Origin of the sequence: Pseudomonas sp. 18058 (assembly GCF_902706155.1) — a bacterium.
Classification (GTDB): Bacteria; Pseudomonadota; Gammaproteobacteria; order Pseudomonadales; family Pseudomonadaceae; genus Aquipseudomonas; species Aquipseudomonas rustica.
Genome location: NZ_CACSJY010000004.1, coordinates 1 through 56,753 on the forward strand (window position 1 = coordinate 1; position 56,753 = coordinate 56,753).

52 protein-coding genes and 8 pseudogenes (1 of these 60 running past the window's edge) are annotated in these 56,753 nt (G+C 53.5%); 36 read left to right on the top strand and 24 right to left on the bottom strand.

Going from position 1 to position 56,753, the window contains the following annotated elements:
* Nucleotides 1-241 precede the first annotated feature (241 nt).
* Both GVL50_RS03160 and GVL50_RS03165 read right to left on the bottom strand, forming a co-directional pair.
* Nucleotides 242-499 (bottom strand): DUF1652 domain-containing protein, encoded by a 258-nt coding sequence (locus GVL50_RS03160; protein WP_159811712.1) that lies wholly within the window; start codon nt 497-499, stop codon nt 242-244.
* A 226-nt stretch (nt 500-725) separates the two neighbouring features.
* Nucleotides 726-929 (bottom strand): hypothetical protein, encoded by a 204-nt coding sequence (locus GVL50_RS03165; RefSeq protein WP_159811713.1) that lies wholly within the window; start codon nt 927-929, stop codon nt 726-728.
* A gap of 653 nt (nt 930-1,582) precedes the next feature.
* Here GVL50_RS03165 and GVL50_RS03170 point away from each other — a divergent pair.
* Nucleotides 1,583-1,831: a DUF6555 family protein gene (locus tag GVL50_RS03170; RefSeq protein WP_159811714.1), complete on the top strand. Its 249-nt coding sequence runs from the start codon at nt 1,583-1,585 to the stop codon at nt 1,829-1,831.
* A gap of 2 nt (nt 1,832-1,833) precedes the next feature.
* Nucleotides 1,834-2,070, top strand: coding sequence for a hypothetical protein (locus GVL50_RS03175; RefSeq protein WP_159811715.1), 237 nt, complete (start codon nt 1,834-1,836; stop codon nt 2,068-2,070).
* Nucleotides 2,071-2,326: 256 nt separating this feature from the next.
* On the opposite strand, the pseudogene GVL50_RS28890 reads toward GVL50_RS03175, so the two are convergent.
* From GVL50_RS28890 to GVL50_RS03190, 4 genes and pseudogenes are all read right to left on the bottom strand, one after another.
* Nucleotides 2,327-2,638 (bottom strand): annotated as a pseudogene (locus GVL50_RS28890) (hypothetical protein); the annotation flags it as partial.
* 534 nt (nt 2,639-3,172) lie between these two features.
* Nucleotides 3,173-3,307: pseudogene (locus GVL50_RS29255) on the bottom strand (DUF3618 domain-containing protein); the annotation flags it as partial.
* The gene (locus GVL50_RS03185) at nt 3,304-3,732 is read right to left on the bottom strand and encodes a phage holin family protein (RefSeq protein ID WP_159811717.1); all 429 of its coding nucleotides are present in this window, start codon (nt 3,730-3,732) and stop codon (nt 3,304-3,306) included. The gene GVL50_RS03185 and the pseudogene GVL50_RS29255, both read right to left, overlap by 4 nt.
* A complete protein-coding gene (locus tag GVL50_RS03190) occupies nt 3,732-4,379 on the bottom strand; it encodes a hypothetical protein (protein ID WP_159811718.1) in 648 nt (215 codons plus the stop codon). The genes GVL50_RS03185 and GVL50_RS03190 overlap by 1 nt, the downstream gene beginning before the upstream one ends.
* A gap of 853 nt (nt 4,380-5,232) precedes the next feature.
* Between GVL50_RS03190 and GVL50_RS03195 the strand changes: the two genes are divergently transcribed.
* The 3 genes and pseudogenes from GVL50_RS03195 to GVL50_RS03205 all read left to right on the top strand — a co-directional run bounded on the left by GVL50_RS03195 (nt 5,233) and on the right by GVL50_RS03205 (nt 8,040).
* Nucleotides 5,233-5,520 carry a hypothetical protein gene (locus GVL50_RS03195; protein ID WP_159811719.1) on the top strand — a complete coding sequence of 96 codons (288 nt, stop codon included), beginning with the start codon at nt 5,233-5,235 and terminating at the stop codon, nt 5,518-5,520.
* 278 nt (nt 5,521-5,798) lie between these two features.
* Nucleotides 5,799-7,130, top strand: a pseudogene (locus tag GVL50_RS03200) (SDR family oxidoreductase).
* A gap of 125 nt (nt 7,131-7,255) precedes the next feature.
* A pseudogene (locus tag GVL50_RS03205) lies at nt 7,256-8,040 on the top strand (OBAP family protein).
* Nucleotides 8,041-8,199: 159 nt separating this feature from the next.
* Here GVL50_RS03205 and GVL50_RS28895 read toward each other — a convergent pair.
* The gene (locus GVL50_RS28895; protein ID WP_256671814.1) at nt 8,200-8,877 is read right to left on the bottom strand and encodes a VOC family protein; all 678 of its coding nucleotides are present in this window, start codon (nt 8,875-8,877) and stop codon (nt 8,200-8,202) included.
* A gap of 111 nt (nt 8,878-8,988) precedes the next feature.
* On the opposite strand from GVL50_RS28895, the gene GVL50_RS03215 reads away from it, so the two are divergent.
* Both GVL50_RS03215 and GVL50_RS03220 read left to right on the top strand, forming a co-directional pair.
* Nucleotides 8,989-10,377 (top strand): ATPase domain-containing protein, encoded by a 1,389-nt coding sequence (locus GVL50_RS03215; RefSeq protein WP_159811720.1) that lies wholly within the window; start codon nt 8,989-8,991, stop codon nt 10,375-10,377.
* Nucleotides 10,378-10,460: 83 nt separating this feature from the next.
* Nucleotides 10,461-10,820, top strand: coding sequence for a response regulator (locus GVL50_RS03220; RefSeq protein WP_159811721.1), 360 nt, complete (start codon nt 10,461-10,463; stop codon nt 10,818-10,820).
* Between the two features lie 399 nt (nt 10,821-11,219).
* Here GVL50_RS03220 and GVL50_RS03225 read toward each other — a convergent pair whose 3' ends face one another.
* Together GVL50_RS03225 and GVL50_RS03230 are read right to left on the bottom strand one after the other, a co-directional pair.
* Entirely contained in the window at nt 11,220-11,396 is a 177-nt protein-coding gene (locus GVL50_RS03225; protein ID WP_159811722.1) for a DUF3606 domain-containing protein, read from the bottom strand.
* Nucleotides 11,397-11,735: 339 nt separating this feature from the next.
* Nucleotides 11,736-12,461, bottom strand: coding sequence for a hypothetical protein (locus GVL50_RS03230; protein ID WP_159811723.1), 726 nt, complete (start codon nt 12,459-12,461; stop codon nt 11,736-11,738).
* Nucleotides 12,462-12,718: 257 nt separating this feature from the next.
* On the opposite strand from GVL50_RS03230, the gene GVL50_RS03235 reads away from it, so the two are divergent.
* The 4 genes and pseudogenes from GVL50_RS03235 to GVL50_RS03250 all read left to right on the top strand — a co-directional run.
* A complete protein-coding gene (locus tag GVL50_RS03235) occupies nt 12,719-13,570 on the top strand; it encodes an STAS domain-containing protein (protein WP_159811724.1) in 852 nt (283 codons plus the stop codon).
* 2 nt (nt 13,571-13,572) lie between these two features.
* A complete protein-coding gene (locus tag GVL50_RS03240; protein ID WP_159811725.1) occupies nt 13,573-13,935 on the top strand; it encodes an STAS domain-containing protein in 363 nt (120 codons plus the stop codon).
* Nucleotides 13,932-14,336, top strand: a complete 405-nt coding sequence (locus tag GVL50_RS03245; protein ID WP_159811726.1) for an anti-sigma regulatory factor — start codon at nt 13,932-13,934, stop codon at nt 14,334-14,336. The genes GVL50_RS03240 and GVL50_RS03245 overlap by 4 nt, the downstream gene beginning before the upstream one ends.
* A gap of 3 nt (nt 14,337-14,339) precedes the next feature.
* Nucleotides 14,340-14,961 (top strand): annotated as a pseudogene (locus tag GVL50_RS03250) (response regulator); the annotation flags it as partial.
* 1,159 nt (nt 14,962-16,120) lie between these two features.
* Here GVL50_RS03250 and GVL50_RS28900 read toward each other — a convergent pair.
* The 3 genes and pseudogenes from GVL50_RS28900 to GVL50_RS03265 form a co-directional block, all read right to left on the bottom strand.
* Nucleotides 16,121-16,379 (bottom strand): annotated as a pseudogene (locus GVL50_RS28900) (response regulator); the annotation flags it as partial.
* 127 nt (nt 16,380-16,506) lie between these two features.
* A complete protein-coding gene (locus GVL50_RS03260; RefSeq protein WP_159811834.1) occupies nt 16,507-16,737 on the bottom strand; it encodes a hypothetical protein in 231 nt (76 codons plus the stop codon).
* 455 nt (nt 16,738-17,192) lie between these two features.
* Complete coding sequence (locus GVL50_RS03265) at nt 17,193-17,891, bottom strand: glycosyltransferase family 2 protein (protein ID WP_159811727.1); 699 nt, start codon at nt 17,889-17,891, stop codon at nt 17,193-17,195.
* Nucleotides 17,892-18,608: 717 nt separating this feature from the next.
* Between GVL50_RS03265 and GVL50_RS03275 the strand changes: the two genes are divergently transcribed.
* From GVL50_RS03275 to GVL50_RS03285, 3 genes are all read left to right on the top strand, one after another.
* The gene (locus GVL50_RS03275) at nt 18,609-18,827 is read left to right on the top strand and encodes a hypothetical protein (protein WP_159811728.1); all 219 of its coding nucleotides are present in this window, start codon (nt 18,609-18,611) and stop codon (nt 18,825-18,827) included.
* A gap of 838 nt (nt 18,828-19,665) precedes the next feature.
* The gene (locus GVL50_RS03280; RefSeq protein ID WP_159811729.1) at nt 19,666-19,848 is read left to right on the top strand and encodes a hypothetical protein; all 183 of its coding nucleotides are present in this window, start codon (nt 19,666-19,668) and stop codon (nt 19,846-19,848) included.
* 245 nt (nt 19,849-20,093) lie between these two features.
* Complete coding sequence (locus GVL50_RS03285) at nt 20,094-20,528, top strand: NUDIX domain-containing protein (protein WP_306109857.1); 435 nt, start codon at nt 20,094-20,096, stop codon at nt 20,526-20,528.
* Between the two features lie 20 nt (nt 20,529-20,548).
* On the opposite strand, the gene GVL50_RS03290 is transcribed toward GVL50_RS03285, so the two are convergent.
* The 3 genes from GVL50_RS03290 to GVL50_RS03300 all read right to left on the bottom strand — a co-directional run bounded on the left by GVL50_RS03290 (nt 20,549) and on the right by GVL50_RS03300 (nt 24,358).
* Nucleotides 20,549-21,187: a cyclodeaminase/cyclohydrolase family protein gene (locus tag GVL50_RS03290; protein ID WP_159811730.1), complete on the bottom strand. Its 639-nt coding sequence runs from the start codon at nt 21,185-21,187 to the stop codon at nt 20,549-20,551.
* A 303-nt stretch (nt 21,188-21,490) separates the two neighbouring features.
* Complete coding sequence (locus GVL50_RS03295; RefSeq protein ID WP_159811731.1) at nt 21,491-23,893, bottom strand: membrane-bound PQQ-dependent dehydrogenase, glucose/quinate/shikimate family; 2,403 nt, start codon at nt 23,891-23,893, stop codon at nt 21,491-21,493.
* Between the two features lie 87 nt (nt 23,894-23,980).
* Nucleotides 23,981-24,358, bottom strand: coding sequence for a termination factor Rho (locus GVL50_RS03300; protein ID WP_159811732.1), 378 nt, complete (start codon nt 24,356-24,358; stop codon nt 23,981-23,983).
* A gap of 148 nt (nt 24,359-24,506) precedes the next feature.
* Between GVL50_RS03300 and GVL50_RS03305 the strand changes: the two genes are divergently transcribed.
* Nucleotides 24,507-24,785, top strand: a complete 279-nt coding sequence (locus GVL50_RS03305) for a hypothetical protein (RefSeq protein ID WP_159811733.1) — start codon at nt 24,507-24,509, stop codon at nt 24,783-24,785.
* A gap of 78 nt (nt 24,786-24,863) precedes the next feature.
* Here GVL50_RS03305 and GVL50_RS28905 read toward each other — a convergent pair.
* The 4 genes and pseudogenes from GVL50_RS28905 to GVL50_RS03325 all read right to left on the bottom strand — a co-directional run.
* Nucleotides 24,864-24,992 (bottom strand): annotated as a pseudogene (locus GVL50_RS28905) (amino acid permease); the annotation flags it as partial.
* A 227-nt stretch (nt 24,993-25,219) separates the two neighbouring features.
* On the bottom strand, nt 25,220-25,585 hold the full coding sequence (locus GVL50_RS03315) for a histone-like nucleoid-structuring protein, MvaT/MvaU family (RefSeq protein ID WP_159811735.1): 366 nt from the start codon (nt 25,583-25,585) through the stop codon (nt 25,220-25,222).
* Between the two features lie 249 nt (nt 25,586-25,834).
* Nucleotides 25,835-26,134 (bottom strand): hypothetical protein, encoded by a 300-nt coding sequence (locus GVL50_RS03320; protein ID WP_159811736.1) that lies wholly within the window; start codon nt 26,132-26,134, stop codon nt 25,835-25,837.
* 351 nt (nt 26,135-26,485) lie between these two features.
* Nucleotides 26,486-26,890 (bottom strand): DUF3597 domain-containing protein, encoded by a 405-nt coding sequence (locus GVL50_RS03325; protein ID WP_159811737.1) that lies wholly within the window; start codon nt 26,888-26,890, stop codon nt 26,486-26,488.
* A 1,751-nt stretch (nt 26,891-28,641) separates the two neighbouring features.
* Here GVL50_RS03325 and GVL50_RS03330 point away from each other — a divergent pair.
* On the top strand, nt 28,642-28,860 hold the full coding sequence (locus GVL50_RS03330; RefSeq protein WP_159811738.1) for a hypothetical protein: 219 nt from the start codon (nt 28,642-28,644) through the stop codon (nt 28,858-28,860).
* Between the two features lie 355 nt (nt 28,861-29,215).
* On the opposite strand, the gene GVL50_RS03335 is transcribed toward GVL50_RS03330, so the two are convergent.
* Entirely contained in the window at nt 29,216-29,581 is a 366-nt protein-coding gene (locus GVL50_RS03335; protein WP_159811739.1) for a hypothetical protein, read from the bottom strand.
* Between the two features lie 500 nt (nt 29,582-30,081).
* On the opposite strand from GVL50_RS03335, the gene GVL50_RS03340 reads away from it, so the two are divergent.
* On the top strand, nt 30,082-30,708 hold the full coding sequence (locus GVL50_RS03340; RefSeq protein WP_256671815.1) for a hypothetical protein: 627 nt from the start codon (nt 30,082-30,084) through the stop codon (nt 30,706-30,708).
* A 125-nt stretch (nt 30,709-30,833) separates the two neighbouring features.
* Here GVL50_RS03340 and GVL50_RS03345 read toward each other — a convergent pair whose 3' ends face one another.
* On the bottom strand, nt 30,834-31,676 hold the full coding sequence (locus GVL50_RS03345) for an autotransporter domain-containing protein (protein ID WP_256671816.1): 843 nt from the start codon (nt 31,674-31,676) through the stop codon (nt 30,834-30,836).
* Between the two features lie 27 nt (nt 31,677-31,703).
* Here GVL50_RS03345 and GVL50_RS03350 point away from each other — a divergent pair, with 27 nt between their 5' ends.
* The 5 genes from GVL50_RS03350 to GVL50_RS03370 all read left to right on the top strand — a co-directional run bounded on the left by GVL50_RS03350 (nt 31,704) and on the right by GVL50_RS03370 (nt 37,795).
* Nucleotides 31,704-32,936 carry an acyl-CoA dehydrogenase family protein gene (locus GVL50_RS03350; RefSeq protein WP_159811740.1) on the top strand — a complete coding sequence of 411 codons (1,233 nt, stop codon included), beginning with the start codon at nt 31,704-31,706 and terminating at the stop codon, nt 32,934-32,936.
* A gap of 51 nt (nt 32,937-32,987) precedes the next feature.
* Nucleotides 32,988-33,977, top strand: coding sequence for an amidohydrolase family protein (locus GVL50_RS03355; protein ID WP_159811741.1), 990 nt, complete (start codon nt 32,988-32,990; stop codon nt 33,975-33,977).
* A 103-nt stretch (nt 33,978-34,080) separates the two neighbouring features.
* Nucleotides 34,081-35,544, top strand: coding sequence for an aldehyde dehydrogenase family protein (locus tag GVL50_RS03360; RefSeq protein WP_159811742.1), 1,464 nt, complete (start codon nt 34,081-34,083; stop codon nt 35,542-35,544).
* Between the two features lie 41 nt (nt 35,545-35,585).
* Nucleotides 35,586-36,326 carry an SDR family NAD(P)-dependent oxidoreductase gene (locus tag GVL50_RS03365; RefSeq protein ID WP_159811743.1) on the top strand — a complete coding sequence of 247 codons (741 nt, stop codon included), beginning with the start codon at nt 35,586-35,588 and terminating at the stop codon, nt 36,324-36,326.
* A gap of 137 nt (nt 36,327-36,463) precedes the next feature.
* On the top strand, nt 36,464-37,795 hold the full coding sequence (locus GVL50_RS03370; RefSeq protein ID WP_159811744.1) for an MFS transporter: 1,332 nt from the start codon (nt 36,464-36,466) through the stop codon (nt 37,793-37,795).
* A gap of 53 nt (nt 37,796-37,848) precedes the next feature.
* On the opposite strand, the gene GVL50_RS03375 is transcribed toward GVL50_RS03370, so the two are convergent.
* Nucleotides 37,849-38,910 (bottom strand): LacI family DNA-binding transcriptional regulator, encoded by a 1,062-nt coding sequence (locus GVL50_RS03375; RefSeq protein ID WP_159811745.1) that lies wholly within the window; start codon nt 38,908-38,910, stop codon nt 37,849-37,851.
* A 126-nt stretch (nt 38,911-39,036) separates the two neighbouring features.
* On the opposite strand from GVL50_RS03375, the gene hisD reads away from it, so the two are divergent.
* The 6 genes and pseudogenes from hisD to GVL50_RS28910 all read left to right on the top strand — a co-directional run.
* The gene (gene hisD / locus GVL50_RS03380) at nt 39,037-40,344 is read left to right on the top strand and encodes a histidinol dehydrogenase (RefSeq protein WP_159811746.1); all 1,308 of its coding nucleotides are present in this window, start codon (nt 39,037-39,039) and stop codon (nt 40,342-40,344) included.
* A gap of 56 nt (nt 40,345-40,400) precedes the next feature.
* On the top strand, nt 40,401-41,183 hold the full coding sequence (locus GVL50_RS03385) for an SDR family NAD(P)-dependent oxidoreductase (protein WP_218586030.1): 783 nt from the start codon (nt 40,401-40,403) through the stop codon (nt 41,181-41,183).
* Between the two features lie 56 nt (nt 41,184-41,239).
* Entirely contained in the window at nt 41,240-42,868 is a 1,629-nt protein-coding gene (locus tag GVL50_RS03390) for a carboxylesterase/lipase family protein (protein WP_159811747.1), read from the top strand.
* A 158-nt stretch (nt 42,869-43,026) separates the two neighbouring features.
* On the top strand, nt 43,027-43,986 hold the full coding sequence (locus tag GVL50_RS03395) for an MBL fold metallo-hydrolase (protein WP_159811748.1): 960 nt from the start codon (nt 43,027-43,029) through the stop codon (nt 43,984-43,986).
* A gap of 71 nt (nt 43,987-44,057) precedes the next feature.
* Nucleotides 44,058-44,216: a hypothetical protein gene (locus tag GVL50_RS03400; protein ID WP_159811749.1), complete on the top strand. Its 159-nt coding sequence runs from the start codon at nt 44,058-44,060 to the stop codon at nt 44,214-44,216.
* Between the two features lie 117 nt (nt 44,217-44,333).
* Nucleotides 44,334-44,498 (top strand): annotated as a pseudogene (locus GVL50_RS28910) (transporter); the annotation flags it as partial.
* Nucleotides 44,499-44,948: 450 nt separating this feature from the next.
* On the opposite strand, the gene GVL50_RS03405 reads toward GVL50_RS28910, so the two are convergent.
* Nucleotides 44,949-45,698, bottom strand: a complete 750-nt coding sequence (locus GVL50_RS03405) for a transposase family protein (protein ID WP_256671817.1) — start codon at nt 45,696-45,698, stop codon at nt 44,949-44,951.
* Between the two features lie 711 nt (nt 45,699-46,409).
* Between GVL50_RS03405 and GVL50_RS03410 the strand changes: the two genes are divergently transcribed.
* The 5 genes from GVL50_RS03410 to umuC all read left to right on the top strand — a co-directional run bounded on the left by GVL50_RS03410 (nt 46,410) and on the right by umuC (nt 49,799).
* Complete coding sequence (locus GVL50_RS03410) at nt 46,410-46,628, top strand: hypothetical protein (RefSeq protein ID WP_053120216.1); 219 nt, start codon at nt 46,410-46,412, stop codon at nt 46,626-46,628.
* Between the two features lie 139 nt (nt 46,629-46,767).
* Nucleotides 46,768-47,580 carry a DUF1206 domain-containing protein gene (locus GVL50_RS03415; protein WP_159811750.1) on the top strand — a complete coding sequence of 271 codons (813 nt, stop codon included), beginning with the start codon at nt 46,768-46,770 and terminating at the stop codon, nt 47,578-47,580.
* Nucleotides 47,581-47,670: 90 nt separating this feature from the next.
* Nucleotides 47,671-47,994, top strand: coding sequence for a hypothetical protein (locus GVL50_RS03420; RefSeq protein ID WP_159811751.1), 324 nt, complete (start codon nt 47,671-47,673; stop codon nt 47,992-47,994).
* Between the two features lie 106 nt (nt 47,995-48,100).
* The gene (locus GVL50_RS03425) at nt 48,101-48,532 is read left to right on the top strand and encodes a LexA family transcriptional regulator (protein ID WP_159811752.1); all 432 of its coding nucleotides are present in this window, start codon (nt 48,101-48,103) and stop codon (nt 48,530-48,532) included.
* A complete protein-coding gene (gene umuC, locus GVL50_RS03430; RefSeq protein ID WP_159811753.1) occupies nt 48,519-49,799 on the top strand; it encodes a translesion error-prone DNA polymerase V subunit UmuC in 1,281 nt (426 codons plus the stop codon). Before GVL50_RS03425 ends, umuC begins: the two co-directional genes overlap by 14 nt.
* Before the next feature lie 48 nt (nt 49,800-49,847).
* Here umuC and treS read toward each other — a convergent pair whose 3' ends face one another.
* Entirely contained in the window at nt 49,848-51,914 is a 2,067-nt protein-coding gene (gene treS / locus GVL50_RS03435) for a maltose alpha-D-glucosyltransferase (RefSeq protein WP_159811838.1), read from the bottom strand.
* A gap of 323 nt (nt 51,915-52,237) precedes the next feature.
* Between treS and GVL50_RS03440 the strand changes: the two genes are divergently transcribed.
* The 3 genes in view from GVL50_RS03440 to GVL50_RS03450 are tightly spaced (at most 3 nt apart) and all read left to right on the top strand, a layout consistent with a single transcriptional unit that may run on beyond the window.
* A complete protein-coding gene (locus GVL50_RS03440) occupies nt 52,238-53,431 on the top strand; it encodes an ABC transporter substrate-binding protein (protein WP_159811754.1) in 1,194 nt (397 codons plus the stop codon).
* Between the two features lie 3 nt (nt 53,432-53,434).
* The gene (locus GVL50_RS03445) at nt 53,435-54,304 is read left to right on the top strand and encodes a branched-chain amino acid ABC transporter permease (protein WP_159811755.1); all 870 of its coding nucleotides are present in this window, start codon (nt 53,435-53,437) and stop codon (nt 54,302-54,304) included.
* Nucleotides 54,301-56,753 carry the 5' portion of a branched-chain amino acid ABC transporter ATP-binding protein/permease gene (locus tag GVL50_RS03450; protein ID WP_159811756.1) on the top strand. It continues 28 nt past the right edge of the window, so 2,453 of the gene's 2,481 nt are visible here — the first part of the coding sequence; its start codon is at nt 54,301-54,303; the stop codon falls past the right edge of the window. The genes GVL50_RS03445 and GVL50_RS03450 overlap by 4 nt, the downstream gene beginning before the upstream one ends.

A 56,753-nucleotide genomic window follows, 5' to 3' on the forward strand; every position in this document is an offset into this window, starting at 1 on the left:
CAACATTTCCATGCTGATCACCCTGTATTCTCCTGCTCGAAAAGTGAGCAGAAGCAGTTGAACACCTGGGTCAGTTTTCAGTCGGCAGAACAGCCTTTACTGGGTCAGTTTTCGGTCAGCGGCAACAGCCTTGGTCATTGGATAGTCTTATCATAGCGATTACAACACTCCTACAACCTGCCCACCCCATATGGAGATCGTGAATCAGGTAGGCAGCTAGTGATCGGGGCGTGGCCCCGTTTCATTTGGCGTCAACCGCCTCTTGGTGGAGGCGATGGATTCCCTCCATCTCACTTTTCAGTTCGGCGATCAGATTTGCTATCGCGCGGCTCGTGGTCAATTTCGCCGAAGCGATGCCCGTGACAAGCAGTTCTATTCTGCCCATAACTGGTTCGAATATTCGAATCTGGAGAGATCGGTCAGGGTTTAGGGTGCAAATGCATGCTGAAGGTAGGAACCCACCTTCGATTATGTGGCGCAGTTCAAGCGCGGAAATCATTTATCACCGAAAGCCGTTTTAATTGGTTTTTGACAAATGATGATAATAGTCAAGCATGCTAACGAGACAATTTACTTCCCACTCTGCTTTTTGTGCACTTAAAAGGAAGGAAGAACATGCTTACTTATAATCATTAATCGATTCACCGACAAACGCGCTAGAAAATCACATTTAATAAACATGACATTAAAATCTATAGCGGCAATCCAAAAACTAATTAATGACTTTAATTTTCAGGCTTCATCGCTTCCGCCCGTTCGGCGAGCTTGGCCAGTTCGTCACATGCTTTAAAATAAGTCAAGTCGGCAAGCTGCAGCAAAGACTTTGCCTCTTCCTCATTAATGATCTGTCGCGACAAGTTATTGCGAGCCACCCTAGCGGCCTTCACTGCACTTAAATATGGTTGCAGATCAGAAAGTTGAATTGACATTCATTTCCTCGTCTACCTGAATAACCTAAGCGTTCTGTATGAGCAAATAATCAACTTAAGAATTTTTATCAGGGCCCGATTATCGAACAATCGAACGGGCAGTTTATATCAAAGATTCACGCACTTGACTTCAACCCTTAGCAAGGTACGTGCAAAATTGAGAAGAGGCTCACATATTAACGTGGCTATGATGAAGATGCCCGGGACTGAACTGACATGCATCCGTTACGAAACGCGAAAGGAGAACGAGTTGATCTTCACGGCTCTCGTTCAGCACACGAGGGTGACGTGTTTGAGTGGAGGACTATGGTCTACCAATACCCATACAGTTCGTCGCGAGTCGGAACGAGTCTGAACTAGTATCGTATACAGCCCCCCGCGAGCATGACGAACCGCGTCAACAGTTCAGTAGCGTGTAGCAATTGGCTGATCGTCGAATTTTACGCATTGCCGGAATGCTTCTTACTCGTTCCGCTCGTTCAGTAGCCGATTGTGTGCACACATGCACGACACCTCCCCTTCTGAAATCGGGGTTCGAGTGGTCTGATCCGTTGCTGGAAAACAGTTCATCCACGAACATATAACTGTTAGAAAACAGTTTAAATTTTTTTTGCAGCGCGACTCATTACGTTAATGAGCCAAAGGAGGAACTCATGGGTAATGTTGATATTTTCGTCATTGAGTACAAGCTTCACGGGATACCGAAGTCATTCATCATTCGTGCTAAATCAATGCGCAATGCGGAGGCTTGGCATTGGGCCAGCTGTGACGCCGGCATCGCTCCGATTCCTAAACCAGGTAGACCTCCGTTAAAGGTAGTGTCGAAACCGCAAGCGGAACGGTTCGGCGTAACAGAAGTGAAATGGCGCGAAACAGCAGCCGTGGTCTGGACGGAGGGGTAGTCATGGTTATCCAGGAGCCAGGTTTCCATTGCGCTGACGAGGATGACGAGGCAGCGCGGATAAAAAGCCTATTTTTCGAGGCTGATCGACTCGATGATATTGCCCATCGGCTCTTCGATGAAAGTCAAAAAGACAATGGCACCTGGATTCAATTCATCGAAGCCAAAGCACAGGCTGATGCTAAACGTACGCAGGCATATCAATCATGGATCAAAATGTGTCGGCGACGGGGACGGTAATACTGGAATCAACAAAAAGGTATAAACTTTTGAAGAAAACTAGTGGAAATATTACTTCGAGAAAACCATAGCGCATCCTCAGACCGTGACAGCACCTGACGAGCAACATTTCCTAGCACCTTACATTGTCCATATTACTACGGAGAAGTACGAACAACGAATCAGTTTCCTAATCTGGCTCTGCCGACTTCCGAGTCGCATGCTAATTGAGAAGCTTTTTGGTAGGAGTTGCGAAACCGGGTGTTGCTGAAAGAAATTACATGGCGGTAGGAATGTCTTTAACCAAGTTTTTCTGGTAATCGAAAGTGTTAGTGAACTGGATAGCCACCGACCAAATACCGACTATTAGCCAGAACACAGCGAAGATGTATGGCGTTCGCACAGAAAATAGCAGCGCTTTGCGATATCCCTTGTGCGATGCCTCGCGCTTGCAGAACAGTGACGTTTCATCATATGCCCTGCCCATGATGGGCTCACTGCGCAAAAGCTCGCTCTGCTTGAAGTACCAATGATCAATTATGTCATAAGCCGATCGAATGCCAGGCCAAGCATTCATCGAACTCATTACTTTATCCACCAAACCTGCGCTGGTGTGGCCTATGTAGCGCTGTTCTGAAGTGGTTGCCGGTAACGCGGCACCGATTAAAGCTCCCAATGCGATGCCCGCCGCTGCTACAACCAATGGCTGCTCCTGTAGTAGCTGTTTAAACTGCTGACCCACAACCTGGGTGCGGCGGTTCAAACGATCTCCAGCATCATGCAGTGTATGGCTAAAATTCTCACTAGCAGCGCTTACGTTATCACCAAGTTGTCCCGCTTTTTCTTTAAGCGACTGGTAGCCCTCCTTTAACGAGTCAGTCGTCTGATGAAGGCTGTCGCGCGCGCTATCCAAGCCGTCTGCGATACCTTCTCCCCATTCACCCTTTTTGTCATCGACGTCAGTGCGATAAACAGGTTGAGGTACTGGTGGGCGGTTCTGACTCATCATCATCCAGAGCAATCCTATCGATGTCAGCACAACGGGTACCGGATTGTTCCGGACGCTGGTACCGAGATTGCCGATAAAAGCCGAACCGTTGTTTTGCATCAATCCCCACGCCTGATCAATAATTTGGCCGGGAGTAAATTTACTTTCGAGCTTATCGACAATGTTGCCAATACTCGCGCGTTGTGCGTCGATTTCCCGCTCAATCTGCTCAGGACTTTTTTCAGACTCCATCTCTAGCTCGCTTTTCATGACACTTTCCTCCGCAGTGCTTCCTGATCTTTGTTCAAAGCGTCCAGCGTCCGGTCGGGTTTAAAGTGAGAGGGCTCGAATTGTTTTTTACCAGACTGCAGCATCGCGAAGCCGATGATCATTACAACGACACCGACGATAAGCGCCGCAAGCCACGGAGCCATAAAAAGGCTCAGTCCATAGACTGCTGATAACAGCAGGATTATAAAGCCCGCCAAGAATACAATGGCCCCTCCCGCCACCGCCGCGATACCGGCCTTCAAAGTAGTGAGGCTGGATTGAAGTTCTGCCTTTGCCAATGCCAGTTCCTTGGTGAATAAAGCAGGCACTTCCCTAGACAGCTGCTTCAGTAGGCCAACAACAGATGCATCTTCCTGATGAGGAAGTGGTCGGGCTTCGGGCAGGTCTGAATTGTCTCTGTCCATTACATTTCTCCTTTTTGGCTTGAGGAATCGGACGACGGAGCTAGCACGTCGCTCGCTGGATTAGAAGATTGAACTGAGGATGAAGGGGTGCTGCCCGTCGCGAGGCCCGGACTTGCGCTGGCGGTGGGAGAAATTGAGGTTTCGTTGGGGCGATTCGCACCGAAGGCCAGTTCAGATCGCGCTGCTGGATTATCTGTTCCACTAATGGAAGTAGGCGTAATGGCCGTTGACACCCCTGCTTTAAGAAATCGGGATAATCCGAAACCAAGCGCAATGCTGCCCGCAATGAAAAGAGCGGGATTACTTCGCATTAATTCCGCACCGTCATGCAGAAGCTGCTCAGCACTCTTGCCTCGCAAATTTTCCGCTAATCCAGCCATCGACTCTGCGACATCCGTCAAGTAATGCGAAACCCCAACGACATCCTTATCCTCCAGCTCGGAAACAAAGGATTTTGCTCCTTCAGCAAACGCTCCGATCTGATCGGCGGCAGTGTCACGGTACTGCCCAAACTGAGCATCAGCTTGCTCCCTGGCACCTCCCAACACGTCCGACACGTTCTCCTTGAGGTGCTCATAATCTTGTTCTGATGCGGGCGGATCCTGTTTACTACCGTGATTTCCTGTTGTGTTGTCTGCTGTGTTCATGACGTACCCTCGCCTTCCTAATGAAAGTTAGTTGCGGGGCGTGCCGAATTAAACAGCCTACCCTCCCTCAGAGGACGGAGCATCGGTGGGGTAGTTCCAAGAAAATGATGAGTGCACTTCAAGACGTGATGACCTAACGACTATTAAACACAATGAAATCAAATGCACATCACGCGGGAAGGAACCACTAGTGGTTAATTTTCAGAATTTCCCCTACACCAGCTATACCGCTGAAGCGATTTGCGCACCGAGAGATAGAATTAAAACACGCTTTTTCAATAGCCAAACGTTCTATCGAGTTTATAAATCGACTGCTATACATCTATGCTTGTCTGCTTGCGTGGCATTTCGTCATTTATTAACTAATTGCAAATATCCAGGCCTGCGGCTCGAATGGAATTAACAAGACAGAAAGGATTATGTGATGAAGTATTTATGAGCTGCCCAATTTGCGATCACCAGGGGGCGCAAATCGCGACAATCGGCTGTTTTCAAGATCTTCATTGCCCAGAGTGCGGACGCTGTCGGCTATCGTCTATTCTCTTAAGCTGCATGACTTTGCAAGGCTTAAGATTCGACATTGATCAAACTCGCGCATGGATTACAGAAAGACGAAAGTTTGATCCCCTACCAAGCATAAAAATGGACATGACATTCAAAATCGGAGCGGCGCTTAAACCATTTCATAACTACCCATAAAACCAACACACTTATAGGTTATTGTTCAGGGCGCTCGCGCCAGCTATACTTCGGTTAAACTTTATTCGTAATTGTAGCTATAAATAAACGCAGGAAGCGGATAATGGTAAGGGCGTACGGGATGATTATTTTGTATTTTCGAGAAGGAGAAGATATGACCTTTGATCAGGTACTTTTCCAATACAACAAAGGTATCAAGCAGGGATACAGTGGCATCAACAATACATTTGATCTTTTTAACGCTCCCGGCTCTCTAGGGATTTACGCCCCCGACATAGCTGATTTGTCATACCCTTCTATGATCGAGCTTACTTTTCCAAACGGTAGTGAAAGCAATTTTATTTTTAGCGTTGATAGTCAACCGGTTGGAATGTTGCGTGATAAAGACTGGGTTTGGTTCTCTGTTAAGCCGTTAAGATTTTATCATCAACCTATACAGTGAAGAGAGTAAAGTCGGAGAGAGTCTGCCAATTTACCAGGATGCAAAGAGTTAAACAGAGGCGTCCTTTTTAACGGTCAGTTTCATTTTTCTTATAACTAGAGAACCATTAGTTTCTCAATGGAGTTTAATTTTTAGCCCACTACTCATCATGCAAAAATTAATTTTATAAAGATAGGATTGGTTTTGCTTCGGATCATACCGGACTGCTCGTCATTTTGATGGAACGCTAGGTGGTGCCAGTCCTCTATTGCTACACCAGCGAAACCGAGGATAAAACCATGATCGACCCTTCGAGCGGTATGAAGCCAGGTATACGCTAAGTCGTTGAAAGCCTTGAGCGTACTCGACACTTCCCTGGATTTTTTCTCGACGGCAAATACTACCTCGGCCCAGAGTTGATGACGGCCATCGGCTGGCTAGAGGGCACGCGTTTTTTTTATGATGAACTTGATATTTACGGAGATCCTATTTTTCCAGAGAGTCTCGCAGGCACGATAGAAAACCTGACGTTAACCCTGGCAGACGGTGCTCGTTTGCAACTGAACGAAATCGAGTTTCACTCAAAGAAAGATTCGTTCGCAGACGAGTCCAGTTTGTCTGCAGCGATTGCTCCCCGGAAGTCGTTTAACGCGTTGAACGATAAGTTGGTGGTCATCACCGGTGCTTCCAGTGGGATAGGCCGAGCAGCGGCGCACGAGTTTGCTATTGAAGGTGCCAGGCTGGTTTTAGCGGCTCGAGACTATAAAGCACTAAGCGATGTAGTTGGGGAACGCGTGGAACGTGGTGCGTCGGCAATGGCTGTGCCAACGGATGTCACGAACAGCGACCAAATGCGCGCTTTGGCAAAAAAAGCCGCTTCCTATGGCGATGGAAGAATAGACATATGGATTAACAATGCCGGCGTGGGTGCAGTCGGCAGCTTCGAGGAAACACCCCTTGAAGCGCACGAACAGGTACTGCAAACAGATCTTCTGGGATATTTGCGTGGAGCATACGTAGCTTGGCCGTATTTCAAATCGCAGAAAAGCGGCATATTAATCAATATGTTGTCGTTAGGTAGCTGGGTTGCCCAACCCTACGCTGCAGCCTACTCAGCTAGGAAATATGGTCTCCGTGGATTGAGTGAAGCTCTTCGTGGGGAGCTTCACCGATCTCCCGACATACATGTATGCGATATCTATCCAGCCGTTATGGATACCCCAGGCTTTCGTGATGGTGGAAATTTCACCGGCCATGCTCTAAAGCCGCCTCCGCCAGTGTATGACCCTCGCCTTGTCGCAGCTGCCATGGTTCGCTGCGCGTTACGTCCAAAACAAAGCGTGACAGTTGGCAGAGCCTCGACGTTGGCTCGGATAGCCCATTTCCTGATACCTGGTTTTCCACACATTTCTGGCTGGCTTACTCGTTTAGCTTTGCAACACCGCCCTCAAGCTCATTCATCTGCGGGAAATTTATACTCCCCTTCAAACGAGCAACGTCGTATCGAGGGTGGCTGGCGCGCCCCCACGAACCATTCCCCGATAGTCATTGCGATCGGCGCACTTGTATTGGGTGGCGTACTGCTTGCACTAAAACGTAGAAAGAACTCGCTTGGCAAAAAAAGGCTGTAATTAATGAATGCGCCTCCCTCGGCGGTTGTTCGGGCCGAGGGAGGCGCATTCCGGAACGTCCGAAATTCGCTGCTTTTTCGCTGTAGGGTTGCTTTTGCCCTATCAAAGGCAGCATGGAGAATACTATGGAACGCTACGTTTATGATGCGACAGGCCTTAACGCATTCAGACCTCTACATTTCACAGCGCTACTCACTTTATTGACGGCTCTTTCCGGGTGCGCAGGGAACAACACGGACTCAAAAGTGAGGGCGCCGGGCACCGCTGAAAACCCTTCCACTCAAACCTTAGATGCAGGGGCCGCCCTGCTTCAATCACGCCCCCCAGTGGACGCCTTGAATGCCTATCTTGACGGCTTCCATTTCTACAATGGCCACATCGATGCTCAGATGGAGGCACATCATTATTGCGCCATTCTTAATGAGGAAGTGATTCAGTGCGTTATTTATGACGGCAATCGCAAGGATGCGAAGCTGATGGGGGTTGAGTACATCATCAGCGAGCAGTTATTTGCTACTCTGCCTGAACCTGAGAAAGCGCTTTGGCATAGTCACGTTCAAGAAGTTAAGTCGGGACAATTAGTCGCTCCCGGCATTCCGCAGATTGCTGAACATGCATTGATGCAAAAGCTGATCCACACATACGGAAAAACCTGGCATACGTGGCACACAGACCTCAATAAAAACCTCCCACTAGGTGTTCCTCAGCTAATGATGGGTTTCACAGCTGAAGGCCAGGTCGATCCAAAGCTGGTGGCCGAAAGAGACCTTCGACTGGGGTCGATAGCGCTGAAAGAAGGAAGACGCGAGCTGATATTCCTTCTCCGGCCATAGCGCCAGGAGCGGATGCTTGGAGCAAGGGAAATGTCATTCAGATTTTGGATCCAACGAATACACCGCACACGCACTGAATTATCTCCAAGCCATACACGCCAGCTTCTATCACACGCTTTGTGCTAAAGCCTGTGATGTGGGTTTCGCAAACCAAATAGAGACTGCCTCCATGCATTTGGCTCTGAACGCCCTTAAAATCTAGCGGTTTATACCGATTGCTTTATGCGCAGCTGATTTCAACCCTTGCAAAAGAAAGCGATCTTATTTCCGACGGGGTCGCGTAAATACGCGACGTAGAAGTCATCTGTATAAGCTTCACGTATTCCTGGCCTGCCTTCATCCGTCCCGCCGCAAGCGATGCCTGCGGCATAGATTTCATCCACCAGTTTGCGTGATTTCGTCCGAAAAGCAGGCATCATTCCATTACCTGCTGATGCAGGGCGACCATCGAAGGGACTGGCGATATGTACGCTTCCGGGGCCATTGCATTTGTCAGCGGTGCTAGGAAGCGAAAAGCAGAAATGTCCCTCCGCTAACTCGTTCTGATAACCCAGTGGCGAAAGGACAGCTTCGTAGAAGCGCGCTGATAAGTTTACATCGGAGGCTCCTATGAATAGATAGCTAAGCATTAGCATCCCCTCCTGATTGGTATTTATGCTGGATTTCTCCACATAAGGATGACATCGGGTGCGCTCCAAAATATCCGTATCGTTTACCTGAAAATCTGGATTTCGGTCGTTCCTATCCTCTCTCTGCCAAATTTCCGCCCCCAATAATGGGCAGTTAGGCGATAAGATCCTGATACTCGCTAGCTGATTCCGAAAGCAATCGGCAACGCCCGGTTGTTGAAGTAAACTTGGGGCATTCCGAAATCTCCAGGACGCTTGCTGTCCGGTAACGGTATGGACAGTCATGCAGTACTCACGTTGCGACATAACCGAGCGCGGCGGATACTGCTGATAGACGCTTTCTAGGAAGGCTCGCCTAATCTTTAGACCTGATGAACATCAGCAGAGGGATTCGATTTGAATCAGCTTAAACGCCTTGAAAGTGGAATCAAGGGGCTCGATACCCTGCTGAAGGGGGGGTTGATTGCGGGTGCGTCTTATATCATTCAAGGACGACCCGGCTCGGGCAAGACCATCTTGGCCAACCAGATTGGTTTTAACCACATCGCGCAGGAAGGTCGCGTCTTATTTGCGACACTGCTAGCGGAGCCACATGACAGACTTTTTGAGTTTTTGTCCACGTTGAGCTTCTACGATAAAGCTCAGGTAAATCAGAACATCCAGTTCGTCAGTGCTTTTGACACCTTGGAAAATGATGGCCTGGACGCGGTAGTGAAACTTTTACGAAGAGAAATTAGCCGTCAAAAATCGAGCCTTCTTATATTGGATGGACTGCTAAACGCTCGAACGAAGGCAGAATCACCGCTGGATACCAAGCAATTCATTTCAGAACTACAAGGGCATGCAGCCTTTGCTGGATGCACCGTACTGTTCCTGACTAGTTCACAACTTGATGATGGAAGCCCGGAGCATACGATGGTTGACGGGGTCATCGAGATGGGTGAAGAGTCAATAAAATCGAAGACCGTTAGAAAAATCCGACTTCGCAAAACCAGGGGGAGTGCAGCGATTTCCGGGGGGCATGAATTTGAGATTAATGAAAATGGCATTTCCATCTATCCAAGGATAGAAAGCGTCCTTACAAGATCCGCGCTCATGGACAGCGATCACTTCACGACCGTTAGTAGCGGCATTTCGACACTTGATGCGCAGATTGGCGGTGGTTTGTTGTCGTCGTCTGTCACCTTGATTATGGGCCCGTCCGGCGCAGGCAAGACTTCGTTCGGCGCGCAATTTCTAACTGGGTGCACGCCTGAGCACCCTGGTCTTTTCTTCGGATTTCACGAATCACCTCAAAGAATGCGCTTCAAGGCACAAGCGCTTGGTTTTAGCTTCCAAGCTTTGGAAAAAACTGGAGCCTTACACCTCGTATGGAACCCCGCATCAACAGGCCTGATCGACCGTCTGGCTTATGAGCTTCTTGAGATTGTTGAGCGAAAGCATATTAAGCGCGTTTTCATCGATGATTTAGTAGCCATGGCAAGGGTCGCCTATGACCAGAGTCGGGTGCACGGAATTTTTTCTGCGCTTATGGCAGAACTGCGTGCGCGAGGAGTAACCGTTATTGCTGCATGGGAAATTCAACGACTGCTGAATGATCAGTCGGTTGGCTCTGCGCCGGAGCTTTCCGGGGTCATGGATAACCTTCTGTTGATCCAATTTGGGCAGCATGAGACTGAACTTCAACGTCAGCTCTCGATTCTCAAGATTAGAGACTGCGCTTACGACCCTTCCCGACTTGAGATCGTAATGAGCGACACCGGGATCGTCTTGAAAAAGGTCTGAACAATGCGAATGGCAATGAGACGGCGACCAGGGTATGCCCAACGCGTACGGTGCGTGGCGTTCACTTGGGAAGAAAGAAAATAATGACCACAATTCTAATAATTGACGACGAGTATCTCATCGCGGACATCTTGAGCTTCGCTTTGGAGGATGAGGGGTTCCTAACGGTTACGGCCGGGAGTGCTTTGAGAGCTCTTGAAATCCTCGAAAGAGAACGGCCAGATCTCATTATTACTGACTACATGATGCCCGGGATGACAGGGTTGGAATTTGCTGAAGCGGTCAAAGCTCAAGATAAATTTCAAACAATTCCCTTGATGCTGATGAGCGGCGCTCAGGCACATCTAGGTAGACAGAGAGCTGACCTTTTCGTAGACGTTTTTTCAAAGCCATTCGAGATTGATGTAGTCATCGCAAGCGTTAAAGCCCTCCTTACTGCCTGATGGCGCTATTTTCCTTCTCTGAAACAAAAAATAATGGTCGGTTTTCTGCGAGACCAAGAACGAGTCCGAAACGAATCTGGCGACGACCCATCAACGGTACGATTCAAAAATCGCTTAAATTTCCGCTCATTCCATCGTGTGACGGGCGCCCGGCTCGTATGCTTTCTCAAAAGTTGATTTTGAACCCAAGCATGGCGTCGTAGCCTGACTGTCGCCATGGCCCCTCTAGCGATACCCCGCCGAAGCGGTAAACGTCGTGCGCCGATCCGCCTGATAATCCACCCCGACATTCACCTCGCCCCACGAGCCCTGAATGCCCGACTCGAACGGAATGTGACCCGTTTCTGAGACAGCCCCCGTCTGTGGCTGCCCTTGACTCCTGCCACAGGCGCGTCGTTCTCATTTCCCTAAATGCTTTTTAACGTCCTCAGCTTGCACTCCTACCTGGTTTACTGCGTCTTTGAGCTGCTGTTCAGTTACGCCGAATTTTTTCGCCCAATCTCGCAGCTCGTGCGGCTGATTAACGTTAATCTTGTCGCGATCCGATTTTCCGGTTTTGCTTAGGTCATCAGGCATGTTGCTGTCCTCTGCGTCTGTTGAACATAATGGCTGGCCTTCTATAAGCCATGTTCGCTTCAGCTAAGCAGAGCATTTCGCTTCGTCAATTTTCATGTTCACAGCTAGAAATGCCCATGCATTCATTGTCCGCCACAATCTCTCAGGTTTATGGCACGTATCGGCTATATGTCTGTTATTCCGCTCTATTCACTACGTACAAAAACGCAGCTGGTTAGCCTGAATCACTCAAACGTCTACCTTCTCCCCAATCCAAAGCGTCGTGCTTCAAAATGTTATGCGCAGATTGGCTAAAATTCTTCAACTCAAATCCTGTGAGAGCGTCAGTGCAACACGCTTTCAACGCTGAACCGGGGGGAAAGTCCGCGTCAAGAAACCTTTGCCGGCGCAATTTTGACAATCATCGCGATCGCCAAATCGCTCGAGGCAGGTGGGACAAATGCAGAAGACTGCTGATTCAATGTGAGGTCGAACTCTTTGAAAAACTCGTAAATCACGTGCTTCCTGAGCGATTTGGTCGTCATCTATAAAGAGTCGGTATGTATCACCGTCAGACAGAGGATGGTGCGTCACCCCTTCGATCATCCGCTCAGTTTCAATCAATCGGTATTTTCTACCTGACAATTGCAAAATCAGCCCGGTGATCGTTCCGATTTTTTGAGTAAGACACATAGTCAGACGAGCACCTTCCGAGTCGGTGTAGACCTTACCGTCGTACGAAAATGACGCCCCTCTCGGCGCATCACTTGCATAATTGAAAATTGAACGTCTAATTGTTCCTAGCAATTTTCCGTTGTCGAGCTGTACGACGTTGTAAGTCGACGCACCTCGGTAGTGGTCTGGAGAATGCTGAAGCTCTTCCACCGCATGCCAATAAGCGGCATCAGCCATTTCCTTCAAGTCGAATCGCTCGAGCGGATTTATCAGTCCTTCCCTCAGCAGTGTCGCTGCCATTTCAAGGAGGGTTTCCCGATGACCCTCGGGGTTTTGCATTCGAAAGTCATTATCAGCAATGGTTGTGTGCCATCGCTGCAGCCTGATCGATTTAGCCATTTCGAAATTCATGAGTAAGAGCTCGCTACGAGGCACTGTATATAAACACAGTAATCTAGCGTCATCTCGAAGGCGAGAAACCTTCGACGAAATGCTTGCACCGCAATGCCCGAGTATTAATGCTGGTTGAACTGATGCTTGAAAAATCAAAAGCTAGGAGCAAGGTAAAGATTTAAAATCTCACCTTACTGAAAAAAACTTTGAATGCCGACCTCATTTTCCACACACCGATCGCTCGGCCCCCCATTTCGCTACGGAGCAATAGTCACATGGCAGCACTGCAGAACAGCACACTCGATGCGATGAAAAACAAGCAAACACAACTGCTGAGCGAATGGATCAACGGCCTGCAAGCCAGCGGTGCCACGCGCAATTTGAAAGACCATGACGTGCAGCAACAAACCAGTGAGTTCCTGCAACTGGTGGTCAACGGCCTCGATAACGACAACGGCACCAACGTCAACACGCCGGGTTGGGAAGCCACCCGCCAGTTCCTCGAAAAGCTGTCGCACAGCCGCGCCCTGCTCGGCCAGGATTCGCAGCAAACCGCCAGCTTCATTTTCTCCCTCAAAGGCCCGCTGTTTAACCTGCTGCAAGCTCACTACAAAGAACAACCGGCGCTGCTCGCCCAACAACTCTGGGAAGTCTCCGAGCTGCTCGACGCCTTCGGCATGCACACCATCCGCACGTTCCAGAAATCCCGTGAAGCGGTGATCAAGCGTCAGCAGGAAGAATTGCTGGAGCTGTCGACCCCGGTGGTTAAACTGTGGGACGGCGTGTTGGCACTGCCGATGATCGGCACCCTCGACTCCCAGCGCACGCAGGTGGTGATGGAATCGCTGCTGCAACGCATCGTCGACACCGGCTCGGAAATCGCCATTATCGACATCACCGGCGTGCCAACCGTCGACACCCTGGTTGCGCAACACCTGCTGAAAACCGTGACGGCGATTCGCCTGATGGGTGCCGACTGCATCATTAGCGGCGTGCGTCCGCAAATCGCGCAAACCATCGTGCACCTTGGCCTCGACCTGCAAGGCGTGGTGACCAAAGCCAATCTGGCCGATGCGCTGAAGCTGGCACTGACCCGTTTGGGTACCACCTTCGTCAAGACGGCTTAAGCATGGAACGTATACCGATTCTTCAGATGGGCGACTTTCTGCTGGTGACGATTCAGGTCGACATGCACGACCAACTCGCCCTCACCCTGCAGGACGATTTGTCCGAGCGCATCAGCAAAACCTCGGCGCGCGGGGTGTTAATCGATATCTCGGCACTGGACATGGTCGACTCGTTCATCGGCCGGATGATCGGCACGATTTCCGGGCTGTCGAAAATCATGGACGCCGAAACCGTGCTGGTCGGCATGCAGCCAGCGGTCGCGATTACCCTGGTTGAACTCGGCATGACTTTGCCAGGCGTCAGTACCGCTTTGAACGTCGAGCGCGGAATGAAACTGTTGCAGGAACGAGTTTTGCAGCAATGACCGTGCGCAGTAGCGGTACTCAACCGATCCATATCGAGCAAGACGTGGTACTCGCGCGTCAGACCGCGCGCAAGCTCGCCACCGACTGCGGCATGCGCCTGATCGACCTGACCAAAATGGTTACGGCCGTCAGCGAGCTGGCGCGCAACACCATGGTGTACGGTGGCGGTGGCGACATGGACTGGCAAATACTCGATGAGGATCACAAGGTCGGTCTGCGTCTGACGTTTCGCGATGAAGGCCCAGGCATCGCCGATATCAAACTGGCGATGACCGACGGCTGGACATCCGGCAGCGGAATGGGTCTGGGTCTGACTGGCGCAAAACGGCTGGTCGAAGAGTTTGAACTGGACACCGAGCCTGGCAAAGGCACTCGAATAACGATCACCCGATGGACATGAGTACTGCGTGATGACGGCACCGGCATTGAACACAGTGTGATCGACAAAGTTTTCGACCCATTTTTCACCACCAAACCGCTCGGCCAAGGTACCGGCCTCGGCTTATCAATGATTTACGGTTTCGCCCGACACTCAGGTGGTGGTGCTCACATCCGCAGCGTTGCTCGACGTGGCACCGAAGTGATGATCATGTTGCCAGCCACCTGTGAACCTAAGCACGTCGACAATGTTGCGCCGATTGTCGATCCGCAAGGGGCTGGTGAACACTTACTTATCGTCGAGGACATGTCTTCGGTGCGGATGTTTGTCGCCGAAGTACTTCAGGACGCCGGTTATCGCTGCACTCTAGCCTCGGATATCAAAACGGCTCTGGATCAACTGGAAAACGATTCCACAATCGATTTGCTGCTCACGGACGTTGGCTTACCTAACATGAGCGGACGCGACTTGGCGGATGTGGCGCGCGGCTGGCTTCCACGTTTACCCATACTTTTCATGACTGGATATGCTGAAACAGCAACCAATCGTCAAGCGTTTCTCGGCGCCGGAATGGGAGATGATTACTAAAGCATTCCAGATCAGTGAGTTGCTAGCCCAAGTTCGCAACATAATCGATTCGCATTGAAGCGTACCTTGCAGTGGCGCAACAATAGCTAATCAATGGCAAACTGAAAATAAATAGTCGGCGCACAGCAACCGGATTGCGACATTCAACCAATATGAGGGAAGAGCCTTAAATGTCTAGGGTTTTCCTGCCTCGATATCATCGTGCTGCGCTCTCGTCAACGTTTCTTATAAACGAATTTTTAACCGACAAAACAACGAAACTCTCTTGCAAAACGGACATTAAAAATCTTAATGTTATAAAGGCATAAGCACAGTTTGTTTTACTTCGACTTAGCTGACCTTCTCCTTTCGTTGCCGACTACACTTGGCAAGCAATCACGGAGAAACAGCATGAAATGTTTAATTTGTAATTCTGATGCGCACATCCAAGTAAAATCAAGCAAATGGGTCGAAACGTACTGCAATGGCGGATGCGGTAATTTCCGAATATCAACCAATTTGGCAGAGCGCCTTTACTCAATAAAAAAGGGATTCAATATTTCAAACACCCGAGCTTGGTTGGGACATGCGCGGTTGGAAAATACGGTTCCGCAAATATCAAGCTATGATTTTAGCGTATCATTACTCGAAAAAGTCAACCCCGAAAGCTAAACTCAAGCGGGAGAGTTACGCACAAGCAAAAGTGTCGCCAATAAAGTTTGCAATGGCAACAACAGTAACTACCGCCGTTACACAAGCCTCTTCAGATCGTTCCGTTAGGTATTCCGAAAATAAAATCCTAATATTAAATAACAAAGTAAATCTGCATTCACTAGTTGACACGAAGAACAGCGGGCATCTTGGACGTGAATCGCCTTCGGACAGGGGGAGTCCGAATGCATATTGGTAGGAAGTACTCGTTTAAAAACTATCAAGCCATCGATCATTTCCACGGCTCACTATGTCCCGAATTTCGCCGAGAATCGCCGCGTGCCAAGAGACCGACCAGAGCGCCGTGATTCTGGTTGGATCTGAGCAATTATCTAGCATGACGCAGGACGTCAAGGAATTTGAAAAACGATCTTCACACGCCCCAACCCACTGAATATCAATGAAGAGCAAGTCGCCTACCAGGAATGACATGACCAAATTGCTCTCCGTTGTGCCCCGAATCCATCTGAGCGTCCCGGAGTATTTCGACGGAGTCATCGATTTAGCGCTGCTGATCGTCTGAGCCGTTAGATCTTGGGAGTCCAGACGCAAATCAGTGAAAAAAGCCGGTCAAGATCAATCGGTTTGGCTAAATAATGGTTCGCGCCAGCGGCTAAACACCGATCATTATTATCCTTCATGGCTTTGGCAGTCACAGCGATACTGGACAATCTACGGAGCGCAGGATTTTCCCGAATCCGCGCGGTCGTAACCGTCCATTGCCGGCACCATGATATCCATCAAGACAGGGTTAATATTTTCAATGGCGTTCAGTTTTTCAATCGCTTTCATTGCAAGGAGCCCCGCACAAATCATCCGAATGGTTCAAGCCGGATTGAGCAATAGGCAATGTGCGAAACCAGGGCCCGGATTTGATCGAATCGACCCATTCCAATCAAAGCGGTAAGTCGGTTTAGACAGAAGCAAGCGATTTCAGCCGCTCTTCAAGCGCATGATCAAAAACGATGTAGAGCCGTTCGGCGGCACCAGCTCTCAGCCCACCGGCGACCTCCATGCCCAAAACGAACCCATCCGCCCTCGCCCCGGCCTTTACCGCAACGATCATCGAATCAGCGCGCATAATCTGCACGAGGAGTCGGTCTGCCTCCCGCTTCATCTTTTCATTAAGTACTACATCGTGCATCGCTACGACCTTCAACGCGACATCCAATACATGAAAGATAAAACAATGGTCACCCATACCAAGGTCACCAGAAAAGATAGGCCTGCGAGTCGCTTGTTCATAGAACCTTATCATTTTGATGAATGGCGAATCATGAGTGCCGCGTAGATCAGAGGCAAGAGCAAACGGGCCTGCACCTGAACATTTTGGGTTAATGAATGTTAGACATCATTCACCAGTCTTCCAAGCGATGCTGCCGCGATTACTGAAGGCTTTTCGACGGACGTGCCAAGCCGCTGCTGCACGGTGGGCGGTGGTTCCCTTCCTCATCAAATTCATTGCCGGGCCGCTGGTCGACGTTCCAAATGCTTGCTCTCAACCGATTCTATCGGTGATGGCTGACGCTTCATAAAAGAGCCGGCTCATAGGGATGTAATTGATGTACTCCAAATTGAATCTCCTTGACGTACTGGGTATCAAAGAGAGATACCCGCGCTGACTTGCGAATTAAGTGCAGGTAATCCTAGTGAAGCACCAAGATTGGCCAAATACTCGCCAAAACCACCCTGACATTTGTAGTTTCTACGCGCGCTGGTAATCACTGGATTGGTTGCCGTCCACACGATATGCGCGCCGATCCTTTCAAGGTCTGCGACTAAATGGACATCCTCGTGAGCAGTCAGATGCTGAAACCCGCCAGCATTGCGATAGGCTTCGGCACTGATACCGAGATTAGCGCCGTGGATATGCCGATGGTTCTCTATGAACTGGTAAAGCTCCATGTACTTTGCGCGAACCAGATCACCGTGTTCATTCCAGCTGTCCACCTCAACCGTCCCACAAACTGCATCGGCATGGAACTCAATCTGCTTCACCAACCAATCGTGCGGAACGACAGTGTCCGCGTCGGTGAAGGCAAGCCACTTCGCGGCTGCGGTTAGCAAGTGATCGGCGCCAACAGCTCTCGATTGGCCCACGTTCTGATAACACACCTCGATTGCGCTTATATCGAAAGCTGAAACGATCTGATCCGTCTGGTCGGAGCAATCGTCTAGAACAACGACTATCGAGACCGGCTGGCCCAAAGCAGGATGCTCGGCAGCCACTAAAACGGAGGCAAGGCATGCACCAATTTGGCGTTCTTCATTATGGGCAGGTATCACAACACCGATCATAAACGCGGCCTCCCAGCCACCAGAGTTACAAGCTCTCGTGGTCGACACTCCTCCTCCACAATAAGTTTAAAAAATAGCGTGGGTGTATAAACGCAGACCGCTAGTCATCTGCACCTATTTCTCTCTGAACTTACTTTACTCGAGACTCATCTCCCACTGACATCCAGCGAAAATTTTGGGGGTAGGACGTCATGAGAGCACTCACGTATCACGGCGCGCACAGCGTTAAAGTCGATACCGTTCCTGATCCAGTCATCGAGGATATTGACGACATCATTTTACGAATCACCGCGACGGCGATTTAGGTGAAGTTCACAGCCCCAGGGACGTCGCTGCTTTTATCAGTGTGAGGGATGTTGTCGCGTTAATGCGCAACTGCGTTGAAGCCGAGATGAGCGGGTTCAACGTTGTTCATGGTGTCTCGGACAACAGATACAAGCGACTTGCTATCAAAAAAACCAAGCGGGTCGTTGGATATGCCCCGCGTGACGATGGATTTGGGATTCTGGAAGGACACGCAAAAACCGATTGAATTCGAGCATCTTCAAGCTCACTTTGTACCGCTGGCCGGGCTCACAGCCAGCGAGTCACTGGCTGATTCTTCTCAATTCAACCGAAGAGCTCTCTTATCCCGACTCGTCAGAAGTCTCCTCCTAAGAAGCGGACTCGGCAGCCAGGATGAGTCGGTCTCCTATCTCACACTCAAGGACGATACTTATGCCTGAATGCTTTGAAGCAAAAATCGCTACGGCCGATGCTCTAACGTTGCTGCTGCACAATCAACACGCGATATGTGCAGCCATCGAAGAGATGACTAAATGGATTTCTGATAGCGGAGCGAGGGATGCCGTTGCCAACGCAATTGCAGCCATGGAAACTCTAGACAAAAACGCCCAAGGCATTACGGATGCCATCATGCAGTTACGTCGCTCATAGGCATCGTCTTCAGTTCGTCCGTCGCTTAAGACCCGCCTACCTATGGTCTTCTGGGAACTTGCTCGCTGCGCTCAATGGACGCATTATGATTTAACCGATGTAGGTCGATAAGGAAGCGCCATGTCAGTCTTCAGGGTGATCGCCAGTCTCGGATTTGCGGTAATGATCTCAACCGCCGCTTACTCTGCTCAGTTTGTAGGACAACAGATCGCGTATTTGCACCAGAAGCTCTCCCCCCCTAGCCATGAGCTCAGTCTCCTGACCGATTGGCCTAACACAGATACTTCTCTACCAAAGCTTGAAGATCAGCTTGGGGGTCGAGCTCAGAAGACGTCACCGGTAACACTGTCTGAAATTCCCTCAGAGGAAGCGCTGCTGCACCCTTCACGATAATTTCACATTTTCGGGTGTACGGTTGTGTCACTCCTTTAGTGTTTACCGACCCGCACCCCATCGCGGGTCTTTTTTTGCCCTCAAAAAATGGTCGGTGTAAAGAAGCCTCTGCATCGCGTGCGCAGCGCGATCTTCCAGTGAGCAAGGCTTTTGTCCAGAAACCTACCTTCGCAAGTCGGGCTATCGGAGCTTGTCACGCAAGATCCTACGGGTCGTCCTCCACCGGCTAATACACGTGCTCTCTACCCGCCCAAGCCTGGCGCCGCGCCGCTTTCTCGCCTGTATTCATTTTCGTAGAGCGCCCTCCTGCTCCCTCGTTGGGTAAATTTCCGCTGTATTGTTAACCAGCGAATTCCATTCGATATCCCCAAATAATTTGAATCGCCACCGCATCTCAAGGTCACCTAAATAGAGATTACAGACGACAAAGCAATGGGAGAGATTTATGAGCCTTGCAATGACCATCGTCAGCATGATTGCCGCTTGGACGGCGATAGCAATTTCCATGTTGTGGGGAGTACTGCGCATCGCCCGCCGGCATCATCCTCTTGCTCAGCGCAATGCTGTCGCTCAAGCGCGTTATAAGCGCTTACCCAAGCACCAAGCGCTACCGTTTCGCACCGCCTAAAACGATACCTCTTAACGGGCCTCAACGGGCCCGCGCAATGACATTTTGAAATGTGACGCGAATTGTGACGAAGAGGCATCCAACAACCCCTGAAGGTCGCTGTTATGCAGTCAAAGGAACCCAATGGCGACCTTCGAATCCTTCGCTTAATGAGGACGTGCGGCACAACTTCGTAGTCGAACGCATGCAGCTCGTCGTGGAATTGACCCAAATACAGCGGCATATCTGATGGTCTGGACAGTTGAGTGGAACCATTGAACTTTGTCGCTACTGCAATCACCACTCTCAAAGGAGGTGTGGAGATCATGAGCGGCTCAAAAGAATTACATGGCACCGTCATCTGCCAATTCGCAGAGAAAATCCTGTTCGTCCGTAAGGAGAACCCTGAATGGTCACTTCCCGGTGGAAAGGTTGAAGCGAACGAACTACCTGTCGAAGGCGCTCGTCGAGAACTGAAGGAGGAGACGGGCTTAGAGCTCAAGGACGCCGAATTTCTGGGGCATCATGTTTTTGATCGAGAAGAACATCACCTTTATCGACTAACTGTCCGAGATGCTGACCAACCGCGTCCAGGCGCAGAAATCGTCGAGTGCCGGTGGTTCACTCACGCTGAGTTGAAATCTGTATCGGTGAAGCCCCACAACGTTGAGCTACTGAAATTACACGGGCTATTTTCATAAGGAAGCTGGAGTAATCTCCTTCATTCTCCAGGGGCGTCATGCCCCAGAGAGCCAAGCTCGACGGAGTCGGACACAGCGGCCATAGTCGATATGCTCCGTAGACGTGCCAGTAATTCATCGGCCTGTGACTGTAATTCGGCACGGGTTCGCGTCAGCTCCTCTGTGTGGGTAGAAGGAGTAAAGTTGGCGGCATCAGTTTCAACGTTTATGAGAAGCGCAGAAAGGCTTGCGTGCATCATTAAAGCAGAGGAGACCACGTCGCACTGCAGTGTTCTCTTTACTTTTGATATAGCGCTTTGCGCAAGCGCGATACCCTCATAGCACGACCGGGCAGCGGCTAATGAACCTAAGGTTATGTCAAGTGCATACTGCCGACTGGGACGAGAAGATCCTGCCGCAGCGTTCTCAGTAAAGGCACCGAAAGTTCGCATGTCATTGTCGGCATGCGCTTTCATCACATCAAGCAACCGCTCTACTTCGGCGGCAATACCTAGCGCAGTATTTCCCACTTCCTGATCGCAGGATTTGCGAATCGCCATTTGCAGAAGCGCTAGCGCCAAACTCGCTGTGACGCATGCGGTGGCACCGCAGCTTGGTACAGCAGCCACTGAGGCGACTTGTTCGCAAAACGAATCAAGAGTGCATGACCATAGGCTCATTTAGTAATCCTCAGCGATTATACTGTGCAGCTAGACGAGTGTTCTCAGGAGTATTGAGGTTTGAGTCGCTGCAACATTGGTTCGGATCCTGGTCTTGTACCGCCGGGTCGGCCAACTGAACCTCGGTCGTGCGATAGCCGGCCGGTGCACACAGGCTTGCGAAGCCAGCCAAAAACCAGGTTAGATTGTTATGGTGAGAGCGCTTCATCATTATTCACTCGCGGAGTTAGGCGAAGCGCTACAGGGATACTGCTCATCGTCTTTACCCAAATGAACGTTCAAGTCGACGGCGGATGTTTTTGCTCATGGTGCCTCTCTTTTTGGTAACGCAAACGCCTCCACGTAATCGCCTGACCTAGTCTGCAAACCACCGTGACCCCCAGCGGCAATTACGACGTATTGTCTGCCGTCCTTACCAAGGTATGTCATTGGCGTTGCCTGCCCTCCCGCTGGCAGCCTAGTCTTCCAGAGTTCTTTGCCGTTCCGCGCATCAAATGCGCGCAGATAGTCGTCCGCAGTTGCTCCCATAAATATGAGCCCGGATCGAGTAGTGACAGTGCCGCCGATATTGAAGATCCCTGTTGGAAAAGGCAGGTTGACGTGCAGCCCCATCGGCCCCATGTCACGGGTTGTGCCTACATCGTGTTTCCAGACGATGGAACGAGTGCGCAGATCGATTGCTGCGAGTTGCCCCCACGGGGGAGCTTTGCAAGGTGCGCCCAATAACCCAAGCCACGGATCGACCTTGACCACATAAGGCGTGCCGTATTGAGGATTGATGGCGAATTTTTTGGGCCTTGGAGGCTGTCCTTTGCCATCCCATGGCTCGACCAGACCTTTTTTCTCCGCATCAGACCGTTCCAGAGTCTGTGCAACAAAAGGGATGTAGCTCAGGTTCGCATATAAGCGTTTGCGCTCAGGATCGACTGATGCTCCATGCCAGTCAATGACGCCATCGAATGCTGGATACACCAACGTTTTCTTATCTAAGACGAACGGCGTAAACGCGCCTTTGTAATCTAGCCTGCGAAACTCTATTCGGCATAGCATCTGGTCGATGGGAGTTACCCCCCAAGTATCCTTCTCCTCTATTTGAGGTGGTGCAAAGGAAGGCATGCCCACTGAGTAAGGTTGCGTTGCCGACACAGGTTCACCAGGCAAGCCGCCTTGAGGGGCGGGCTTCTCCGAAACCCGGGCAACAGGCTCCCCAGTTTCGCGATTAAGGACAAACAATTCGCCGCGTTTAGTGGTTTGCACCAGAGCGGGAACTTTTTTGCCGTTAGTATCCTGCAGATCTACCAGGGTCGGGCCAATGGGCACATCCATGTCCCAAAGGTCATGGTGCAAGGTTTGGAAAGACCACCGGGGTGCACCTGTTTCGATATCGAGCGCAACCACGGAACTTGAATATTTCTCATCGAATGGCCGGCGTTTAGCACCGTAGTAATCCGGCACTGCGTTGCCAGTCGGCAGATAAACCAAGCCGCGCTCAACGTCGGCGGTGTATACACCCCAGGCATTTGGGGTGCCAGGAGTGAAATTCTCATCGGGCGCGGGGTGGCTGACAACACTTTCGGAACGCCCCACATCCCATGCCCAGGCGATTTGACCTGTAATCGGATCAAAGGCACGCACCGCGCCCGAGGGCTCGTTGGTTTTCTGACCGTCATATATCCACCCGCCAAGGATCACTCGATCACGGACGACCAATGGCGGCGACGTTACGAAATGAAAACCTTTTGGCACATCACCCAAATGCTGCCTCAAAGAAACGAAGCCCTGATCTCCAAAGTTCGCACAGGGCTTGCCCGTGTTTGCATCCAGCGCGACCAAGCGGGCATCGGCCACGGGAGAAATGATTCGTTGCGAGCATTCAGTACCTGCCGGGGCCTCGTAGTAAGCCACACCACGACAGGCTAGATAAGCGTTGTTCCCTGTTTCTGGTCTGGGATCGAAACGCCAGCGTTCAACACCCGATACGGCATCCAGCGCGATAACCTGGCTGTGCGGCGTACAGATGTAAAGTGTATCGCCCACCTTGATGGGAGTGACCTCGAAATTGAATTCGTAACCATCTTTGTTTTCTTCGGGTCGCGCAACATCACCCGTTCGGTATTCCCAGGCAGGTTGAAGTTGGTCGACGTTTTGCCGATCGATCTGCGTGAGCGGAGACCAACGCTCACCGCGAGGCGTGCGGCCGTAGTAACGCCAGTCAGTGTCGGCATCTTCGCGTGACGATGAAGGCTGCGTCACTGCGGTTTGAGCCTGATCTGGCAAATTTTTTGGATAGGGATGCGCCAAGAAAAGCAGACCAACGAGCAGCACTCCAACCAGAGGGAAAATCACGTTGCCTGCAGATGAGATGCTCTTACCTGGATGCAGCCGCCGACGAATGCGAGGAAGCAGCAAGTAGAGACCCAGCAAGGTCGGAACGAGAAGCCTTGGCTCCAGGGCCCAAGCATCCAGGCCGCTTTCCCATAAGGCCCAGACAACCGTCCCCAACCAGGCCAGATTGTAAACCCAGAGCGACCACCGACGTCCCCTGATCAAACCGAGACCAGTTATCAGTAAAGCTAACCCTGCCAGCAAGTAATAGGGCGACCCGTGCAGCACCATCAGCCAGATACCGCCGCCAAACAGGACTAATCCAACGAGCGCCACCAGCGCGCCGGTAAACACAGGGGTACTGCGATGGAAAAGATTCATCTGACCTCCACAGGCTTTTTGAAACCCAGATCATGACCAAGGGAGTCTGTATGCATTACTCCGCTCCAGAGTCAGGTTGGTTTGCAGTCACTTCTTTTTGAGCGCTTTGATCAACTCAGCTTTAGTCATCTTCGAACGGCCAGAAATATCCCGACTACGGGCCTCACTCATCAGGCTTTCCTTGCTCTGCGTTTCAAGTGAAGTTTTAGAGTCACGCCCATGGCCGCCGCGTGTTTGCGCCGCTCTCTTGCCCGAGTCGGATTTGGCCTGTTCCTTCTTAGAGTGCGACGTTTTTCTACCCGAACCACCAGCCTTTTCACCCCCTCCTGACTGTTTGTTTACGGTTGCCCAAGCGCGCGCCTCCGCTTCGTCTTTCGGCGTACCCTTCCGCTCGTAGCTCTCTTCAATGTGCTCGGCTTTTCGCTTTTGCTCGTCGGTGTACTTGTCTTTGCTTCCACGTGCCATGGCGAGTACCTCTGTGTAAGTAGGCGAGAGTCTGCCTTCGACCCTATTTCAATAAGGAAGCGATTTTATTAAAGAAAGTTCACCCAAATTTCTTGGAGTATGCGGGCGCATCACATCACTACTGCGCCGGGCGGGAGAGCTTTCATTTATGAAACGACGGGGCGTAGGCCGTCTTGGATACGGACGATTAACACCGTTTTCCCCTCAGCAACTCGACGGAACGAAACCGCCCTTTACGGCAAACCATCCAGAGGAGGAAGCCTTTGTGATCAACCCAACTGCAAGCATGAAGATGGGAGAGCGCTACTCGGTAGAGCAAATAGGCGACACGCATCCCATTACTAGATTTTTTCTCGACGGAAAGTATTTTCTCCGCCCTGAGCGATTGAGCGCGGTCGGCTGGTTCGAAGGCCAAAAAATCGTCTGAGACGACCTGGACTCGACAGGAAGCCCCTATTTCCAGGCTGTTTCGCCGGCACGATCTACGACCTCATCTTGACCTTGGTACCTCCCCCGCAATTGTCCCGGCGAGTGCATAAACGCCCGCTCCGAGAACATCACCGAGAATGAATAGAAAAAGCATCGGGCCGGTAACGGCGCGACGCAGCGAGGTCTTGGGGGTCAAGGTCTTCACGTTCAACTTCCTGGCTTGGGATTGCAACAGCCGATTCCCGGCTGATCGCTAGGTGCATTAATCTCAAGCAATGGAAATTCGCGTATGACGAAAGTTCACGCAACTTATCAGATTGACGGGCAGAAGGCGCCGCCCCTATAAGTGGACTTAAGCAATGGAATCTGCGACACGTAGAAAAAAACGATAAAAAAAAGGGCCCCATTAGGCCCTTTTGTATTCATATCCAATCACTTTTTTAGCCAAGACTCGACCGTATCGGAGCCATGCTCAGCTTTCCAGTCCTTTAATGTTTTGTGATTGCCACCTTTAGTTTCAACGACTTCACCAGTGTGAGGATTTTTATAAACCTTCAACTGACGAGGTTTGCGACTACGGGTTTTGGAATCAGCGGCTGGAGCGCGACGACTTGCCTGCGGATCAAGCAGGTTGATCACGTCGTTCAGGCTGTAGCCGTATTTTGCGAGCAAATCGCGCAGTTTCGTTTCGAATTCGATTTCTTTCTTAAGACCTGCGTCACCTTTCAAGGCCTCAAGCGCTTGGAGCTGTTCTGCAAGGTGTTTTTCGAGTTGGCGGAATTCAGCAAGTTTTGACATACAAAATTCTCGATGTGGTTAATACCTGAAGACTACACTATAAATCACGTCTCGCACTTACAACTAGTTGCGTTTGAGTTTTTAATCCCTCCGGCCCAGCGCAATGCAATATCCATATATCGTGGTCTGCCCCATTTTACTGAACAGAGTGAGTAATCCTAAGCGTTCCAGGATCCTCATTTGAAGATCAGCTTCCAAGCGACAAAAGCTCTTGAATTGATTTCCGGTGTATGACCGATGCTCCAATTATTATTGATGAGTGTCCGCCTCCTCAGCCGGATAAAATTCGCCTTCCTTGCCTAACCTTTTTAGCTGTTCGCGCACGATCATCTCAACGCTGGCGACTGCGGCTTGATCGTCAGGGTTAACCAACTGCAAGCACAGGCGTCGGACATTCTGATCGTGGGTACCCTCGCTCATCATCTCGTGGGTGAAGACTTGTTCACCTCGCCATAGGCAAAGCTGCGTATGCATTCCGCCGAGCCATATTTCGTTGATTGATCGAAGGTCGGTGGTAGCCAGTTGATCGACTGTGATTGTCTTATCCATAGCGCCGTACCTTACCAATGAGTAGATACAGATAGACTTGCGGGCCCAAGGGTCGTTCTAGGTGTCGGCAGCTCACACCCGCCTTTCACGATACCGTTCGGCAAAAATGCCTTACTGACCGTCATCGCTTAGGGCGATGGTGTCCTGCTTAGCGGGCACCATTTTCTCCCCGCAGCAGATCGCCATGTGGTAACGACCTCTCATCCGAAGCCTCCAAATGTTTATATGACGCGATGGCGTGACGAGATAGATCCAAACGATGTGCGGTAATCCGTGCGTACCGTCGTTCCTAGATGGCGACCTAGGAACACGGTAGGCGTCCGATGCACGTTATGGTTGAATAAGGCGTATTTAATCCAGCAGATCTGCCGGAACCTTCCCACCATTTTCCGCCAGTTTTTTCATAACTACGGAATGCAGCCAGGTGTTCATGGCTGCCGAATCGTCTGTTGAACCTGTGTAATGCAGTTCTGCAGCGAGTTCCTTACGGGCGGCAAGGCTACTATCGATGCTCAATAATTTGAGTAAATCAACAATCGAAGTACGCCAGTTGAGCTGCTCGGTTTGCTGGCTTGCCAAGGCCTCCAGCTTAGAGGCCACATCCACTTCACTGATCGCAGCGGTCGGCGTTGAAGGCGGGTTCTGTGTTATCTCGCCGGTGGTGCCAGTGGTTGGCGCTGCGGGAGCTGCTTGGGCTGACGAGGTAGCGTGCTTACCTATTCCGAGTTTTTCCAATATCGTGGTGAACAAGCTCATTTGAATTCTCCAGGTATGTGATGACCAACACTCTGATGAGGTGGCTGCCTATGGATGACCCTCCCAATTACGCTAAAGTTTTATCCGACTCTCTTCGTGGTTGCTAACTGCAGCTACACAGGGGCAGCAATGGGCGTAGCACAGGCCGCCTAGGGCGCTGCCCGGGGCAAGCTTTCTGACTTTCTCCACCGTATGTTCAATCAATAATTTGACCAGTCTTTAGAAAAAACTGCGATCCTGTGACCTGCCGGATAGCGATGGTAGGCGTCAAAGTCGGCGGTATACGCCTTTCAGATGCCTGCTTCACCTCCACTCCTTCCATCGCTGAGACCCGAGATACACCTCGTACACTTTTGCGCGAAAAGAGGTTCACACTGCCAGCATCTTGTCGTTTCCTAAAAGGCGAGCTGTCCAACAAAAGGTTGAGCGATAGAAATGCCTACGGCCAACTGGAAATTTTTCGCTACCGCCGATGATGCTTTACGTACCTGTCGCAATCGCGCCGCCTGTGCTGGTTCGTATCGCCGATCAACGCGTTCCACCTCAAATTCAAGGCATTCAATGAATGAAATCGTCAGGCAGAAATGGACAGCCCGTCTATCCTATCTTCTTACTATCTGATTGATCCGAATGTAGTGCGTGCAGAGGAAATCTGGCTTTGCAAGCTATGGTCATTGCATGTACAGATCGGGACTATCAGAGCTTCCAGAGACAGATAGCTCCCTGAGTTCCAGCCATAATGTTACGTGCGATCGCATTTCCTTTCCCCCAAACCAACAAGGTTGAGAAATGAGTACTCATTCAGTCAATGACGCTACGCGTGAGTTAGCCAGCCTGCTTTCGCGGCTGGAAGTCGCATTAGCCTTTTTGGAGAAAACCGATCAGTTGGGTGATTTGAGTTACGCTTCAGCTAGGGCGACAGCTTTGAGAGCAATGCAGGACGCAGGAGACGCCGTACAGTTAATGGGCGCTGTGCTGGGAGGCGCGCAGAAACCGATACGACATTGAACCAACAGCAGGCTTTCCCTATCCGATGGAATCACTATGTTCGAACTTCCCTTAACTCCAACGGTATGCTCTACGAAGGCTGAACGTTTTAGTTCCGGTCATCGACGAAAAGGTGCAGTTCGGTGTCGCACATCTAAACATTCGTGTGAAATGTCTTGTCCTTTTCTTTGCACCTACGCGTACTCCATGCCTAGGAGCGTGCTCAACACGCATTGAGACATAGCGATAATGACGGCCAGCGGGACAGCAAAGCCTACTACGCACCCATGATTCAAAGGTGAGCCGCCATGGTTAATCGTAACTTCCGGCCGGATCCGGAAAAGCGATCGAGCAGTGCACCCAGGGTAGAACGTCCAAGCTTAATCAGTCTGCGTAGGTTTGCCCTTCTCCAATGAATGGTAAAAGAACATAGACGAATTTAACCACAGCATTTTCTAGTCGTGGGAAGCGCTAAAGTGGCGCAGTACTGCCACGTGAAAAAAACTGAAATGACGCTTGACGCTTTAGTTGTAAGTGCTGCTTACGACCTCATCGTGTCTGCAATAGGCGAATTCGCTTAAAACTGCGATGGATACGATCGATGTGATGAGCGATGCAACGAAGGTTTCGTTGTGCGGTAGCTTAAGCCCTAGGCTGGCTGAGCTGTACCAGTAATAGACAAACGATATACAGCGGCAACTTACGCCCGAATTCGGTGTTGCGGTGGGGCAAGAAGAACGTCGATAACCGAAAGGAGCTCCGATATGCCAATGACGGAAACAGTGAGCGACCGCCCCGAAGTAATCGAACGAGCAAGGGGGCAGATGGTTAGGACGGTGCGGCGCATCGATGCACTTAACAACGACTACGTTGCTTCGATGACCATGACAGGTTACTTCACCGCCCTACTGATCGAACGCATGATCAGCCACGAAATGTTCGACCAGTTATGCCAGGAAATGGATCACGCGCTGGATAGGTAACAGTGTGAACGGGCACTCTGCACCTTATGAAGAAAAAACCTCAAGGCGCGCAGGTGCGGCGCAGGGAGACAAAGGCATCGTGTTTGATGGAGTCAAGGGTCGCTGGGGAAAGGAATTTCTCCGATTAGCAAGCGTGTAGGCGGCGCCTAGTTGGGCGAGGCGGAGGGATTTGATACGCCAAAGCGATACGACAAAGATTGATCATCTCAAGATAGCGAAGGCTCGGCATCAGGCAGGCGTAAACTGATCGCAGTCTAACAAGCGGCATTTAGACCGACTGCTTACGGCCAAAAACGGACGCTCACAAAGGAGTGCTATCGACGACCTCCTGACAGGAGCGTCTGTGTCAACCCATTCATTCATCCCCCGAGCTGGTGGCAGAAGCCATTGCTCGCTGCTCTGAAATCGGCAGAAATACTGGTTTTTCATCCTCGACATGCACGTAGACAAACCAGCGATCCGGTGGACTGTAAAGGATCCTGTGGACATCAAACGGTCGTTTCCCGCCTCTGCGACGGGCCCCTAGCACTGTATGTTCTTGTTTGATTTGTACATTTTTAATGCAATGTTGCGCCATGGTTTGACGAAACTCTTCGTCAATTCGTTTTTTGTTGCCGCGCTGGTACGTCAAGTGTGCTCGGCACATCACCAAGCCGAAAAATACAATGAACGTCACTAGTGTCAGTTCGAGCCCGAATCTGCTCCACAAAGAATTGACCATGCTGAGAAGCCCTGATGATTGCCCTTGGTGTATCGGCCACGCTCTATTTGTCAAAATTTTCATACTGCTAATAAGTGACTACCGGCAGCTTCGTTCAACCTCAGCCACGAATGATGCTTGTTGCCCGCCTTCCTGAGCAGTGATATCGGAACGTGAGATTGCGCGCTACAGGCGAAGTCGATGGCCGGTCAGGTAACTATAGATCACGGCACGGAACCCAAAACGACCAAGAATAGCGAGTTGCTACTGCATCCCTTGCAATAAGGCCCTGTCTACACAGGTTGCTGGGAGGCAGCTTCTGGCCGACAGACATCTATCATGACGGGCAGATGCCGACCCGAGCTGACACCCTTACTTTGTGGCGGCAGGCATTAAAAGTGGAGTCGGGCTTGCACTTCGGTAACAGAAGGGTTGACGGGACTAGATAGATGTCAAAATGACACTATCGATTGGCGGGTGTTATGCTCGATTCCCTTACCAACCATGCTCATGGGTAGTTTATGTTTTTACGTCATCCTCTCTCGTCGATCCTCTTTTTGGCCTTGTTGGTTACAGGTTGCGCGAGCCAACCTGTTTCCCTGAAACCAGCGGAGCCGATCCACGTGGAACCGCTGGGCCAGAGTCTGCCTCAGACTAGTTTACGCACTGTGTTGATGAACCAGATTATCAGCAATGACCCCGTTATCATCTCGTCGCTCAAGCCAGTACTCAGCGCCAATATCGACAACGATGTGCGTATTGCCGCGCTACGAAAGAAAGACGGTGGCGTGCTGCCTGACGTTTACTGGATCCTCTACAAGCAAAACCTGGAAGCGCTCCAGTACGACCTGAATCACCAGCACGACGCCGCACGAACCCAGTACATCGAAACCTACCGCGACGAATTGAGCCGAGTAGACGACGGTACACTTCAAGCCATGGCCACGTCACCAAAAGCCTTGGAAGAAAAGATTCGGCGCCAATGGATTGCACGCATGAGCGATAGAGCCGCGCGCTACATGGTCGCCAGTGAGCAATCACTGAACGCCGCTACTGAGGCCCATCTCAACCGCATGGCGTTGATGGATCGGCAATACAACGTATGCTCGATTAGTCCCGAATGCTGGGATACACCTGTTAAAAAGTGATTTGATTCGATCGGGCCTTTTTCGTAGAAGCTACCGATCATCACCGGCGGCTTCTGGCCGTTTTCTGCTGTCACCACAGACAGAAAATTCCTCTTAGCCAACATTAACTGCTGTTCAAAGCGCCCTTAAAAGTTGATCTTAAACCCAAGCATCGCGTCATACCCATGACTGTCACCATCAAACCCTTGGCGATACCCCGCCGAAGCGGTAAGGGTCGTCCGCCGATTCGCCTGATAGTCCACCCCAACATTCACCTCGCCCCACGTGCCCTGAATATCCGACTCGAACGGGATGTAACCCGTCTCGGAGGAAAATTCGGTCTTCGGCTGTCCTTTGAATTCATGCCAGACACTCGGCCGAATCCACGCATTGGTGCGTCGTGCGCTTTTGTCGACGCCTTCGGTGTCCCAATCCTTGGCGATGCGCACACCCGCGCGGCCGATCAGTGAGTCGACGTCGCGGAAGCGGATTTTTGCGCCGGCGTCGTCGCTGCTATCGAGGTCGACGTAGCTGTAGATCGCCTGCAATTGCGGTTCGATGTACCAGTTTTTGTCGAACTCATACGGGTAGCCGTTCTCCAGCGAAGCGGTGTAGCCCCAGCCCCGGGTTTTCAGTTTCGGCAGGTTGCTAGGCTTGGCTTCGACGTCGAAGCGATTGACCTGGAACACGCCATCCAGATACCAACCGGACGGGCCGAAGTGCGTCCAGTAGGCGCCCAAACCATAAGCACGCAAGGTGTCTTCCCCGGCGTTGCGACGGGTGTAATGGCTGACGCCCGCGTCGATGGTGCCCGCTGACAGAGAGATACCGGCCTGCTCATGACTGCCGTCCGTTCTGACCTTGCGATAGAGGTCGGTGCCGACCTGAAACGCCGTCAGGTCATAGTTGTATTCAGGCGTGTTGCCCAGGGCGTTTTTGCGATCGCCATCCTGCTTGCCGCTGCGATAAATCACCCGGCCCCAGCCCATGGACGGTGTCGTCGTCTGGAGCAGTCCATGGACACTATCGAATTTCCAGTTCAACCCACATCCCTTCGTCAATCGCACCGTCCCAAACTCGGCGAGTTGCAGGCCCGCGTCGCCGAATTGTCCCCCGCCTTTGCTGCAAGAGCAGCCCAGATCGAAAATGATCGACGCGTCTCGATGGAAAATATCGAAGCCCTGCGTGCGATCGGTTACTTCGACGTTGTAAAACCCGAAGCCTTCGGTGGATACGAGTTCGACTTTTCCGCACTGGTCGAGTTGAACATCGGCCTGGCGAAAAGCTGTGCGTCGACGGCTTGGGTTGCCGGACTGCTCGCAGCTCATCAGTGGCTGCTGGCAACGTTCCCGGAACAGGCACAAAAGGATGTCTGGGAAGGCAATCCGGACGCTTTGGTGTGCGGCTCCTATGCACCGGCTTGCAAGGCACAAACCTGCGACGAAGGCTATCGGATCAGTGGTCGCTGGAGCTTCGCCAGTGGTAGCGACTGCGCCCAATGGGCCATTTGTGCGGCCATCCTGCCGGAGGAGGAAAGCCGCCCGGCGGGACCCGCGTTTTTGCTGGTGCCGGCGCATGACTACATCATCGAAGACACGTGGAACGTAGTAGGACTCGGCGGTACCGGCAGTAAGACGCTCGTCATGGAAAACGTCCTGGTACCGGCCCATCGTGTGCTGACCTTTGCCGACATGAGCAACGGACAAGGGCCTGGCGCCAGCCTGTATGCAGCGAATCACACCTTCAAGATGCCCATGCTTTGCAACATTCCTTCCTGCCTCGCTTCTGTCGCGATCGGGGCTGCCAAAGGCGCCCTCGAGGATTATCTGGAACGCACCTCCACTCGCGTTACGCGGGGGGCTGTCGCCGGTGGTCAAAACCGCATGGCGGAATTCCCCACCGTTCAGTTGCGGGTAGCCGATGCCCAGGCAAGTTGCACCGCAGCACACCGCACATTGATCGCCGACCTCAAAGCACGCGAAGCAACGATCAAAAGCGGTGAAACCATTTCCACCAAGGAACGCATCGAGAGCCGGCTCGGACAGGCATTTTCCGTAGCGCTGGCAGTCCGTGCCACTGAAGCCCTGAATGCTTCCACAGGTGGCCAGGGGCTGGATATCTCACATCCTGTTCAACGCGCATGGCGCGACGTAAACGCAGTGTCTCGCCACATCAGCATGAACTGGGACGCGGTCGGCACCATGTATGGACAGCTGGCGCTGGGCCTGGAGCCCAAGGGTCAATATTGACCGTACGCACGATTTCGCTCACGCATCGAACAACAATCAAGAGAGCCCACCATGTTTAAAGTCACCGGAAAAATCGCCCTCGAAGAGCATTTCGCCACCGAGGAAACCCTGCAAGACTCCTTGGGGCAAATGCCGGAATCCGTCGGCCCGGAACTCAAAGCCCGCCTACTGGATATTCAGAAACGCCGCATTGAAGAAATGGATCGTCATGGCATCGAACTGATGATCCTCTCTCTAAACGCGCCAGCCGTTCAGGCGGTCCCGAACATCAAAGAAGCGAACGAGTTGGCGCGGCGTTCCAACGATTATCTTGCCGAGCAAATCGCACTGAATCCCAAACGATTTAAGGGCTTCGCTGCGCTGCCGATGCAAGACCCGGAACTGGCCACACTCGAACTGCAGCGTTGCGTCAATGAGCTCGGTTTTGTCGGCGCACTGGTCAACGGCTTCTCGCAGGTGGGCGACGTCAACACGGTGCGCTATTACGACCTGCCACAATACCGTTCATTCTGGGAACAGGTGCAAGCACTGGATGTGCCGTTCTACCTGCACCCGCGCAACCCTTTGCCCTCCCATGCTCCAATCTACGACGGTCATCCATGGTTGCTGGGCCCGACCTGGGCGTTTGGCCAGGAAACGGCTGTCCATGCACTACGGCTGATGGGATCAGGGCTGTTCGATGATTTCCCGAAATTGAAAATCATCCTTGGTCACATGGGCGAAGGCCTTCCATACAGCATGTGGCGCGTCGACAACCGCAACGGCTGGATGAACATCCCTGCCAACTATCCTGCCAAACGCAAGATCGCCGAATATTTCCACGAGAACTTTTACCTGACCACGTCTGGCAACTTCAACGACCAGACCCTGATAGACGCCATGCTGGAAATCGGTTCCGACCGCCTGCTGTTTTCTGCCGACTGGCCTTTCGAAAATATCGATCACGCATCCGATTGGCTGGATAGCGCCTCCATCAGCGACAACGACCGCGTAAAAATCGGACGAACCAACGCTGCCCGCCTTTTCAAACTGGATAACTGAAACGCTACAGGCCTCTCGCTGCCGGGAGGCCCGCAATGCCCGTACTCAAGGTAACGCACCTACCCAAGCTCTAAACGCTATCGCCAAAACCAGGAGAACAATAATGACCGTGCAACTGGCAAGACACTGGATCAACGGTGAGTGGGTCGAATCGCAGACCATCGGCGAGTCGATCGATCCAGCGACCGGTAATGTCATCGGGCGTTTCGCAGATGGCGGCGCCGCTGAAGCAGACATGTCCATTCAAGCCGCAAGGACAGCGTTCACCAACAGCCGGTGGCGCGAGGATAAAAACTTTCGCGCCGATGTGATCGAGAAGCTGGCGGCCTGTTTCGAGCGTCATACCGAGGAACTGGTCGCAGCGCTTTGCCTTGAAAATGGAAAGATACGCGGTGAAGCGCTGTTCGAAATCACCATGCTCGCCCCAAAGTTGCGTTACAACGGGGCGCTGGCTCGTTCGCATAAAGGTGAAAGCGGCAGTGCTCGTCCGGGCTCCGTGTCGATGATCGTTCATGAGCCGGTGGGTGTCGTCGGCGTCATCGTGCCGTGGAACTCACCGGTGGTACTGATGATTCGCTCGGTCGCACCCGCGCTCGCAGCGGGCAATGCCGTTGTAGTGAAAATGCCCGCCCAGACGGCAATCCTCAACGCCTTGGTGGCGAGCATCTTTGCACAGGTCCCTGAGCTGCCAACCGGGATCGTTAACTTCTTCACCGAGTCCGGTGGCGAGGGAGCGAAATTACTCGTGTCGTCACCTGATGTGCCCGTGATCAGCTACACCGGTTCGACCCAAGTCGGCTCGGTGATCGCCGCCGAAGCCGGGCGCCACCTCAAACGCTGCAGCCTGGAACTGGGCGGCAAGACTCCTCACCTGATTTTCGCCGACGCCGATGTGGACCACATGGTGCCGACCCTGGCTGCATCCGTCACCGTGTTCGCCGGTCAATTCTGCATGGCGGGTTCTCGTGTCCTGGTGCACAAGGACATCGCCGATAAAGTCATCGATGGAATCGAACAACGCTTCAATGACCTGCGCCTGGGTGCCGCTGCCGACAGCCAGAGTCAGATGGGACCGATGATCGACAAGGGCAACGTCGCGCGTGTCGACCAGGTCGTCGAGCAAGCCATTCGAGACGGTGCTCAAGTGCTGGTACGCGGCGGCCCGGTCACCGATGGGCCCTTGGCCAATGGCGCGTTCTATCGCCCTACTCTGCTGAAAGTGTCCGACCCGAACCTGAGCATCGTTCAGCAGGAAACTTTTGGCCCGGTCATGACAGTGCAAACCTTCGAAACCGAAGAGCAAGGCATTGCATTGGCCAATGACAGCCAGTTCGGCCTGGCGGCTGCCATCTGGACACGTGATATGGCACGGGCTTTCAGAGTGGCCGGGCGCCTGGAGGCAGGAACCGTCTGGCTGAATGACTGGGCGCAGGTTCACGATGAATTCGAAGAAGGTGGGTACAAGAAATCGGGCATGGGTCGCCTCAATGGCACCTCCGGTATCGACGACTTCCTCGAAATCAAACACATCACGTTCAGCACCTCGAGCGGCCACGCTGCCCATTAATGAACCCAGCCTTAGCAAACATGAGTAAAAGGAGAACAACAATGACTCAAAATCGCCAAGTAGCAGTCGTAACGGGAGCGGCCCAAGGCTTTGGTCAGGCCATCAGCATCGGCCTCGCCAAGCGCGGGATTGATGTAGTGGCTGTCGATCTTTCTGACTGCACAGAAACGCTGGCTCAAGTTCAGGCACTGGGCGTGCGCGGCGTAGGGATTGTGGCTGATGTCTCGGATCCCGGTGTCAGTGAACGCATCGAAAAGCTGCTGAACGACGAGTTCGGTCGCTGCGACATCCTGGTGAATAACGCAGGGATTTTCCCAACCAAATCGATCACTGAACTCGATTACGCGCTGTGGCAGAAGGTCCACCGGATCAACCTTGATTCGCAGTTCCTGATGGTCAAGGGCGTGCTGCCGTTCATGACCAAAAACAGCTACGGCCGGATCGTCAACCTGACATCGAATTCGCTGGGCCTTACGGCAACGGGCCTGTCGCACTACATGTCGAGCAAGGCAGGCGTCATCGGTTTCACCCGCGGCCTGGCGACGGACCTGGCGGAGTTTGGCATTACCGTCAACGCGGTAGGCCCCACCGCTTCGCTGACGGCCGGCGGCAAGTCCCACATTGATATCAAGCTGATTGAAGAAGTGGCGAAAATGCAGGCCATCAAGCGTCCCGGGACGTCTGAAGACATCGTCGGTACGGTCATGTTCCTGTCCAGCGAAGAAAGCGCCTGGGTCACCGGGCAAACCATCATGGCGGACGGTGGGCTGGTTCGTTTGTAAGACCCGCGAGGCAGCGGCTTCTTCAATACACGAAGCCGCTGCTGCGCATCATTGATACTGAGTGCGGCCTCGCCGCGCTCACGCTGCACCCGGTTTGTCTTGCTCGATAATAAACCTAATAAAAAGAGACGATACCCATGACCTCTCAGATCGATGTCACGCAGGTGGTAGCAAATAGTCGCTTGGGCCCCTACCAGATTATGGTTCTACTCATGTGCTTCGCGTGCATGATGATCGACGGTTTCGATATCCAGTCCATGGCGTACGTCGCGCCTGAAATCATTAGCCAGTGGGGTATCGCAAAAGCCAGCCTCGGGCCGGTTTTTGGCATCAGCCTCGTGGGCATGCTTCTGGGTTCGCTTATTTTCGGTTCCGTCGCAGATGCAATAGGGCGACGTCCGGTGCTAATCGGCGCTCATATCGTTCTTGCGCTGACTATGTTTGCGACCTCATACGCCGAGTCGATTACCAGTCTGATGATCATGCGGTTGCTCAGCGGCCTGGCCATGGGTGCGATCGTGCCTAACGCCATAGCGATGTCGACCGAGTACACCCCGAATCACAACAAAGTCACGTTGCTGATGCTGGTGTCTTCTGGAATGGTGTGTGGCGGAATTATCGGTGGCGTGATCGCCGCCTGGCTCATTCCCCTGTTTGGCTGGCACAGCGTTTTTTACGCCGGCGCAATCGCGCCATTGATCCTCGCCATAATCATGCTGGCGCTCATGCCAGAGTCCATGCAGTGGCTGACCGTGCGGGGCAAATCCGCTTCGCGGGTCGCCAGGACATTATCGCGGATAAACCCCGATCTGATCATCAATGACGCTAGCGCGATCACCACCACTGCACCCAAAAAATCCGGACTTTCGGTCAAGGGATTACTTGGAGGCGAGCATGGCCGTGGGACGATATTGCTCTGGCTGATGAATTTCATGAACATGCTGTGTGTGTATTTCCTGGCTTCCTGGATCCCGGTACTGATGAGTGACGCCGGGCATTCCGCCTCACAGTCCGTTCTGGCGGGCGCCGCGTTGTGGCTGGGTGGACTGGGCGGCACGTGGCTGCTCGGATGGTGCGTCGATCGTCGGGGTTATGTCGCCGTGCTGATGCCCACGTTTATCCTTGCCGGGGCAGCCATCGTGTTTTTCAGCCGGTACTACATCGCAATTCACTGGGCGTACCTGTTTATCGCCGCAGCAGGTTTTGGTGTGATGGGTGGTCAAGCCATTCTGAATGCGATGGCATCAACCTATTACCCGACAGCATTGCGCTCCACCGGCCTGGGCTGGGCACTTGGATTCGGCCGTTTGGGTGGAATCATGGGGCCGATTCTCGGTGGCGGCTTGCTGACGCTGCATTGGAGCACCGCGAACCTGCTGCTGCTTTCAGCACTGCCTATCGGCGTCACGGTTTTGGCAATTGTTGTTTTTTCAAGAGCACATAAAAACAGCTGGTCTGCCGCGACCTGATCGCCGGGCACAGACGGCGCCATGGCAAACTTTTCTGCTCAAAAGATCAATAATCACGGGGCGACCCAATAGATGCCCTCTTCACTTTCCATCAACCCGACGCGGGGGCGGCGCGCACTCTGCCGGACGATAAGTCTGCCCGGCAGCACTTCCTGTATGGAAGGCTTGCGTGTCTCTTCCAGTTGAGCGGCGATGATCTGCACGGCCTTTTCTATCATCAGTGCCAACGGTTGTTTGTAAGTGGTGAGACCGATCAATGGCCAACGGGCAGGTGCAATGTCATCGAAGCCGACAATCGAGATGGTGCTGGCAGGTACCAGCCCAAATTCAGTGGTGGCAACGTTGAGCGCAGCAATAGCCATCAGATCGTTCGCGCAGAAAATCGCGTCCGGGGGTTGCGCACGGGACAGCAGAGAGCGTGTCGCCTCCATAGCGCCTTGAAGGGTGTAGTGCCCGACTTCGCGAAGAGGTGCCGGCATTCCACGATGAGCAAGGCTTGCAGAGAAGCTCAGTTCTCGGTCCCTGCTCGTGGAAGAACCTTCATTACCGGCAATAAAAGCCATGCGCGTATGTCCACCGGCCACCAGAAAAGAGGCGATGAGTTCACCACCCAGAAGGTTGTCGCTGGTCACGCTGGAAATCGTGTCGTTATCGTTTTTGCGATTGAGCAGGACCACGGGCAGTCCGGTTTGCTGACACTCCTCGGCAAACCGGGACGACAGGCTGGAGGAAACCATGACGACCGCATCCACTCGATGACGCAACACCTCATCAAGGACCGGGTCCGAATCTTCGTTGTTGACCGTCGAAAACAGCAGGACTCGATAGCTGATCGATTCAAGGGCTTTGGACAGGGCTTCGACGGCGGCCGCATAGAAAGGATTTTCAAGACTCGGAACGACTACCGCTATTTGCCCTGAACGATTGGTGATCAATGAACGTGCAATGAAATTGGGACGATATCCCAACGCTGCAGCGGCAGCCTCGACCTTCTCTCGAGTCTTACGCGAGACGCTGGCGCCCTTGGTGAATGTCCGGGAAACCGCTGACTGCGACACCTCTGCGAGCTTGGCAACATCATGCGCGGTTATAGGGCGTCGAAAGTTTTCAACCATGGCGCAGAGGGTCCTGTTTAAAAGTGAACATCCTATCATCTGCCTCTTTTCAAACCATTAAAGGCTCATTTACAATCAACTTGCATACGTATGCAAACCACTAAATAAAACTACAGGTAATTGCACATGGCTCACTGGCTGAAACGCAGCATCACGGCGCAGGCGATCCGGTCCGCCGATCTCAAAGTCCGCGATACCGTCGAGGCGACGCTCGCCGATATCGAAGCACGCGGTAACGCAGCAGTCCGCGATCTGGCCATCAAATTCGACAAGATGGATCGCGACTGCTATCGCCTTTCCTCCGCCGAGATCGACGCCTGCTATTCACAATTGACGAAGCGGGATATCGCGGATATCGAGTTCGCCCAGACCCAAGTGCGCAACTTTGCCAAACACCAGCGAGCCAGCATCCAAAACATCGAAGTAGAGACATTGCCCGGCGTAATCCTTGGTCATAAGAACGTTCCCATGAATGCAGCCGGCTGCTACGTGCCGGGTGGCAAATATCCCCTTCTAGCCTCTGCTCATATGTCGGTGATCACCGCTAAAGTCGCGGGTGTACCAAGAATCATCACGTGTGCCCCACCGTTCAACGGCAAGCCCGCGCATGCGATCGTCGCGGCGCAACACATGGCAGGCGCCGATGAGATCTATTGCCTGGGCGGCATTCAGGCTATTGGAGCAATGGCGATTGGTACCGAGACCATCACTCCGGTCGATATCATCGTTGGGCCAGGCAACGCCTTCGTGGCCGAAGCCAAACGCCAGTTGTACGGTCGTGTGGGTATCGATCTCTTCGCAGGTCCGACCGAAACACTCGTCATTGCGGATGAGAGTGTTGATGGCGAACTTTGTGCCACCGATCTTCTGGGTCAAGCAGAACACGGCCCGGATTCACCAGCAATATTGCTGACCACATCCGAAAACCTTGCGCGCGACACCATGGCGCAGATTGAGCGACTGCTGAAGATTCTTCCTACCGCAGATACTGCGCGTCAGGCTTGGGAAAACCATGGTCAGGTCATCGTTGCCGACAGCAATGAAGAAATGCTACAGATCGCTAACGATCTCGCCTACGAACACGTTCAGGTCATGACCAAAGATCCGGACTGGTTCCTGCAGCACATGCGCAACTACGGCGCGTTGTTTCTGGGGCCTCGTACCAACGTTGCGTTCGGCGACAAAGCGATCGGTACCAACCACACCCTGCCAACCAAAAAAGCCGCTCGATATACCGGCGGGCTTTGGGTCGGCAAGTTCCTGAAGACTTGTACCTATCAAAAAGTCATGACCGACGAAGCCTCGGCGCTAATCGGCTCCTACTGCTCAAGACTCTGTGCCCTTGAAGGTTTTTCCGGCCATGGCGAACAGGCCAACATCCGCGTACGTCGCTACGGAAAAAAGCACGTGCCCTACGCTGGCATTGTCGAATAATCCCTATGCCCGCTGCGGTTTGAACAGTGAGCCAATCGCTCTACGAGGGAAGTTGTATGAGTCACGAACTTGAGTCTATGGCGCTACCGTCCTTTCGTATGGACGGTAAAGTCGCACTGATCACTGGCGCTGGTGGCGGTATAGGGGCAGGCATTGCGCTGGCGTTGGCTGCTGCCGGAGCGCACCTGATCCTGGTTGCAAGGTCAGAAAACAGCTTGAACGAAGTTGCTCAAATAATTCGTAAACGCGGTGGTGTCGCAGACGTACAAGTGTGCGATGTGACAGACAGCGCGGCGATCAGAGCAGCGATTCAGAAATTGCCCAGGCTGGATATTCTGGTAAACAACGCAGGCACCAATTTTCCGGAACCCATGCTTGAAGTCAGCGATGAGCACCTGGACGCGATGCTGGATTTGAACGTCAGGGCGTCCTTCGTTACGGCGCAAGCGGCGGCTGCAAAAATGCTGCAAAACGGCTCGGCATCCGGGGGCGTGATCATCAACATTTCGTCCCAGATGGGCCATGTAGGCTCACCGAACCGTACGGTGTACTGCATGACCAAACACGCTATCGAAGGCCTGACCAAAGCCATGGCCATCGAGTTCGCGAGCGAGGGCATCAGGGTGAACACGCTTTCACCAACGTTCGTTGATACGCCCTTGGTGCGCAAAATTGTTGATACACCAGAGAAGGAGTCGTTCCTGGTATCGAAAATACCCCTTGGTCGAATGGCAAAAATAGAAGACATCGTGGGTGCCGCACTCTACCTCGCCAGCCCCGCGGCACGAATGGTTACGGGCACGTCTCTCAAGGTCGACGGCGGCTGGACCGCACAGTGACCTGATGGATCGAACGCCTGTGTTTCTTTTCGCAGTTCCAAATGAAGGAAAGCGTCATGTTCCAACAAGGAAAACCTATTTTTAACCTTGGATTGAGCGTGCTTATGAGCATTACCCTAGGGTCTGGAATGAGTGCTACTGCCAATGCTGCATCGACGGATGCTGCCGATGATTCGCTGAGTCCACAAGTGACGGTATCGCAGGGCACACTGCGCGGAACGCCCGCAGACGCCAGCGGTATCCTCAGTTTCAAAGGCATACCCTATGCCCAGCCTCCCGTTGGCAACTTGCGCTGGAAAGAACCGCAGCCAGCAGCACCGTGGAGCGGCGAACTGGACGCCAGCCAATATCGAGCGTCTTGCTGGTCTGCCAGCGGATTTGGCCTGCCCGATACCTCAGCTGTGGCCAGCGAAGACTGCTTGTACTTGAACGTCTGGAGCGGCGCTAAATCGGCTAAAGCCAAACTACCGGTCATGGTCTGGATTCATGGGGGTGGTTTTCAATTCGGTTCGGGTGGCAGTCCGGACACCCGTGGCGAAGTCCTGGCGAAGAAAGGCGTGATCGTGGTCACGCTGAACTATCGTTTGGGCGTGTTCGGCTATCTCTCGCGCCCCGATCTCGACGCCGAATCCAACGGGCACAAGTCAGGCATGTACGGCATCCTCGACCAGATCGAGGCACTTAAATGGGTCAAAACAAACATTGCAGCCTTCGGTGGTGACCCGGATAACGTCACAATTTTCGGCGAATCCGCAGGTGCGCATGCCGTCGGCTTCCTGATGGCCTCTGCGCAAGCCAAGGGCCTGTTTCACAAGGCGATCGGGGAAAGCGGCGCATTCTGGGAAAGTGAGATGAAATCCCGCAAGGACGCCTTGGCGTTCGGTGCCGAGCTGGGTGAAAAACTGTCTGCACCGACGATAGACAAACTGAGGGCGATCCCTGCGCGGGACCTGCATGAAGCGACCAACTGGAACCTGACACTGCCGACCAAGTTTTCTCCGCTGGTTGATGGCTACGTTCTGACAGAACTGCCGTACGCCACGTTCGCACACGGACGGCAGAATGACGTGCCATTGCTGGTAGGGTGGAACTTGAACGAAGGCGGGGCCTTCATGAGTTACAGCTTCCCACACGCGACCGCTGCAGAGTTCACCCAGGCCGCTACCAAGGCTTTTGGTGCGCAGCACATGGATGAATTCAACAAGCTGTACCCATCCTCGACAGCGGAGCAGCTCAAGCAATCGGCACAGGCGCTGGTTGGCGATCTGACCATCAAGAACGAAACCTGGACGTGGGCCAAACTCCAACAGAAAACCGGCCGCGCGCCGGTGTATGTCTATAACTTTACCTTCACCTCGGCGTTCACTCCGTCACCGATCCATACGGCTGAAATCGCCTACGTATTCAAACAATGGGTACCGGGTCCCTTCCATAAGCCAGTGCAACCATCGGCAGAGGACTTGAAGGTGGCAGACACAGTTCAGTCGTATTGGGCCAACTTCGCCTTCAAGGGTGACCCGAATGGAGAAGGTTTGCCGCGATGGCCAAAATACAAAGGACCGGGTAGCTCAGTCATTGATATAGGCGAAAACATCCAGACAGCGCCGGAAGAAGGAACGGCACGCTTCAAGTTTCTGGAGCAGTTCCGCGGAAAAGACGGGCTGATCACGGTCGGCCAACACTAGTCACCGGACCGGCGCGCCAAGCCGTTTCACAAGAGCCAATCCAACCTGTCCGCAATGATTGAGAGTCGCGAACAGGTTGGAGAGGTCTGGCTCGGCAACTTGACGCCCAACCACCTGAAACGCTCCAGATACGACTGGAATATCGGAGAATAAAAATAATGAAATCTGATGCTCAATGCCGCAATCCATCAGGCCATGTGCATGGCCGTAATTGCCCCGCACTCGATTACATCGTCAGAGGGAGAGTCGGTGCAGTTGAAATAACAAAGCTGTTTGACACATCCCTGTTGGGAGAAACGGCGCAGACCTGGCTGCCTGATTTTGATCGTCAACGCGTAGAAGCACATGAGCATTGGTTAGCCCCCAACCACTATGATCCGGAAAGTGGACGGATCTTCATGCCTGTGCACAGCTGGATCGTTCGAACCGACAAACACACGATCCTGATCGACAGTTGCGTCGGCAATCACAAGGAACGTCCAGGCATTCCAGAGATGCATCAACTGAACACTCACTATCTCAAGCGAATGAAATCACTCGGCGTAGACCCCGAGGACATAGACTTTGTGATGTGCTCGCATCTGCATGCAGACCATACAGGCTGGAATACAAAATTGGTCAACGGTACGTGGGTGCCGACATTTCCTAACGCCAAATATGTGATGTCGCAGATTGAGCATGATCACGCCGAGCGGCTGGCGCACGGTAATGTTCCAGGTGTTCCGGCCTGGTTTACTCACATGTACAACGACAGTGTGTTACCAATCATCGAGGCGGGGCAGGCAGTATTGTTCGATGACACCTTCGCACTGGATGACACCTTCATCATGAGGCATGCGCCGGGTCATTCTGCAGGCCATGTTCGTATCGAATTATCTTCTAACGGTGAACATGGAGTTTTTTGCGGAGATATTTTGCATTCACCGATCCAAATTCCCTTTTGGCAATGGAGCAGCAGAGTCTGCGAGAACCCGACGCAAGCCGCCAAGAGTCGACACGACTTGCTGTCCTTCTGCGTTGAGAACAATGCGCTTCTATTGCCGGGTCACTTTGAAGATCCGTATATCGGTCGGATTGTCGATGATGCGGGTACATTTGGCATACGCTTTGGCTGGTAACCAACGATCAATGGCGCTTTGCCTCGAATAGCTGCGAGGCATCCAACTGGAACAACACTCAGGAACTTTTCATGAAAGCCGCCGTTGTTCACGATCTTAATGCACCGCCCCGCTTCGACGATTTCATTGCGCCAGTGGCTGAAGCCGGTGAAACCATTGTTGAAGTCAGGGCAGCGGCGCTCAGCCAATTGGTCAAGGCACAAGCATCGGGTCGCCATTACAGCAGTTGAACCGCATTGCCACTGGCTCCTAGTGTGGATTGCGCGGGGCTTCTGCCCGACGGGCGCCGGGTGTCCTTCGCCTTCCCTTGGAAGCTGTATGGCTCGATGGGGCAGACGAGTGGCCAAGGGATCAACTACAAGGTCGATGTAGAGCCGGACTTGCATGCGGCCTACACCCTGGTCTGGCTGGGTGATATGGACGTCGAACAAACCAAGTCACGTTCGGGAGGTACCCTTTCAGGCACCTATCGAAATTCGACCCTGCACATCATCGGAGGCGGAGCCACCTAGCGCTTCTGACACGATGCTTTCAACGCTTTAGGTACGTCGAAACAAACTCCTTTGAGATTGACCGCCCGCACGCTTATAGCGGGCATTTTTTTGAGCGTTAACGTCGCACTGATTACCGGCCGACATAAGTCGGCCTTGAGAAGGCTGCGAAGCAAAATCGTGACTCAGCCTCTGGATGTCCGTATATGGACTCCTCCTCATTGCAAGCCCCGTTGCTTTGGCGCCCGTGCCGACTGCACACGTATATTCGGCCTCTAAATACGGCATCGTTTCGATGCAGGGCCATGATGGGCTATTCGCGCGTCGGCTCCCGATCGCTTTTTCGTGCTTTTCGCACTTGGACATTCAAGGGTTTTGCCGACGCCGGTTCGACCGGTTTGCCATCGTTCAGGTTGCTTCGCAATCGTGGTTAAGAGTTGTTTCTCTCGTAGAACACGTCGGGTAAATAGATCAGGCCGCTGCCTGATTCGGTTGGTAATCAGTGCCGTGACGCAGCATCGCGCCTTTTAGAAAGTGAACCTTCGTTGTCATGAAGGTTCCTATCAGACGCTCAACGTGGCCGCCATAATGCTTGCGCCCTATTGGCCTATATTCGGGGTCGATCCCAAATGATGAACAACCCGCTTGAAATTTTGGCGAAGTAAACTCTGAGGCATTATCCATATGCAATACCTCTGGCTTTCCATAAAAATAATAGTCCATGGGAGCGAGCCCCAAGTTTTTAGCAAATTCCGTTTTGGGTAAAATACTAAGACTCAAAGTGCATGCGACAGATACCGTGGAAGGTACGTGCAAACTAACATAGTAACCAAGAATCACTCTCGTCTTTATATCAATTGCAACTGTCCACCAAGGGCGACCAATGATATTTTTTCGATCGTCGGATAGGAGCATTACATCTACAAGCGTATGATCCATCTGAACCCACTGGAGCGGGCGGGTCACTTCCTTTTTCCCAGGCCGAGCCGAAAAAAACTGCGCTTCAGCATCTTTTCCATGCTTTATTCTCATGCGCGCTCTCTGTGATAGGAGAGATTTTACACGTCGCAGTACAGTGTCTTTGCAAGGGGAAGCAAGGCCTTTTTCCTTACATGTGACGTCCACCTCGACCCATACTTTGCTATAGCTAGCAGCTTTAGATTCGTACTTTTTAGCGGCATCTGCGATAATCACTTCAACTTCTTCGCTTAGCAGTGTCACTCCGGCCCTCCTACCTCGTCGGCTGAGCGCCATACATAATGGTCCGACTTCCTCATCGTAGAGTTTAGCTAATCTAAACAAATAGCTTTTCGACAAATCTAACGTGACACTTGCTTCTTCGACAGTTATTTCTCCGCAGCGCCACTGCCTTACTACATTGTAACGCTCTGCAAAAACTTCTAGTTGCTCGGGGGTGTAATCATAAGCATCGCGACTTACCTCTTTAGCTTCGATTTTTTTTCAATTCGCTCTATATCACGCCTCGACACGATCATTGCTGAATCGGTAGAAACTATGACCACTCTTATATTCTTATCGCTAAATACTTGCTGGACCGTAGCAAGCCTGCCCTTGGCCACCACGAGTTCGCCGGATTTAAGATCACTTGACATGACATAATTCCAGTTAAGTAAGCGCGCAGGGCGCCAGTGATGTTGAGTTTAAAAAGTAGACCATGAGTAGCATCTGGGCAAACTTTGTCTAAAGTTTACACGCGCACGTAGTTAACACATTGATTTTATGAAATTTTATGCCCTGTCTTTTTTAATCAGTCATCACAAGCTCTCTGCATCACGGCTTCGATAAATTCGTTTCAGATAATCACGCTCTTTCAACGGGCCTTGTTGTTCAAAGTCATGACGGCTGGTGATAGCATGCGCACCCCCCCCCCCGGATTGGGGGCTTTATCACTTCCCGTAAGGAACACGCCCTGTGAAAGACTTCGTCATCAGCGTCAACAACCTCGTCCTCTACGTTTCCCTGGCCGTTATCTGGCTGGTCGCTATCGTGTCCCTGTTCACCGCCGGTTTTTTGCCAGCGCTGGGGATTTTCGTGGCCGGCACGTTGGTTTGGTGCATCGTTTCCGGTTTCTGGTTCGTCCAGTCGGCGACTTACGAAGAGCTGCGCAAGCTCAACGCTAATAAAGTCTGAAGTGTCTGTGCGGAGCCTTAGTGCTCCGCCTCTCTGGGCAACTAGCGCCTCTAAACCTGGATTCCCCACCCAGTAAATCGCAGTAGAACCCCTCCGAACCGCAACGGTCTGTTCCTTATTACTCTCAGGAATTGATCCGATGTCCGCGCACCGCAGTCTTGTGATACTCGCTCGAGGTGGATACGCCGCTCGAGGCGTGCTCTATTTGATCATCGGTATCTTCGCGTTACTCGCCGCCCATGACTCAACCAAACCCAAAGACAGTCACAAAAGTCTCGAAGCATTGTTGGCTCAGCCATTCGGCTATTTTTTAGTAGGAATTGTGGTCGCAGGTCTGCTCGCGTTCGCAGCCTGGCGTGTACTGCAAGCCACGCGTGATGTTGATCACCACGGCACCCAACTCAAGGGTTTGGTGATTCGCGCAGGTCTTTTGGCGGGCGGTCTGGTCAATGGCGCGCTCGCATTGTTTGCCTTGAGCCTGCTTGTGAGCGGGATCAAAAGTTCGGGCAGTTCCGGAGGGCAAACCAAAGACTGGCTGGCGCATCTGTTGTCGTGGGAATACTCGAATTTATTGGTTTACCTGATTGCGCTTATTCCGTTAGGCGTTGGCATTGCTCACATCATCAAGGGCTGGAAGGCCTCGTTTGAAAAGTATTTCGAGGCCGACGAAGACGTCATGCGCTATGTCCGCCCGGTGTCCCGATTTGGTCTGATCGCCCGTGGCGTGGTGTTTATAGAGATCGCATTGCTGCTGGCCGTCAGCGGTTCCGCTTATCAGGCGATGGATCCTCCCGGTATGAAAGAGGCCTTGGACGCGCTGCAAAATCTGCCCGCAGGATGGCTGATTTTGATGGTGATGGCCTTGGGGCTGATTGCCTTTTCGGTCTACAGTTTTTCTGAAGCGTGCTGGCGCAAGATCAACATGGACGTGCCGGGCGTTTCCAGTCAGTAGATCCTCAGGAATTAACTACGATCCGCCCTCCTGTTCCCGATACTTCGACAATCGTCCATCGAGCATTCTTTGGACGATCGGAGATGAGCAATGCACCCAGTGACGCCTGACGGTCGCTACTTTGTTGTCAAAGGGCAGCTATGGCGATGCACCAATCCCTCGCTGCAAGAAGATCTGCGACAGCAACTTATAAACGAACTCATGGCCGCCCGACGGGACGTAAAAGTTGCAAAAGCCGCCAGTGATCCGCAGCAATTGAAAGCAGTAAGAGCACGCGTCCATGCTGCAAAAGTTGCACTCGGAGAACGAGGCCCGGTGTGGTGGGACGATGGCAGTCCTGATCTAAACAGGCATCAAGTTTCTAATACGCCTTACGCGCAATGGTATGAAACGCTCTGCAAAGGAACTGATTAGCCCGCCAATACGGTCACCCGTCGAATTGCCTTGCCCTGAGATTGACCAAAAGCCAAGCAAATCGTTAACTGTATGCATGTACAGTTAACCTGATAAGGCTTGCATCATGAGCATCACCCTCCTCGGCCCACTCGCGACCGGCGGCACGAAGCTGCCTCTCTACTCATCCCGGGTGCCGGCGGGCTTCCCCTCCCCGGCGGCTGATCACATCGAGAAGCACATTTCCCTCGATGAGCTGTTCGATATCCGCGCGCCGCACGTGTACCTGGTGAGAATTGACGGCGACAGCATGCAGGGCGCCGGCATCTATTCAGGGGATCTGGTGGTCGTTGATCGAAGTATTGATGCGGTCAGTGGCGATATCGTCATCGCTGCGCTGAACTCCGAACCCTTCTGCAAGCGTCTGCTGCTGCGCGAGAGCGCCGTGATGCTTTTATCGGAGAACCCGAAATACCCGGCAAGACATGTCATGGAAGGCGATGAGCTGGTGATCTGGGGTGTGGTGAAATACAGCGTGCGCGATCATGACAACACCTGAACCTGTCTTCGCTCTGATTGACTGCAATTCGTTTTACGCGAGTTGCGAGCGGGTTTTCCGGCCCGACCTGGCGAGGACACCCATCGTGGTGCTGTCCAACAACGATGGCTGTGTGATTGCGCGCAGCTACGACGCCAAACCGTTTGTGAAAATGGGCCAGCCGTACTTCCAGATCAAGGATCATCTGCGCCGTAACGGCATCGTCGCGTTCAGCAGTAATTACGCGTTGTATGGCGACATGAGCGAGCGCGTCATGACCATCATCGAATCGCTGGTGCCTGCGCTTGAGGTCTACAGCATTGACGAGGCGTTTGCCGATCTGACGGGCATTGCCGGTGACTTGTCCGCGTTTGGTCGGCAGATGCGCTCTGCACTGCTCAAACGCACGGGCATTCCTGTCGGTGTGGGCATTGCCCGCACCAAAACCTTGGCCAAGCTCGCCAACCATACCGCCAAAAGGCTGCTGGACATCACCGGCGGCGTGGTCGATCTCTGCGATCCGTTCAAACGCGACTGGACGCTGCGCAATACCAATGTCGGCGAGGTCTGGGGCATCGGCAGGCGCATGAAAGCTCATCTGGAAGTCATGGGCATCAACACTGCCATGGACTTGGCGAAGGCCGACCCGTGGATGCTTCGGCAGAAATTCAGCGTGGTGATCGAAAAGACTGCGCGCGAGCTCGCCGGCACGTCATGCCTCGAACTGGGAGAAGCTGACCCGCCGAAGCAGGAAATCTGCTGCAGCCGAATGTTCGGCACGCGACTCACGCAGATCGAGCCGATCAAGGAAGCTGTTGCTACCTACACCCAGCGTGCGGCCGAAAAACTCCGCGCGCAGAACTCGCTGTGCAAGAAGATGCGCGTGAGCATTCGCACCGGCATGTTCAATCCGGAAGAGGCGAAATATGCGAACGGCGCGCTGGTGGAGTTGCCCTACCCGACCAACGATGTGCGCCTGATGACGAAAGCAGCCACCGAAGCGGTCAATCGGCTGTTTCGCCCGGGCTTCAGATACAGCAAGGCCGAAGTGCTACTGATGGATTTGCGGCAGCCGGGTGATTTCACGGATGACCTGTTCGCCCATTCGCAACCGGCGATGGCTGACAAGGTCATGAGCGTTCTCGATGAGATCAATGGCCGCTGGGGCAAGGGCGTTCTTCGGGTGGCCAGTGTGCCCGCCGCGCCTGATTGGGGGATGCGTCGAGACCTGATGAGCCAAAGCTACACGACCAAGGTCAATCAGCTGTGGACGGTCAAGGCCCGATAGCCGGTGGGTGTTGCCGAACACCCGACAACACCCGCTAGCGGCAAAGCCCTAGATCATCGGCGAACTGCTGACTACCCGCAGCGCGAGGCCTTCATAGGCATCGAGAACAATGGTGAATTCACCCTCGGGCGTAAGGTCACCTTCGACCCGCTCGTTGATGATGTCGACCACCGGCCCCGGCGCAATGTTGGGCAAATGCAGGGTTTCAGTAATCGGTGTCGCGCCGAAGTTCAGGGCGGTGATCTGCGTGCCTTTGCCCGCAGGCAGTTCGTGAACCATGATCAGCAACCCCGGGTGTTCAACGTCCGGAACCAGAATCTGCCGACTGGCGGCAATATCGTAGGCCCGGCGCGCCGAGAGAATTCGCTGCAGTTGCGAGGCGAACGAATCCGGATCCTGCATTTGCGCAGGCAGGCTGCCGTACAAGGATTTCGAACGGGGCATGAGGCCCGCTGACAGCGACGCCTCCGGGTTCAGATCCACCAGATCGTAGGCACCACGATGAATCCAGCGGGTATCGCCATCGCCCATCAGATGCTGGACCTGCTCTGCCGGCAAAGGCAGTGCACCGACAAGATCCCACCCCGACAACGCGAACACCCCGGGTTGCATCGCGTTGTACATCACCAGCAGCAAATGGATCTGTTTGATCTGCTGAATATCCGCAGGGGTAATGGCATCGAGGTCGCGAATGCCAAGGGCGGCGGTGATGATACTGGCGGTGGTGCAGGACACGCCGTTGGTCACGAACTTGAGATTGTAGGGTGCGTGTTCGCCGGTCAAGCGCTCGTACATCTGCTCACGGATGTGTTCGCGCAAGATGTTGCCGGGGAATGTCTGGCCCTGGAACAGATAAGTGTCGTGGGCGTGCAACGTCCAGAAATGCACCAGTTCCAGCGTCAGTTCGTCATGGTTCTGCAAGGCATGGATCAGCGAGCCCGGGTCGATGCCGAGCGTGTGCATCTGGCGCAGCATCAGCCGCAGGAATTCGGTATCGCCCATCAGCAACGCGTGCTGGTAAGCCGGCCGGGTGATGAAGTCGTAGGAGAGATCGGCGCCGCCGTGGGACATGGCAGCGATGTCGTCAACCGTCAGGTTCAATTCCTGAAAGCTGAAGCCGCCGGCCTTGCGAATCGCCCCGCCCAGCAATTGGTTGCCGGTGATCGACAGCGGATGGCTTTCCGACCACGCAGTGCCGTCGAGCTTGCGCTCCACACCGAGAAAACCGTTGGCATCGAGACGGAGGATTTTCGCGCCCATCACGTCAATGGCGTGCAACGCATCGCCGATGATCATCTGCTGCGCGGCAAAGGTCGGATCCAGCCAGTTCAACGACGGCTGGCCTTCCTTGAAATAATGCAAGTACACCCAGCGACGCGGCTTACCATCGACACCCATGACGATCGACGTCGCGCTCCAGTCGGTTTCCTTGACCCCCGGCTCGAAGAAGATCACCCGTTGCAACTGGCCAACGATGTAATGCTTGTCGCGCAGCGCATCAACCTGCTGCGGGCTGAGGTTTTGCGCGTCACGCCCCTCTGCCACATCAGGCAGCAGCGGCCAGTCCTCCTCGCGGATTTCAACCATGTGATAGAGGCCCGGATAATCTTCATAGGCCATCTCGGCCAGTCGAAAATCCGCGCCCTTGCCGGTGTGTGACGGGATCACATCATCAATCACGACAGCGTTGTGCGCAGCGGCCATGCGGGTCAGCGCCTGCAGCTGCGCCTCGGTGCCGAGTTGCGGGTCGATGTCGAAACTGATGCGGTCGAAATTGCCGTCGATGGTCGGCGTATGTTCAGTGCCTCGCAGGCCCCCAGACTTTTTCAGCGGCCCGTTATGGATGCCCTGAATGCCGATTTTCGAGAGCAGGTGCCACAAACCTTCATCGCCCAAGGCCTCCAGCACGGTGCCGTTTTCACGGGTAACAATGGAAGCGGGATACGCGGTAAACCAGACCGAGGCCAAAGCCGAAGCGTCCCGAGGCCGGGTATGGGCGTAGGGCTGCTGCCACAAGCGGCCCTGTCCCGAATAGAGTTTGGCCCGCTGCCTTGCGGCATGCAGCATGGATTGTTCGACCAACCACGCCACTTGGTTCTGTTCAGCCGTCGTCATGAAAACCATTGCCTCTCGTTGGAGTGAGCCTGCGATCGGGCCTTGCATCCAGCACAGCGACACCGCCCGATTCATTTATGTATGAGGCCCGGAGGTGGATTTCGTTGCATTGGTCTTGGCGAAGGCGCCTCGACCCGGCAGACAGGGCGGAAAAATCAAATAGCCAAATGGCCCGGCGCCTCGCCATGGTGCAATTCGCCTTCATTTGGAGCGCAATCACTCCGTGAGCACCCCGTAAACACTGTAGTTTTCACGGCAAATCCGAGTGGCACCCTCCTTGCTAGCAATAAATCAGTAACTGCTAGCAATCAGGAGAATCACCCATGGCAACTCGGTTTCAAAACCTGCAACGTCTGCTGTTTCCCGTGGCTGCGGCAGTCACGCTCAATATGGCAATGTTCGGTGGCGCGCAAGCGGCCGAGCCGCCGATCAAGGTTGGTCTGGTCGCGGCCCTTTCCGGGCAGTCGGCCAAATCCGGTGAAGCCCTGACGCGGGGTTTGACCATGGCGATCAATGAGGTCAACGCCAGTGGCGGCGTGCTCGGTCGTCCTCTGGAATTGGTGCGTCGCGACGATGAAAGCAATCCGTCGAAGGGCATTCTCGCCGCGCGCGAACTGGTGCAGCGCGAGAAAGTCGCCGTACTGTTTGGTGGTCTTGATACACCGGTTTCGCTGGCCATCGTGCCGCTGGTCAATCAGATGAAAGTGCCGTTCATGGGCATCTGGGCGGCGGGTACGAAAATCACCGAAAACGGCGCGGCCGATAACTATGTGTTCCGTGTTTCTGCCGTCGATGAGCTGGTGGATGAGGCGCTGGTGAAATATGGCGTCGACCACGGCATGAAGAAGCCGGGGATGATCCTCATCAACAATCCGTGGGGCGAGTCCAACGAGGCGGGCTTCAAACGTGCGCTGGAGAAACGCGGCATGGCCAACGCCGGTGTCGAGCGGATTCAGGACAGCGATCTCGACGTCGTTCCGCAACTCACTCGCTTGAAAAACGCCGGTGCCGACACCCTCCTCCTCGTCGGTAATGTCAGCCCTTCCGCGCAAGTCGTGAAATCTCTGGATCGCATGGGCTGGGACGTGCCGGTCGTTTCGCACTGGGGCCCGGCCGGTGGCCGCTTCGGCGAACTCGCGGGGCCGAACGCCGGGCGCGTGCATTTCATCCAGACCTACGTGTTCACCGAGCACAACAGCGCCAAGGGCGATGCCTTGTTGGCCGCATTGAAAACCGCCTACCCGCAGATCAAAACCCTGGCTGACGTCACCCCGGCGGTGGGCATTGCCAATGCTTATGACGGGCTGCATCTCGCCGTTGAAGCGATCAAAAAAGCCGGTAGCACCGACGGCAAAGCGATCCGCGACGGCTTTTACGCCATCAGCGAATACGACGGTTTGATCAAGGACTACAAGCAACCGTTTACCCCGACCAAGCATGACGCGTTGGGGCCGGACGATTATCTGTTCACGCACTTCGTCAACGATCAAATCGTCCCGCTCGCGCCTAAGGAGTAAGCCATGTACACCGCCGCCATCATCTCCGGGCTGGGCCTCGGCAGCATGTACGCGTTGCTGGCGTTAGGGTTTCACCTGACCTACGTCGTCTCGCGCACCGTCAACTTTGCTCAGGGCAGCGCCATGATGGTCGGCGCGGTGTTGGGCTACACCTTTTGCATCAACTGGGGCTGGTCGCTGTGGTTTGCGCTGCCGCTGACTTTGATGTTCTGTGCGCTGTATGGCTTGGCCATCGAGCGCTGGCTGGTGCGGCCGTTTCACAGTCGCGGCTCGCAGGCGTGGTTGATGGCGACGGTGGCCGGCGGGATTCTGGTGGATAACCTGGCGTTGTTCACCTTCGGCAAGGAGCCTCGGCAGTTCGAAAGCAGCCTGGCCGATCTGAATGTCGAGATGTTCGGCAGCAACGTCGGTGCCCTGCAATTGCTGATTCCGCTGGCCGGGGCGGCGATTGCGCTGGCGTTGTATCTGGTGCGGCGTTACACCCGGCTGGGCAAAGTGCTGGAAGCCTGCGTGCAGAATCCTCGTGCCGCGATGCTGATGGGCATCAACGTCAATCGTGTGGTCGCCATCGCTTTTGCGATCTCGACAGTGTTTGCCGCCGTCGCCGGTTTGTTGATTGCGCCGCTGTTCAGCGTCAACGCGGAAATGGGCATGTTGTTCGGCCTGAAAGCCTTTGCGGTGGCGATTCTTGGCGGCATCACCAGCGCTGGCGGCGTGTTCACGGCGGGGTTGCTGTTTGGTCTGACGGAAGCGCTGATCACCATGTATTTCGGCTCGGCGTTCACCCAGATATTCACGTTTGCGCTGGTGATTGTCGCATTGGCGATTCGTCCCAACGGTCTGTTCGGCAGCCAGGCATTGGTGAAAGTATGAAGAACCTTCCCTCCTTGCTGATCGCCCTCCTCGCGGTCGTTTCTGGGGTCATGGCGTTCACGCTGGACAGCTATTCCCTGCTGGTTTTCACCCTGTGCGCGCTGGCGACAGTGGTTGGCGTGAGCCTGAATATTCTGATCGGCCTGAGCGGGCAGATTTCCTTTGGCCATATCGCCTTCTACGCGATCGGTGCCTATGTGTCGGCGCTGCTGACCTTGGCGGGTTGGCCGTTGTGGCTGGCCCTGCCGATCGCCGGTGTCGCGGCTGGGGTAATTGGCGCGCTGCTGGCGATTCCTGCCCTTCGCGTTAGCGGCCCGTACTTGGCGATGATCACCATTGCCTTCGCTTTTGTCGTGCATCACAGCCTGATCGAATGGCGTGACGTCACGGGCGGTTCCAACGGTTTGATGGGCATCCCCATGCCGGAATTCGCCGGGCTTGATCCGTCGATTTTCCTCGCGCTATTGGCTGCGGCATTGATGATTGGCGCCCTGCTCTTCTATCAGCGCCTCAGCCACAGCCGCTGGGGCAAAGCCATGCGCGCGGTGAAAGCTTCAGAAATTGCTGCGCGCTCGCTGGGCTTTAATCCGGTCATCAGCAAAACCCTCGCCTTTGCTTTGTCGGCGGCGTTGACCGGACTCGCGGGTGGCTTGCTCGCGCCGTTGCTGATGTTCATCAACCCGGAATCATTTCCGTTTTCGCAGTCGATTTTGTTTGTGCTGGCAGTGATCGTCGGCGGCAGCGGCATGCTCTTCGGGCCGCTGATTGGCGCGCTGTTGATTGTGCTGGTGCCGGAACTGCTCTCGGATTTTGCCGAATATCGCTTGCTGATTTTTTCCACGCTGCTGCTGTTGGTGCTGTGGATCGCACCGAATGGCCTGCTGGGCGCCCTCGCCCGACGCTGGATCAAACCGACGCGTTTGCTGCCGCCCGCGCGCTTCAATGAGGATCGTATCGCCGCGCATCTGCGCAGTCGTGGCGTGAACTCGGGCTTGCGGGTAACTGATATCGGCATTCGTTTCGGCGGCGTGCAGGCCGCGCAACACGTCAGTTTGCATGCCCCCGCCGGCAGCATCACCAGCATCATCGGCCCTAACGGCGCGGGCAAAACCACTGTGCTCAATATGATCAGCGGCTTCTATGTGCCGGACTCTGGCCAGATTGAATTGCAACAACCGCTCGCCGGTCTGCCGGCGTGGAAAAGCGCTCGGGCCGGGATTGCCCGCACGTATCAGACCACCTTGCTGTTCGGTGAAATGTCGGTGTTGGACAACCTTCTGGTGGCGATGCAGCAGGGCCGTATGGGCCTGCCGTTCAGCCTTTCCACAGTCGAGCAGCGCAGTCTGGCACTGGATCTGTTGGCACTGGTCGGCTATCGCGGCGAAGTGAATATTTCCGCCGAAGATCTGCCGCATGTGGATCGGCGTCTGGTGGAAATTGCCCGGGCGCTGGCGACGGCGCCTGCGGTGTTGTTGCTGGATGAACCGGCCGCGGGCCTCAGTCGTCGCGACACCGATGATCTGGCGGTACTGCTGCGCAAACTGGCGGACTTTGGCCTGACAGTGATTCTGGTCGAGCACGACATGGCGCTGGTCATGTCGGTGTCCGAGCACTTGCTGGTGCTCGACGCCGGCAAACCTATTGCCTCGGGGCCGCCGGCGGAAATCCGGCAAAACCCGCAAGTCATCGCCGCGTATCTGGGCGGTACCGAGTATCAAGCCACACCTCGCGAACAGGTGTGGAATGGCAGTCGCGATGCGCGTTTGTACGTCAAGGATCTGGTCATCGATTACGGCGCGTCAGCCGTGGTCGACAAGGTCAATCTGCTGGTCAATCCCGGCGAACTGGTGGCGATTCTCGGCGCGAACGGCGCGGGCAAATCGAGCATCCTGCAGTGTCTGGCCGGCCTGCATCGCGCCAGCGGCGGCAGTATTTTGCTGGACAACGAAAACATCGAACTGGCCAACGCCAGCACCATTGCCGCAAAAGGTCTGGCCCTGGTGCCGGAGGGCCGTCAGGTTTTCCCGTATTTGAGTGTGCGCGACAACCTGTTGCTCGGCGGCTATTCGCGTCGCGACAGCTTCGATGCCGAGGCTGAAATCGAGGCCATCCTCAAGCGCTTCCCGCGCCTGCGAGATCGCATCGACAACCCGGCCGGGCTACTTTCCGGCGGCGAACAACAAATGGTCGCCGTGGGCCGCGGCCTGATGGCCAAGCCAAAAATCCTCTTGCTCGATGAACCGTCGCTGGGCTTGTCGCCCGCGATGATCGGCGAGTTGTACGATGCACTGGCGGCGCTGCGCGACGAAGGCGTGACCATCCTGCTCGTGGATCAAATGGCCAACCTCGCGCTGCAAGTGGCGGATCGCGCTTATGTTCTCGAAACCGGCATCATCGTCAAAGCCGCCGGCTCCGCAGAACTGCGCGCCGACAAAGCGCTGGCCGCCGC

Excerpts from the sequence above, each read along its gene's own strand:
- GVL50_RS03160 (WP_159811712.1), bottom strand. The coding sequence starts at position 499 with ATGATTTCCGCGCTTGAACTGCGCCACATAATCGAAGGTGGGTTCCTA.
- GVL50_RS03165 (WP_159811713.1), bottom strand. The coding sequence starts at position 929 with ATGTCAATTCAACTTTCTGATCTGCAACCATATTTAAGTGCAGTGAAG.
- GVL50_RS03170 (WP_159811714.1), top strand. The coding sequence starts at position 1,583 with ATGGGTAATGTTGATATTTTCGTCATTGAGTACAAGCTTCACGGGATA.
- GVL50_RS03175 (WP_159811715.1), top strand. The coding sequence starts at position 1,834 with ATGGTTATCCAGGAGCCAGGTTTCCATTGCGCTGACGAGGATGACGAG.
- GVL50_RS03185 (WP_159811717.1), bottom strand. The coding sequence starts at position 3,732 with ATGGACAGAGACAATTCAGACCTGCCCGAAGCCCGACCACTTCCTCAT.
- GVL50_RS03190 (WP_159811718.1), bottom strand. The coding sequence starts at position 4,379 with ATGAACACAGCAGACAACACAACAGGAAATCACGGTAGTAAACAGGAT.
- GVL50_RS03195 (WP_159811719.1), top strand. The coding sequence starts at position 5,233 with ATGACCTTTGATCAGGTACTTTTCCAATACAACAAAGGTATCAAGCAG.
- GVL50_RS28895 (WP_256671814.1), bottom strand. The coding sequence starts at position 8,877 with ATGACTGTCCATACCGTTACCGGACAGCAAGCGTCCTGGAGATTTCGG.
- GVL50_RS03220 (WP_159811721.1), top strand. The coding sequence starts at position 10,461 with ATGACCACAATTCTAATAATTGACGACGAGTATCTCATCGCGGACATC.
- GVL50_RS03225 (WP_159811722.1), bottom strand. The coding sequence starts at position 11,396 with ATGCCTGATGACCTAAGCAAAACCGGAAAATCGGATCGCGACAAGATT.
- GVL50_RS03230 (WP_159811723.1), bottom strand. The coding sequence starts at position 12,461 with ATGAATTTCGAAATGGCTAAATCGATCAGGCTGCAGCGATGGCACACA.
- GVL50_RS03235 (WP_159811724.1), top strand. The coding sequence starts at position 12,719 with ATGGCAGCACTGCAGAACAGCACACTCGATGCGATGAAAAACAAGCAA.
- GVL50_RS03240 (WP_159811725.1), top strand. The coding sequence starts at position 13,573 with ATGGAACGTATACCGATTCTTCAGATGGGCGACTTTCTGCTGGTGACG.
- GVL50_RS03245 (WP_159811726.1), top strand. The coding sequence starts at position 13,932 with ATGACCGTGCGCAGTAGCGGTACTCAACCGATCCATATCGAGCAAGAC.
- GVL50_RS03260 (WP_159811834.1), bottom strand. The coding sequence starts at position 16,737 with ATGCACGATGTAGTACTTAATGAAAAGATGAAGCGGGAGGCAGACCGA.
- GVL50_RS03265 (WP_159811727.1), bottom strand. The coding sequence starts at position 17,891 with ATGATCGGTGTTGTGATACCTGCCCATAATGAAGAACGCCAAATTGGT.
- GVL50_RS03275 (WP_159811728.1), top strand. The coding sequence starts at position 18,609 with ATGCCTGAATGCTTTGAAGCAAAAATCGCTACGGCCGATGCTCTAACG.
- GVL50_RS03280 (WP_159811729.1), top strand. The coding sequence starts at position 19,666 with ATGAGCCTTGCAATGACCATCGTCAGCATGATTGCCGCTTGGACGGCG.
- GVL50_RS03290 (WP_159811730.1), bottom strand. The coding sequence starts at position 21,187 with ATGAGCCTATGGTCATGCACTCTTGATTCGTTTTGCGAACAAGTCGCC.
- GVL50_RS03295 (WP_159811731.1), bottom strand. The coding sequence starts at position 23,893 with ATGAATCTTTTCCATCGCAGTACCCCTGTGTTTACCGGCGCGCTGGTG.
- GVL50_RS03300 (WP_159811732.1), bottom strand. The coding sequence starts at position 24,358 with ATGGCACGTGGAAGCAAAGACAAGTACACCGACGAGCAAAAGCGAAAA.
- GVL50_RS03305 (WP_159811733.1), top strand. The coding sequence starts at position 24,507 with ATGAAACGACGGGGCGTAGGCCGTCTTGGATACGGACGATTAACACCG.
- GVL50_RS03315 (WP_159811735.1), bottom strand. The coding sequence starts at position 25,585 with ATGTCAAAACTTGCTGAATTCCGCCAACTCGAAAAACACCTTGCAGAA.
- GVL50_RS03320 (WP_159811736.1), bottom strand. The coding sequence starts at position 26,134 with ATGGATAAGACAATCACAGTCGATCAACTGGCTACCACCGACCTTCGA.
- GVL50_RS03325 (WP_159811737.1), bottom strand. The coding sequence starts at position 26,890 with ATGAGCTTGTTCACCACGATATTGGAAAAACTCGGAATAGGTAAGCAC.
- GVL50_RS03330 (WP_159811738.1), top strand. The coding sequence starts at position 28,642 with ATGCCAATGACGGAAACAGTGAGCGACCGCCCCGAAGTAATCGAACGA.
- GVL50_RS03335 (WP_159811739.1), bottom strand. The coding sequence starts at position 29,581 with ATGGTCAATTCTTTGTGGAGCAGATTCGGGCTCGAACTGACACTAGTG.
- GVL50_RS03340 (WP_256671815.1), top strand. The coding sequence starts at position 30,082 with ATGTTTTTACGTCATCCTCTCTCGTCGATCCTCTTTTTGGCCTTGTTG.
- GVL50_RS03345 (WP_256671816.1), bottom strand. The coding sequence starts at position 31,676 with ATGGGCTGGGGCCGGGTGATTTATCGCAGCGGCAAGCAGGATGGCGAT.
- GVL50_RS03350 (WP_159811740.1), top strand. The coding sequence starts at position 31,704 with ATGGACACTATCGAATTTCCAGTTCAACCCACATCCCTTCGTCAATCG.
- GVL50_RS03355 (WP_159811741.1), top strand. The coding sequence starts at position 32,988 with ATGTTTAAAGTCACCGGAAAAATCGCCCTCGAAGAGCATTTCGCCACC.
- GVL50_RS03360 (WP_159811742.1), top strand. The coding sequence starts at position 34,081 with ATGACCGTGCAACTGGCAAGACACTGGATCAACGGTGAGTGGGTCGAA.
- GVL50_RS03365 (WP_159811743.1), top strand. The coding sequence starts at position 35,586 with ATGACTCAAAATCGCCAAGTAGCAGTCGTAACGGGAGCGGCCCAAGGC.
- GVL50_RS03370 (WP_159811744.1), top strand. The coding sequence starts at position 36,464 with ATGACCTCTCAGATCGATGTCACGCAGGTGGTAGCAAATAGTCGCTTG.
- GVL50_RS03375 (WP_159811745.1), bottom strand. The coding sequence starts at position 38,910 with ATGGTTGAAAACTTTCGACGCCCTATAACCGCGCATGATGTTGCCAAG.
- hisD (WP_159811746.1), top strand. The coding sequence starts at position 39,037 with ATGGCTCACTGGCTGAAACGCAGCATCACGGCGCAGGCGATCCGGTCC.
- GVL50_RS03385 (WP_218586030.1), top strand. The coding sequence starts at position 40,401 with ATGAGTCACGAACTTGAGTCTATGGCGCTACCGTCCTTTCGTATGGAC.
- GVL50_RS03390 (WP_159811747.1), top strand. The coding sequence starts at position 41,240 with ATGTTCCAACAAGGAAAACCTATTTTTAACCTTGGATTGAGCGTGCTT.
- GVL50_RS03395 (WP_159811748.1), top strand. The coding sequence starts at position 43,027 with ATGAAATCTGATGCTCAATGCCGCAATCCATCAGGCCATGTGCATGGC.
- GVL50_RS03400 (WP_159811749.1), top strand. The coding sequence starts at position 44,058 with ATGAAAGCCGCCGTTGTTCACGATCTTAATGCACCGCCCCGCTTCGAC.
- GVL50_RS03415 (WP_159811750.1), top strand. The coding sequence starts at position 46,768 with ATGTCCGCGCACCGCAGTCTTGTGATACTCGCTCGAGGTGGATACGCC.
- GVL50_RS03420 (WP_159811751.1), top strand. The coding sequence starts at position 47,671 with ATGCACCCAGTGACGCCTGACGGTCGCTACTTTGTTGTCAAAGGGCAG.
- GVL50_RS03425 (WP_159811752.1), top strand. The coding sequence starts at position 48,101 with ATGAGCATCACCCTCCTCGGCCCACTCGCGACCGGCGGCACGAAGCTG.
- umuC (WP_159811753.1), top strand. The coding sequence starts at position 48,519 with ATGACAACACCTGAACCTGTCTTCGCTCTGATTGACTGCAATTCGTTT.
- treS (WP_159811838.1), bottom strand. The coding sequence starts at position 51,914 with ATGACGACGGCTGAACAGAACCAAGTGGCGTGGTTGGTCGAACAATCC.
- GVL50_RS03440 (WP_159811754.1), top strand. The coding sequence starts at position 52,238 with ATGGCAACTCGGTTTCAAAACCTGCAACGTCTGCTGTTTCCCGTGGCT.
- GVL50_RS03445 (WP_159811755.1), top strand. The coding sequence starts at position 53,435 with ATGTACACCGCCGCCATCATCTCCGGGCTGGGCCTCGGCAGCATGTAC.